Origin of the sequence: Lawsonibacter sp. LCP25S3_E2 (genome assembly GCF_052117285.1) — a bacterium.
In the GTDB taxonomy this organism is placed as follows: domain Bacteria; phylum Bacillota; class Clostridia; order Oscillospirales; family Oscillospiraceae; genus Lawsonibacter.
In genome coordinates this window covers 56,045-101,506 of the sequence record NZ_JBQKJL010000011.1, presented here as the reverse complement: position 1 = coordinate 101,506, position 45,462 = coordinate 56,045, and the positions used below count along the sequence as shown (strand labels likewise).

Sequence of the window (45,462 nt, the reverse complement as noted above, 5' to 3'; positions counted from 1 at the left end):
ACGTGATTGAGCGGCTGAACCGTGAGATCCGCCGCAGAACCCGCGTGGTGGGAACGTTCCCTGACGGCAACTCCGCCCTGATGCTGGTCTGCGCGAGGCTGCGCCATGTGGCAGGTACCCAGTGGGGCAACAAGAAATACATGAACATGAAGCACTTGGAGGCGGCTCTGTACGACGCCTCTATTGCCGGCTGACTTCATTCAGCCGGAGCCTGCAAATAATTTTGCGCATAAATCTTGACGGCACCGAAGCGTGAGGCAGTCTATTAATTTCTGGGAGAAATAGAAGGAAATATGAAACAGATGCAGCATTACAATAAATTATGGAATTGGTTGGCATATTGTGGAGTCGCGATCTGGACCTTTTTTATTTGGCGTAATTCTCTTATGCCTGCTTCCCAGTCTGCGGCCCAAAGCCTTCAGGTGCTGGATGTTCTGGACTCCCTGTTGGAGTGGATGGGGCTGCCTGTTTCCATCGGGCATGGGCTTGTGAGAAAGCTGGCTCATATGCTGGAGTTTGCATTGCTGGGTGTCCTGTGGGAGCTGGCGCTGGTGACAAGGGTGAGAGGACACAGAAGCTGGTATTCGGTGCAGTGTGCCTGCAGTCTCTGCCTCCTGACGGCCATGATGGATGAAACCATCCAGGTCTTTGTTCCGGGAAGGGGAAGCCAGGTAACGGATGTGTGGATCGATTTTGCGGGCGCTTGTGTTGGTGTGCTGGTGGTGTTTGTGCTGGCTGGTTATTGGGAGAAAAAGAGACGGACGGAGAGCCGGTAGACCACCGGTTTTATTTGACAGGGGCGGTGTGCCCGCTTTATAATGATGTTACAAACGAAGAGAACTTCGGTATGGGCAAGGAAGACAGGTGAGAATCCTGGGCAGGGACGCTGCTGTAATTGCGGAGCGAAGGGCTATCGGCCACTGGATGAGCGATCGTCTGGGAAGGCGGCCCGGAGTGGGGATGCATAAGCCAGAATATTTGCCGCCGGAGAGAAAGACCACAGGCAACGGTCCTTTTGCCGGCGTGTTGAAAAAAGGCGGGGAGGCATTCCCGTCCTTTTGCGCTGTCCGTGGAAAAGCGTTCCGTGGGCGGCGCTTTTTGCTTGGGACTGTAAGGGAGGCAAAACGTGGCTTTTGAACATTATGTAAACGCCGGGGGGAAGCGACTGCGCCGGGGCTACACCACAGGAACCTGTGCCGCCCTGGCGGCTGCGGGTGCAGCCCGGCTTCTGCTGGAGAGACAGCCCCCTCACTTTCTGAAGCTTGTGACCCCGATGGGCCTTTGTGTGGAGGTGGAGCCCCAGGTGTGCCGGATGGAAGGGGAAGCTGCCCTGTGTCTGGTGGAGAAGGACGGCGGCGACGACGTAGACGCCACGGCTGGGCTGCTCATCGGGGCCAGGGTAGAGAAAATCCCCGGTCTAGGTATTACCATTGAAGGGGGAGAAGGAGTCGGCCGGGTGACCAAACCGGGGCTTGACCAGCCTGTGGGAGAAGCTGCCATCAACCACGTGCCTCGAGAGATGATTCGGCGTTCGGTGGAGGAAGTCTGTACCGCTTTGCAGTATTCGGACGGGCTGAAGGTGACCATCCTGGTCCCCGGAGGTGAGCAGGCGGCAAAGAAAACCTTCAACCCCCAACTGGGCATTGAGGGGGGCATCTCCATCCTAGGTACCAGCGGTATTGTGGAGCCTATGAGTTTGTCCGCCTTAGTGGAGACCATCACGCTGGAGCTTCACCAGGCTGCTGCACTGGGGCACCGGAGGATCATTCTTACCCCAGGAAATTATGGCGTGGAATTTTTGAAGGAACACGGGCTGGGGAGCGGGACCGTACCGGTTATAAAGTGTTCGAACTTTATTGGAGAAGCGCTGGATCGGGCGGCGGAGGAGAATTTTTCTCAGGTCCTCTTGGTGGGGCATGTGGGCAAGTTGGTAAAGGTGGCGGGGGGAATCATGAACACCCACAGCCGCTGGGCCGATTGCCGTACGGAGCTTTTTTGCGCTTACGCTGCCCTGGCGGGAGGAGGCCGGGAGCTGTGCCAGTCCCTGATGGAGGCCGCCTCCGCCGATGCCTGTATCGGGTTGCTGGATCAAGCGGGGCTGCGAAAACCAGTGGTGGAGGGCCTGCTCAGAGCCATCCAAACCCATTTGGACCACCGGGCGGCCGGGGGATTCCGGACAGGGGCGGTGCTCTTTTCCAATCAATATGGGCTCCTGGGAAAAACCACAGGGGCGGAGGAGATTTTATCGGAATGGAACTGAGAACGAAAGGAATTTTTTACTGTGTGGGGGTGGGCCCCGGCGACCCGGAGCTGGTGACGCGGAAGGGAGTGCGTACCCTGGAGGCCTGCCCGGTCCTTGCCGCCCCTCGCACCAAAAGTGGGGAGATGCTGGCCCTGGATATTGCCCAAAAGGCAGCTGAGCTGGGGGACAAGGTGATCGTGCCCCTGGATTTTTCCATGACCAGGGACGAGAAGCGCCGGTGGGAAGAGTATGAGACGGGGGCCCAAACCATTGCCGGCTATCTGGAGGCCGGACAGGATGTTGCCATGGTCAACCTGGGGGATGTGTCCATCTACGCCACCTGTACCCGGATGGCTGAGCGCATAAAAGAACTGGGCTTTTCCGTTTGCATGATACCAGGCGTCCCCAGCTTTTGCGCCGTGGCCGCCCGGTTGGGAGAAAGCCTGACGGCGGAAGGGGAGCCTCTCCACATCTTCCCGGCTGGAATTTCTGACCTGGACCGGGCTCTGGAACTGGAGGGCACAAAGGTGCTCATGAAATCAGGGCGGCAGCTGCCTGGGGTGCTGGAAGCATTGGACCGGGCGGGAGCATTGGAACGGTCTGCCCTGGTGGAGAATTGCGGCCTGCCGGAGGAGCGGGTGGTTGCCCCACTGGAGAAGGGAACAGAGAGCGGCTATTTTTCCACCATTGTTGTAAAGGAGTAAGGGCATATGGTGCATTTTGTGGGAGCGGGGCCGGGAGCCCCGGACCTGATCACCCGGCGGGGGGCCGCATTGCTGGAAGAAGCGGATGTGGTGGTGTACGCAGGCAGTCTGGTAAACCCTGCCCTGCTGGGGCTGTGCCCGGAAGGGTGCCGGGTATACAATAGTGCCTCCATGACACTGGAGGAGGTATTGGAAGTGATGATCCCGGCCAGTGAGAATGGGGAAGAAGTGGTTCGCCTTCATACTGGGGACCCCTGCCTCTATGGGGCGATCCGGGAGCAGATGGACGTTTTGCGGGAGAAAAACATTCCCTTTGATGTAACGCCTGGGGTGTCCAGCTTCTGTGCCGCCGCGGGGGCTGTGGAAGGGGAGTATACCCTGCCCGGAGTGAGCCAGAGCGTCATCATCACCCGTATGGCCGGACGCACCCCGGTGCCCGAGCGGGAGTCGATCCCTGCCTTGGCCGCCCATGGGGCCACGATGGTAATTTTCCTGTCAGCAGGTATGCTGGACAAACTTCAGGAGCAGTTGCTTCAGGGAGCCTACACACCCGCGACCCCCGCTGCCTTAGTCTATAAAGCCAGCTGGCCGGAGGAGCGTGTGGTGCGCTGTTCCCTGGGAGAGCTGGCCCAAAAAGGCCGGGAGCACAGCATCTCGAAAACCGCCCTGGTGCTGGTAGGGGAGTTTTTGGCTGGGGATTACCAGCGCAGCAAGCTCTATGACCCCACCTTCACCACCGGGTACCGGGAGGGAAACGCATGAGCCCCCGTCTGCTGGCCTTTACTCAGCGGGGCTATGACCTGGCCCAGGCCCTGGGAGAAAAACTGGGGGGCGAGGTGAGCCGCTGCGGCCGAGGCTGCACGCTGGAAAGCTGGACGGCGGAGGGCTTTCGCACGGGAGAGAGCCTTATTTTTGTGGGGGCCGTGGGGATCGCTGTGCGGGCCATTGCCCCCTTTGTGAAGCATAAAACCGTTGACCCGGCGGTGGTAGCGGTGGACGAGGGGGGGCAATATGCCATTCCCCTTCTCAGCGGCCACCTGGGAGGCGCTAACGACCTGGCCCGAACCATTTCCGCAGTGTGTGGAGCCCAGGCTGTGATCACCACCGCCACCGATGTGCGGGGCCTTTTCCCTGTGGACCAGTGGGCCCGGTGTCAGGGATTGCGGGTAGAAAACCCGGAAAAAATCAAGGCGGTCTCCGCTAAAATATTGGCAGGGGAGACGATTTCCATCAAAAGCGACTGGCCGATCCTGGGCACGCCCCCGGCAGGGGTGAAGCTGTGGGCGGGAGAGGACTGCGATGTGGAGATCAGCTTCCGCCCCAGTGAGGAAAATGCCCTGCACCTTGTACCCTCCACCGCTGTGCTGGGCGTTGGATGTAAGCGGGGGACGCAGCGGGAGATCCTGGAAGGGGCTTATTCTCAGCTCTTGCTCCGGGAAAGCCTCAGCACTCTGGCAGTGGGGAAGGTGTGTTCCATCGACCTCAAACAAGACGAGCCCGGCCTTTTGGCCTTCTGCCAGGCCCACAATCTGCCCCTGGAGACCCATTCTGCCCAAAGGCTGGCTGCGGTACCCGGAGCGTTTCCCTCCTCTGACTTTGTGCGCAAGGTCACCGGAGTGGATAATGTGTGCCAGCGTGCGGCGGCCCTGGGCAGCGGAGGCGGAGCGGAGCGGCTGCTGGGAGAGAAATATCAGCGGGAGGGCGTGACCATGGCTTTGGCGCTGGGTGACGCTATGCTGGATTGGAGGATCTATGAATAAGATCTACGTGGTGGGCCTGGGGCCGGGACATGAGGAATATCTCTCCGGTCAGGCCGAGGCTGCTCTGGAGCAGGCCCAGGTATTGTGCGGTTATACGGTGTATGTGGACCTGATCCGGCACCGGTTCCCGGACAAAGAGGTGTACACCACGCCCATGCGTCAGGAGACAGAGCGCTGCCGCTGGGCCCTGGAGACCGCCTCGAAGGGGACTACCGTGGCCCTGGTGTGCAGCGGAGATGCGGGAGTGTACGGTATGGCCGGGCTGGTGCTCCAACTGGGAGAGGACTATCCGGATACGGAGATCGAGATTGTACCTGGAATCACCGCCGCCCTGTCGGGAGCGGCTGTGCTGGGGGCACCTCTGGGCCACGACTTCTGTGTGATCTCCCTGTCCGACCTGCTTACCCCCTGGGACATGATCGAAAAGCGGCTGGAGTGCGCTGCCCTGGGGGACTTTGCTCTGTGTATCTACAATCCTGCGTCCAGAAAACGGGCGGATTATCTCCGCCGGGCCTGTGAAATTCTTCTGCGCCACAAATCTCCTGATACCCTGTGCGGCTGGGTGCGCAACATTGGCCGGGCGGGCCAGGAGAGTAAGGTGATGACTCTGGCGGAGCTTCGGGAGGAGCAAGTGGATATGTTTACGACCGTATTTGTGGGCAGCAGCACCACGGCTGTGTGGGCCGGGCGGCTGGTGACGCCGCGGGGCTATGAGGAGAAGCGATGAGGGTACTCCTGTTCGGCGGTACGACCGAAGGCCGCGTATTGGCCGGGGAACTGCTGAGACGGGGGCTGGAAGTCACCGTCAGTGTGGCCACTCCCCTGGGAGCCGAGGAGCTTGCGGGCCTTCCCGGTCTGGAAATCTGGGTGGGAAGAAAGGATGCGCAGGAGCTGGAACAGGCCGTGAGCGCCTTTGACCGTTGCATCGATGCCACCCACCCCTATGCCTTTTTGGCCAGTGCCAACATCTGTGCTGCCTGTGAGCGGGCGGGAGTGCCTTTATACCGGCTCAGCCGGCCGGAGAGCCGGGCAGAAGGGGTCGTGCCGGTGGATCACTGTCTCCAGGCTGCGGAGTTTCTGAACAATCAGGAGGGGAATATTCTCCTGACCACCGGGTCCAAAGAGCTCTCCGCCTTTCAAACCATAGACAGAGAGCGGCTCTACGTCCGGGTGCTCCCATGTCACGAGAGCTTGGCGGCCTGTGAGGAGCAGGGGATTCCCCACCGGAATATTCTGGCCCTCCAGGGGCCGTTTGGCCAGAAACTGAATGAGGCCATTTTGGAACAATACCAGATTCGCTGGCTGGTGACCAAGGACGGAGGCATGGCCGGGGGATTTCCCCAAAAGCTGGCTGCCGCTCAGGCCATGGGAGTGCCGGTGGTACTGGTGAAGCGGCCGGAGGACAGAGGCATGACCATGGAGGAATTGCTGAAGGAGGTGGAAGCATGGCCGAAAGGATCGTAAAGCTGGTGTCCATGGGCTGTGGGGAGGAGGACCTCACGGACCAGGCCCGAAAAGCTCTGGACGAGGCCGATTGCCTGATCGGTTCGGACCGGCTGCTGCAAAGGGTACCGGCCTGCCCCCAGGTTCCCCGCCTGCGGGCGGTGCGGGGGGAGGAAATCCGAAACATGCTTCGGGCTTCCGAAGGGAAGTCTCCCTGTGTGCTGCTCAGCGGTGATGGGGGTTTTTATTCCGCAGCGGCGGGGCTTCTGCCGCTTCTGGAGCAGGAGAAGATCCCGTTTGAAATGGTTCCGGGGGTGTCCAGCCTCCAGGCGTTTGCCGCCAGGCTTTGCCAAAACTGGCAAGGTTGGAACCTATATAGTGCACATGGACGGGACTGTGACCCGGTTGCGGCGGTGTGCGAGGGAAAACCAGCCTTCTTTCTGACAGGGGGAACCCTGGGAAGTGCTGAACTGTGCGCTTTGCTGGACCGGGCAGGGCTGGGAGAACTGCAGGTAGATGTGGGAGAAAATCTGTCCTGTGAGGATGAAAGGCTTTACCGGGGGACAGCGGCAGAATGTGCAAAGATGTCCTTTGCACCACTCAGTGTGCTGTTGGTTCAGCCAGCCCCCCGATATCCCAAACGGACGCCCGGAATTCCCGACGAGGAATTTCTTCGGGATCAGGTGCCCATGACCAAACAAGAAGTCCGCACCGCCATTCTGGCAAAGCTGGCGGTGGAGCCCGACGACCTATGTTGGGACATCGGTGCGGGGACGGGGAGCGTCAGTGTGGAGCTGGCCCTTCAAAGCAGAGCGGTCTGGGCTGTGGAGCGGGAAAAAAAGGCCTTGGACCTGTTGGAAGAAAATCGGAAAAGATTTGGTGCCTGGAACCTTCGCATTCAGGCGGGGAAAGCTCCGGAAGCATTGGAGAGCCTGCCTGCTCCGGATAAGGTGTTTATCGGGGGCAGCGGGGGAAATTTGAAGGAAATTCTGGACGTGGTGAACGCCATAAACCCAAGGGCCAGGGTTTGTATCTCAGCCATCGCCCTGGAGACCCTGCAAACGGCCCTGGATACTTTGGAAACCCTGGGGTATGAGACTGAGGTGGTGCAGATCGCCGTCAGCCGGGCCAGAAAAGCGGGAGAACTCCATCTGCTCATGGCTCACAACCCGGTATTTCTCATCACGGGAGGGCGGCCATGAGGGGACTTATGGTATCCGCTATGGGCAGCGGCCAGGGAAAGACCGTACTGACCTGCGGCTTGCTGTCTGCCATGAGACGGCGGGGAATTAAGACGGCGGGGTTCAAATGTGGACCGGACTATATTGACCCCATGTTTCACACCAAAATCCTTGGAGTACCCAGCCGAAATCTGGACTTGTTTCTCCAGGGGGAGGCGGGAGTGCGGCGAAGCTATGCCGCCGCTGGAGCAGCGGACCTGGCCCTTGTGGAGGGAGCCATGGGCTTTTACGACGGGGTGGGCGGTACAGACCGGGCCAGCGCCTATGCCGTGGCCAGGTTCCTCCGGCTGCCTGTGGTGTTGGCCGTCCGGCCAAAGGGCTCCAGCCTGACCCTGGCCGCTCAGGTGAAGGGGATGCAGAATTTCCGGGAGGAAAACCAGATTGCCGCGTTGATCCTCACCTGCTGCAGTCCAGGGCTTCATGCCCACCTGGCTCCCATTTTGGAGGAGGAGACGAACCTGCCTGTGCTGGGCTACCTGCCCCCTATGGAGCAGGCAGACCTGCCCAGCCGCCATTTGGGGCTCTATACTGCCCGAGAGGTGGAGCACCTTCGCGGGCGGTTTGCAGCTGTGGGAGAGCAATTGGAGAAGACTGTGGATCTGGACCGGCTGCTGGCTCTGGCGGGCGGCGAGGCGGCAAAAGCGCAGAGCTTCTCCCGTCCCCGGCCCGCCTGTACCATTGCCGTGGCTCGGGATGAGGCCTTTTGCTTCTACTACCCGGACAATCTGGAGGCATTGGAGCGGGCAGGAGCTAAACTGACCTTTTTCAGTCCCCTCCGGGACCAAGCGCCCCCGGCGGCAGACGGACTTTACCTGGGCGGAGGTTACCCGGAGCTGTACGCCCGAATGCTGGGAGAGAACGCCGGTATGCGGGAAAACATCCGGGCTCTGGTGACTTCTGGCCTGCCCACGGTGGCCGAATGCGGAGGATTTCTTTATCTTCAACAGACGCTGGAGGACGAGCAGGGAACTGCGTGGCCCATGACAGGAGCTTTGGAGGGAGCTGGTTTCCGGACACAGCGCCTTCAGCGCTTTGGCTATGGGGAGCTCACTGCTCAAGGGGACAGTATGCTTTTCCAGGCGGGGGAGAAGGCCCCCTTTCACGAGTTTCACTACTGGGACAGTACCCGAAATGGGACGGATTTCCGGGCGGTAAAACCCCTGGGCGGGCAGAGCTGGTCATTTGGCATGGCTGGGGAGAGTTTGTATGCCGCTTTCCCCCATCTGCACTTTGGGGGAGCGTTGCCCCTGGCCCAGCGATTTGTCCAAAAGGCGAAGGAGTGGAGAGAAAAACATGGATGAACTAAAGCCGTTGCTGTCGGCCGTTGCACCTCCGGACCGAGGAGCGGAGGAAGCGGCGAAGAGCCATTGGGACAGTCTGGCCAAGCCCTTGGGGAGCCTGGGCCTTCTGGAGGAGACGGTGGTGAAGATCGCTGCCCTGACCGGCGATCAACAGGTGGCGCTTCAAAAGCGCTCCCTGGTGGTTTTCTGTGCTGACAATGGAGTGGTGGCCCAGGGGGTCACCCAGACAGACAGCTCTGTGACGGCGGCGGTGGCCCGTTCCCTGGCTGAAGGGAGTAGCACCGTGTGCCCCATGGCACGTGCTGCCCGGTGCGAGGTGGTCCCCGTGGATGTGGGGATGCTGGATTTTCCTGGCTGCTCCGGAGTGTTGGACCGCCGGGTACAAAACAGCACGGGGGACATTACTCTGGGCCCTGCCATGGAACGGGAGGCCTGTGTCCGGGCCATTCTCACCGGGGCAGAGCTGGCACGGGAGCAGAAGGACAAAGGGATGGACATCCTGGCCGGCGGTGAGATGGGAATCGGCAACACCACCACGTCCAGCGCCGTGGCCGCCGTCCTGCTGGGACTGGAGCCGGAGCATGTGACCGGGAGGGGAGCGGGGTTGTCCACCGCCGGCCTTGTACGAAAGGTGGAGGCTGTCCGCCGGGCCATTACTGTGAACAGCCCTGACCCTTGTGATCCCGTGGATGTGCTGTCCAAGGTGGGAGGACTGGATCTGGCTGCCCTGTGCGGGTTTTATCTGGGGTGTGCCCGGTACCGTATTCCGGTGCTGCTGGACGGACTGATCAGCACCGTGGCCGCCCTGTGCGCGGTGCGGCTGTGCCCAAACGCCCGAGGGGCTCTGCTGGCAAGCCACGTCTCCGCGGAGCCGGCAGGGAAGTTGGTCCTGGAGGCTTTGGGTTTGGCCCCCCTGATCACTGCGCAAATGCGCCTGGGAGAGGGGAGCGGTGCGGTAGCCGCTCTGCCTTTGCTGGATATGGCCCTGGCGGTATACAGTGGGGGACAGACCTTTGAGAAGCTGGGCATCGCGGCCTACACGCCACAGAAGTAAGGAGAATTTATGTTAACTTTGATCGTTGGCGGGGCAGCCAGTGGGAAAAGTGAATTTGCGGAGAACCTGGTGCTGACCCTGCCGGGGCAGCGGGTTTATGTGGCTACCATGGAGCCCTATGACGGGGAATGTCTGGCGCGCATTGACAAGCACCGCCGCCAGCGCGCCGGAAAGGGGTTTGCCACCCTGGAGTGCTACCGGGACCTGGGGGGACTGCAGGTGCCCGCTGGGGCCAATGTGCTGCTGGAGTGTATGAGCAACCTGCTGGCCAACGAGCTCTATTCCCCACAGGGGGGCGCAACGGCTGCCGTGCTGGAGGGGGTGGCGTGCCTTTGCGCACAATGTGCCCACCTGACCATTGTGACCAATGAGGTTTTTTCGGGGGGCAGGGACTATGAGGGGGACACCCTTCGCTACCTCCGGGAGCTGGGGATGGTGAACCGCATCCTGGCCGCCCGAGCGGACCGGGTGGTGGAAGTGGTGTGCGGGTGTCCCAACGTGCTGAAGGGGAGGCTGCCATGAAGATTGTGGAAACCATTGTCGTGGCCTTTTCCATGTTTTCCGCCTTGCCTATGCCGCGGGTGGAGTGGAACGAAGACAATATGCGCTACAGCCTGTGTGCCTTTCCCCTCATCGGCGGAGTCATTGGCCTTCTCTGCTGGCTGTGGGTCTGGGTATGCGGAACGTTGAAGCTGCCGGGGATCCTCCAGGGGGCGGGGCTTTGCCTCATCCCGGTCCTGGTGACAGGGGGGATCCACCTGGACGGCTATGCCGACACCTGGGATGCCCTGGGCAGTCACGCCGCCCCGGAGGAAAAGCAGCGGATTTTGAAGGACCCCCGGATGGGGGCTTTTGGAGGAATCCATCTTTGTGTCTATTTTGTGGCCCTGTTTGCCCTGTGCTGCAGTCTCAGGGAGTACCCGTCGGGGGCGATGGTGATTTTATTCTGCCTGTCCCGGAGCCTGTCCGGCCTGGCAGTGGCCGCGTTCCCTCTGGCCAAACATACCGGCCTTGCCCACACCTTTGCCGCAGCGGCGGACAAGAAACGGGTACGCAGAGTGCTGGCGGGGCTGTCCCTGGTGCTCATGGCCCTGCTGTGCCTGGGCTGGGGATTAGTGGGGGCAGGGATGTCCCTGGCTGCCCTGGGGGTATTTTTCTGGTACCGGCACATGGCGGGGAAGGAATTTGGAGGCCTGTCCGGGGATCTGGCGGGCTGGTTTTTGCAGACGGCGGAGCTTTGGATGATTGGTACGATTGTATTATGTCAACATGTGGAGGTGCTGCTATGACCTTTCTCACCGGACCCATGTATGCGGGCAAGGGGGAGTACCTGCAAAAGGCCCTGAACCTTACCCCGGAGGAGTTGTCCGCCCGTGCTGTCTTTCACGTGGAAGAACAGGCGGCAAAGGAAGAAAACCTGGAGGACTTGGCAGATCGCCTGGCGCAATATGATTTTGTCATTGCCAACGAGGTAGGCTGCGGGGTAGTGCCCATGGACCCGGAACAGCGGAGGCTTCGGGAGCGGGCCGGGCGGCTGAGCTGCCTGCTGGCCCAGCGGGCAGATACCGTGATCCGGGTGTGCTGCGGCCTGCCCCAGGTTCTCAAGGGGGAGTGGACATGCTAGTCTGCCTGCTCCGGCACGGGAATACTGCCTGGAACCTGGAGGGACGCTACCAGGGAAAAAGCGACATCCCCCTGTGTGAGGAGGGAAAACGTGCCCTGGGCCCTGCAAAGGTCAGTCCCGAACGGGTATACGTTTCCCCCATGAAGCGGGCGGCGGAGACAGCCCGGATTTTGTTCCCCAGCGCAAAGCTCATTCCCGTCCCTGGCCTGGAAGAGATGCATTTTGGTGCGTTTGAGGGAAAGTGTTTCCAGGACCTGAAAGATGATCTGGCCTACCGCGCCTGGGTAGAGGGAAACTGTACGGCCCCCTGCCCCGGCGGAGAGGGCCGGGAGGATTTTTCACGGCGGGTGTGCGCTGCTTTTGAGGGCCTGATGAAGCGGGAACGGGAGCGGCTGGTGATTGTGGCCCACGGGGGCACCCAGATGGCCATTTTGGAACAGTACGGCCATCCCCGGCGGGATTACTTTGCCTGGCAGAGCCCCAATGGGGGCGGGTTTTTGCTGGAGGCGGAGGACTGGGAAAAGAAACGGGAGCTGAGACTCCTTCAAGAAATCAAGACATTTGGGAAGGACTAAAGGATGAACGTACTGCTGGCCGCCCTGGGCGGCTTTTTGCTGGATTTGCTGCTGGGCGATCCCGGCTGGATGCCCCACCCGGTGGTCTTTATGGGCCGGTGTATTACCCGCCTGGAGAAGCTGCTGCGCAGTATCTTTCCCCGCACGCCCGCGGGAGAGCGTTGGGCGGGCCGGGTGCTTGCTGCGGTGCTGCCGCTGGGCACGTTGGCCTTTACGGGGAGCTGTCTGTGGCTGTGCAGGCAAATCCACCCGGCCCTGGCCTTTGCCCTGTCTGTCCTCTGGTGCTGGCAGGCTCTGGCGGCGAGAGGTCTGGCATCCGAAAGTAACCATGTCTACCGGGCGCTCACCATCGGTACGCTGGGAGAGGCCCGTCAGGCCGTGGGGCGGATTGTGGGCCGGGACACTGGGGTGCTCACGGAAAGGGGAGTCAGCCGGGCGGCAGTGGAGACGGTAGCAGAGAACTTCTCCGACGGGGTGGTGGCCCCCATGATCTATATGTTCCTGGGTGGTGCACCCCTGGCGCTGTGCTATAAGGCGGTCAATACCATGGACAGCATGGTGGGGTATAAAAATGAACGCTACCTTCACTTTGGCCGTGGGGCGGCAAAGCTGGACGACCTGGCTAACTACCTGCCTGCCCGACTGGCTGCCCTGGTGCTGGTGGGGACGGCCTTTCTCATGGGAGAAGATGGGAAAACTGCCTTTCGTATCTGGCGGCGGGACCGGCGCAAGCATGCCAGCCCCAATTCCGCCCAGACCGAGGCCGCCATGGCCGGGGCGCTGGGAATAAAGCTGGCCGGACCTGCCAGCTACTTTGGAAAATCAGTGGACAAGCCTTGGATTGGAGAGGAGCTGGGGGAGACGGAACCCCGGCATATTCTCCGCGCCAACCGGCTGATGCTGGGGGGCAGTGCCCTATGCCTGTTGGTGCTGGCAGGGATTAGGATTATTATTATGTTAACTATTGGGAGGAACCTGGGATGGAGGTAAGGCATGGAGGAGATTGGGCGGGCTTTCAGGCCCGGTACGGCCGCCCGCCTCTGGATTTTTCCGCCAGCATCAGTCCCCTGGGCCTGCCTGAGGGGGTGCGCCGGGCGGTCATTGCTGCCTTGAAGGAGGCGGACCGATACCCCGACCCCCAGTGCCGGGTCCTGCGGGCAAGACTGGGGGAGTACCACCACCTCAGCCCGGAGCATATCCTTTGCGGCAACGGGGCAGCGGACCTTATCTTCCGTCTGGCCTTGGCCAAAAGACCGGTCCGGGCCCTGCTTCCGGCTCCTACCTTTGGGGAGTATGAGCGGGTTCTGGAGGGCGTGGGTTCCACGGTGGAACATGTTTTCCTGGAGGAGAAACAGGACTTCCAGCTAACAGACCAACTGTTGGAGTATATCAAGCCGGGATTGGATCTTGTGATATTATGTGAACCAAATAACCCCACCGGACAGGTGACAGACCGGGCCTTGCTGCTGGAGATTTTAAAGCGCTGCGGCCAGACGGACACCCTTCTGGCGGTGGATGAGTGTTTTCTGGATTTTCTGCCTTGTTCCGAGGAGCATAGCCTGATCAGTCAGATCCTTACCCACAAAAACCTTTTGATCTTCCGGGCATTTACGAAATGCTACGCCATGGCGGGCCTGCGCCTGGGATATGCCCTGTGCGGAGACCCTTCCCTTTTGGAGGCCATGGCCCGAATGGGTCAGGCCTGGGGGGTATCCAGTGTGGCCCAAGAGGCCGGGCTGGCCGCCCTGGAGGAGAGGGCGTATTTGGAGACGCTCCGGACCCTTATCGAGGGGGAGCGCCCCCGGCTTCGGAGTGGGTTGGAGGCCCTGGGCTGTCGGGTGGTCCCTGGGCAGGCCAATTTTCTTTTGTTCCAAAGCCCTGTGCCGAATCTGGCAGAACTTCTGGGGGCGAAGGGCATTTCCATCCGCTCCTGTGAAAACTTTTTGGGCCTGGGCGGGGATTGGTACCGGGTGTGTGTGCGCAATGGGGAGGACAATGGCCGGTTGCTCTCAGCTATGAGGGAGGTTATGTAAATGGCAAAGCGAATCATGGTTCAGGGCACCATGTCCGGGGCAGGAAAGAGCCTGATGGTCGCCGCCCTGTGCCGCATCTTCCGCCAGGACGGTCTGCGGGTTGCCCCGTTTAAAAGCCAGAACATGGCTCTGAATAGTTACATCACCCAGGACGGCCTGGAAATGGGCCGGGCCCAGGTGGTTCAGGCCCAAGCAGCGGGGGTGGAGCCCGATGTGCGTATGAATCCCATTTTGCTCAAACCCTCCAGTGACACAGGCAGCCAGCTTATTGTGAATGGCGAGGTCCGGGGAGAATACCGGGCTGCCCAGTATTTCAAGATGAAAAAGTCCCTTATTCCCGAAGTGCTCGCCGCTTATGAGAGCCTGGCGGCGGAGTATGATGTGATCGTCCTGGAAGGGGCGGGGAGTCCGGCGGAAATTAACCTGCGGGACGATGATATTGTAAACATGGGCCTTGCTCAATTAGTGGACGCACCGGTCCTTTTGGTGGGTGACATCGACCGGGGCGGGGTGTTTGCCCAGCTCTTTGGCACCACGGCGCTGCTGGAAGAAGAGGAGCGGGCGCGGATTGCCGGGCTTGTCATCAATAAGTTCCGGGGGGATGAGGCACTGCTGCGCCCAGGCCTTACTATGCTGGAGGAGAAGACGGGCATCCCTGTTTTGGGGGTCATCCCCTATGCCCAGGTGGACCTGGACGACGAGGACAGCCTGTCCCCACGTTTGGGGCGCAGTGTCCACCGAAAGGCGGTGGATGTGGCCGTGGTTCGTCTGCCCCACATCTCCAACTTTACGGACTTTTCCCCTCTGGAGCGCCACCCGGCTTTGGGAGTGCGGTATGTGGGCCGCCCGGCCCAACTGGCAGGGGCAGATCTCATCATTCTTCCGGGCACCAAGGCCACCATGGAGGATCTGCGCTGGCTGCGGGAGAGCGGCCTGGAAAGTGAGATCAAAAAATGTGCCTCTGCCGGGACCCCGGTGCTGGGGGTGTGCGGGGGCTATCAGATGCTGGGAGAGACCCTCTCTGACCCGGAGGGGGTGGAGGGAGGCGGCGAGCTGGCCGGGCTGGGTCTGCTGCCCTGCTGCACGGTATTCGCCTCTCAAAAGACCCGCACACGGGTGGAGGCTGTGGCCGTTGCCCCGCCCTTTGAACAGCTTCCCCTTAGCTGCTATGAGATCCACATGGGCCTCACCCGCCGGACAGGAGGGGTGCCCTTTGCCCGGTTTTCGAATGGCCGGGAGGAGGGGGCTGCGGAAGGAAAGGTGTTTGGCACCTATCTCCACGGACTCTTTGACACAGGGGCTTTGGTGGAGAAGCTGGCTGCCTGGCTGATGGCTGGGAAAGGGCTCTCCCCCCGAAATATCCGGGTGGAGAGCCAGGAGGAATACCGGGAGCGGCAGTATGACGATTTAGCCCAGGTGGTGCGGGAGCACCTGGACATGGAGGCTGTTTACCGGATCATGGAGGAATATCAATGAGAACGAAAATGCTGCCTGGAGAGATTGAACGCGCCAGCATGGAGATCATTGCCCGTGAACTGGCCCAGCGGGACATCTCGATCCCCCCGGAGCAGGAAGCTGTGGTCAAGCGGGTCATTCACACTACTGCAGACTTTGATTTCGCCCAAACCCTGCGCTTTAGTGAACATGCTGTGGCCTTGGGGGTAGCGTCTCTGAAAAATGGGACAAATATCGTCACTGACACCAACATGGCCCGTTCCGGGGTGAGCCGCCCCAGCCTGGAAAAGCTGGGGGGACAGGTGTTTTGCTATATGGCGGATGCAGATGTAGCCCAGGCGGCGAAGACCCAGGGGACGACCCGTGCGGCAGCGGCCATGGAGAAGATGGAACGGGAGCAGCCTGGGGCTATCCTGGCGGTGGGCAACGCCCCCACCGCTTTGCTGGAGCTGGCAGAGCAGATCGAAGGCGGGCTGCGTCCCGCCCTGGTGATCGCCGCCCCGGTGGGATTTGTGAATGTGGTGGAGAGCAAGGAGCGCATCTGGAAGGTGTGCCTTGCCCATCAGGTGCCGATCATCGCCGCCATGGGACGTAAGGGGGGCAGCACTGTGGCGGCTGCCATCTGCAATGCCCTGCTGTATACCGCTGTGGGGCGGGAGGTATAAAAAAGCAGAGGACGGAAGAAATTCAGTCCTCTGCTTTTTCGTGCAATCAGTTCCCGGTTCCCCAGAGATCATCGGGGTAGAGCCCCTGAGCGGTCTTTTCTGCCAGAGCAGCAACCACCATGGGCTTGTCCTCGTGGTAGGTGACCCCATACCACTTGTCGTGGGAGCGCAGCACCTTTACACGGGCCTTGCCCTCCTCCAGAAGCTGGGTTACCACGCTGGGCAGGAAGTATTCCCCCTTCAGGGGATTTTCCACAAGCGCCTTGTCCAGGAAGGCGGGGAAACGGGCCTCGGCCTCGGTAAGGAAGCTCTTGGTGAAGCCCCACAGGTTCATGGACACGATGGTGTCCCCAGGCAGGGCGGTCCAGGTCTTGCCCTCGTCCTCGGTATACCGGGCGTCGGCCCCGTCTTTTTCAATGTGGGTGCGCTCGGTGACCTTCAGAAGGTACCCTTCCTCATCTTCCACGCACACGCCACGGGCCACGTGGCCGTTTTCGGTGACGGTGTTGCCCACCAGATAGCCCACCATGGCGTATTCATAGCAGCCCTCCTGGTCGGGATGGGCGGAGAGGTAGTCATAGATGGCCTTAAACCCTTCGGGACCATAGCAGTCGTCGGCGTTGATGACGGCGAAGGGCCCGTCGATGATTTTCCTGGCGGCCAGAATGGCGTGAGCGGTGCCCCAGGGCTTCACCCGGCCCTCGGGGATGGCGTAGCCCTCCGGCAAGTCACTGAGGTCCTGGTAGGCGTACTTTACGTCCATGACCTTGGAGAGACGATCGCCGATTCCGGCCTTAAAGGCGTCCTCGATCTCATGCTTGATGACAAAGATCACTGTTTCAAATCCAGCCCGGCGGGCGTCGTAGATGGAGTAGTCGATGATAAGCTGGCCGTGGTTTCCCACCGGATCCAGCTGCTTCAGTCCGCCGTAGCGGCTGCCCATGCCGGCGGCCATGACCACAAGGACAGGCTTGTTCATACTGCGTTACCTCCTGAAATGGGGGGCAGCGATTTCTGCCCGATTCCCCATGAATTTCCTGCCATAAACGGCGAATATTATTATAATATATCCGGGCCAGCGAAGCAATGAAAAAAGGAAGCATTCCTTTAAAAATTGGGGAGTGGGGCAGAAAGAACCCGCTCCCCGGCGGCAATTCATTGACGAAGGGGAAGGGTGCGGGTATAATAACAGAGAGAAAAAACACTTGTTTTGGAGATCGTGTTATGAGCGAATTGTTTGAAAAATCCATGCTCACCCTGGAGCTGCCGCGGGTGCTGGAGCTGCTGGCTTCCTGTGCCGTCACCGATGAGGGGAAGGAGCGGGCTCTCAGCCTGCGGCCCATGACCGACCTGGACGATGTGCGCCGGGCCCAGGAGGAGACCACTGCCGCGGTGAAGCTGCTGGTTCTGCGGGGCACCCCTGGCTTTGCGGGGATCCGGCCTGTGGCTGCCAGCCTTCAGCGGGCGGATATGGGGGGCAGCCTCAATACACGGGAGCTTTTGGAGATCGCCGCTGTTCTCCGGACGGCCCGTACCGCCGGGGACTACGGGGCGGGGGAGGAAAAAAGCCCCATTTCCCATCTCTTCCGGGCCCTTACGCCCAATAAGTTCCTGGAAGAGACTATCACCAACTCTATCGTAGGGGAGGATGAGCTGGCCGACTCTGCCAGTCCTGAGCTTGCTTCCATCCGCCGCCACATGCGGGCTACCGAGGCCAAGGTACGGGACATTCTGCAAAAGCTCATCTCTTCCAACCAGTCCAAGTATTTGCAGGAGTCCATCATCACCATCCGCTCCGACCGGTATGTGGTGCCGGTGAAGTCAGAGCATAAAAATGCTATTCCCGGCCTGGTCCACGATGTGTCTTCCTCCGGTTCCACTTTCTTCATCGAGCCCATGGGGGTGGTGAAGGCCAATAACGAGCTGCGGGAGCTGTTGGCCAAGGAGAAGAAGGAAATCGAACGGATTTTAGCTGAGATGTCTGCCCAGTGCGCCGCACATAAGGAGGACATTTTAGAGGACTACCAGCTGCTCATCTGGCTGGATGCCATTTTTGCACGGGCGAAGCTCTCCCTGAAGCTGGAGTGCACCGAGCCAAAGCTCTCGGAGAAATTTATGAAGCTCCGGGGAGCCCGGCATCCCCTGCTGGACCAGAAGAAGGCGGTGGCCAACGACCTGGAGCTGGGGGAGCGGTTTGACACCTTAGTGATCACCGGCCCCAACACCGGCGGCAAGACGGTGACGTTAAAGACTATGGGGCTCATTACCCTAATGGCCCAGTGCGGCCTTCATATCCCGGCCAAGGACGACTCCACCGTGCGGATCTTTGACCGGGTACTGGCCGACATCGGAGACGAGCAGTCCATCGCCCAGTCCCTGTCCACCTTCTCCTCCCACATGACCAACATCGTGGGCATTCTGGAAGAGGCGGACGACAATACCCTCATCCTCTTTGACGAGCTGGGTGCGGGCACTGACCCGGTGGAGGGCGCAGCTCTGGCCGCTGCCATCATTGAAAGTGCTCGGGGACTGGGGGCCCAGGTGGCCGCCACCACCCACTATGCCGAGCTCAAGGTGTACGCCATGACCACAGAGGGGGTGGAGAACGCCTCCTGCGAATTCAATGTGGAGACGTTGGCTCCCACCTACCGCCTGGTGATGGGGATTCCCGGAAAGTCCAATGCCTTTGCCATCTCACGGCGGCTGGGGCTGCCCGAATATATCATCGAAAAGGCGGCGGCCCGGCTGGATGCGGAAAATGTACGCTTTGAGGACGTGCTCACCCGCCTGGACCAGCAGCGCCAAGAGATGGAGAAGGAACGGGCTGAGGCCAAACGGCTGAAGCTGGAGATGGAGCAGTCCGCCCAGAAGGCACGGGAGTACCGGGAAAAGCTGGAGGCGGAGCGGGCCAAAGTAGTGGAGAAGGCCCAGGACGAGGCACGTGCCATCATCGAGGAGGCTCGGGCGGCCAGCGACCTGGCCCTCAGCGAGCTGAAGGAGATAAAAAAGCGCCAGGATAAGCTGGACTGGCAGCAGGTGAACGACAGCCGGGCCGAGTCCCGCAGGCTCCTGAACGAGGCGGAGCGCAACATCGGCGGCCCGGCCAAAGAGATAGAGGTGCCGCCGCCTACCCGCCCGGCCGTGGCGGGAGATACGGTGGAGCTGGTGAAGATGGGAACCAAGGCTACCGTTTTGTCGGTCAATAAGGATGGCTCCCTCCAGCTCCAGGCGGGCATTTTGAAGATCTCCGCCAAGCAGGAGGAAGTCCGGGTGGTGGAGGGCGAGACGGAGAGCCAAAAGGCCACCCGGAAGATCATCGCACGGGCGGAGCACACCATCCGCACGGCTGCTGTTCCCAGCCAAGTGGACCTGCGGGGCATGATGACCGACGAGGCCATCGCCGTGTTGGAGCGGTTCCTGGACACTGCCATGATGGGCAAGCTGGAGACGGTGACCATCATCCACGGCAAGGGCACCGGAGCGGTGCGAAATGCCGTGCGCACCTACCTCAAGCGCAGCCGCTATATCAAGTCCTTCCGTCCCGGCCGCTACGGCGAAGGGGAGGACGGCGTGACGGTGGCGGAGCTGAAATAAGAAGGCCCGGAATAAAACCCCCGTCCCCTCGGAGAGCATGGGGGGCCTCAGGGGGGAACTGGTTCCCCCCTGAAGGCGCGGCGCGCGTAAGCGCGTAAGCGTTTCCCGCAGGAAACGCCCGCGCCGGGGAGGACGGCGTGACGGTGGCGGAGCTGAAGTGAAACCGCAAAATGACAATTTTCTTTTGAGAAAAACGGGAAAGGCCGAAAAAAATCTGAATTTATCCCTTAAATTTGAAGAAACTAACAAAAACTAAGTGATAATTTCTGCAAAATTTATCCAAAAGTACCGTGATATTTGTGGAAATTAACATTGACGAAAGAGGGATAAATCTGGTATGCTAAAAACACATCTTAATGACGAGGGCGGAGGTACGCGATATGTATAGTCAGGAAGCAGTCGTGAACAATCAGGTCGGTCTGCATGCCAGACCCGCTACTTTTTTCATCCAGAAGGCCAACGAGTTCAAGAGCTCCATCTGGGTTGAGAAGGAGGAGCGCAAGGTCAACGCCAAGAGCCTGCTGGGCGTTCTGTCTCTGGGCATCGTAAAGGGAACTCCCATCAAGCTGATCGCCGATGGTCCCGATGAAAAGGAAGCCGTCGAGGCTCTGCAGAAGATGATCTCGTCTGATTTTTCCGAGTAATCCCAAACCATAAAAAGGCGCCGCTAAGCGGCGCCTTTTTTGATATTTCAACTCGTTGGCCCGTTTGGTGAGAGGCGGTGGAACCCATGACCTTTGATGAACTAAAAGAAAAAGCCCATTCCTTGCCCTTGAAGCCCGGCGTGTATATCATGCAGGATGAGAAAAACACTGTTATCTATGTGGGCAAGGCGAAGGCCCTGAAAAACCGGGTGAGCCAGTATTTTCAGGATTCCGCCTCCCACACGGAAAAAACCAGGGCGATGGTTTCTCAGATTGATCACTTTGACGTGATCATTGCGGACAGCGAGTTTGAGGCCCTGGTTCTGGAGTGCTCCCTGATCAAGCGCCACCAGCCCCGGTATAACATCCTTTTGAAGGATGACAAGGGCTACCCCTATATCCGGTTGTCCAACGAGGCCTATCCCCGCTTTTCCCTGGCCTCCAAGGCGGCAGAGGATGGGGCCCGGTATTTTGGCCCCTACGCCAGCCGTCACAGCACCCAGGCCATCATGGATGCCCTGCGCTCCGCTTTGCGCCTGCCCTCCTGTCACAAAAAGTTTCCACGGGACATCGGCAAGGAGCGGCCCTGCCTCAACTTTCACATGGGCAAATGTGACGGCTACTGCCGGGGAGACGAACTGAAGGAGCAGCACGACCAGGCCATTGCCCAGGCAGTGAGCTTGCTGGAGGGCCGGTTTAAGGAAGTACAGGCGGATCTGACTGCAGAGATGGAGCAGGCGGCGGAGGAGCTGCGCTTTGAAAAGGCTGCCCAGCTTCGGGACCGGCTGCGGGCCATCGAGCTGTTAGGGGCCCGGCAGAAGGTGGTGGCCGGATCTCTGGCCGACACGGATGTGGCGGGATTTTTCCGGGGCGAGGCCAAAAGCTGCTTTGTGGTTCTCCACTTTTTGGAGGGGGAACTGGCCGCCAAGGAGTTTGATTTGCTGGAGACCCCCATGGAGGAGGACGAGGAGTCGGTGCTCTCTTCCCTGGTGCGGGAATATTATGTAGGCCGCACCCGGCTGCCCAAGCAGATTCTGCTGCCCTGCGAGCTCAGCGACCAGGTGCCCCTCACCCGGCTGCTCAGCGAGCAGGTGGGCCGGAAGGTGGAGCTCATCACGCCCCAGCGGGGGGCCAAGATGGATCTCATTAAGCTGGCCAACCAGAACGCCCAAGAGGAGGTCATCCGGGCCACCACACGGGAGGAGCGGCAGAACAAGCTGCTGGAGGCCCTGGGAAAAATGCTGGCCCTGAAAACACCGCCCCGGCGTATGGAGTCCTACGACATTTCCAACCAGGGAGCCAGTGACATTGTGGCTTCCATGGTGGTCTATGTGGATGGACGGCCTTTGAAGCGGGATTACCGGCGCTTTAAGCTGAAGGATATGGATGGTCCCAACGACTACGCCTCCATGGAGCAGGTGCTCACCCGGCGCTTTCGCCGGTATCTGGATGGGGACGAGAAGTTTGCCGACAAGCCGGACTTGCTGCTCATTGACGGAGGTCTGGAGCATGTGCGGGTGGCCAGAAGGGTGCTGGAAGCGATGAACCTGGACATCCCCGCCTTCGGCATGGTGAAGGATGACCGCCACCGCACACGGGCCCTGGTTCACCCTGACGGCCGGGAGATCGGCATCCAGGCCATTCCGGCGGTGTTTGCCCTGATCGGCCAGATCCAGGAGGAGACCCACCGCTTTGCCATCGAATACCACCGCCAGCTCCAGGGAGGACATGTAAAAACCTCGGTGCTGGATAAAATCCCCGGTGTGGGGGAGAAGCGCCGCCAGCAGCTTTTAAAACGCTTCAAAAGCATCAAGGCGGTTCGGGAGGCATCCCTGGAACAGCTGCGGGAGGCGGTGCCTCAAAATACCGCTCAGGCAGTCTATCTGTATTTCCATGGGGAAGAAAACGTTGAAGCTGAAAAATCAGGCAAGGAAGAGCCGGATGAACAATAAAGCGAGGTAGAAAACGGTGAGAGTGATTTCAGGAACTGCCAGAGGCAGAAAGCTTAAAGAGCTCCAGGGCATGGACACACGCCCCACCACGGACAAGGTAAAAGAGTCCATCTTTAATATCATCCAGTTTGAGCTGGAGGGGAGAAGGGTGTTGGACCTGTTCGGCGGCACCGGCCAGCTGGGCATCGAGGCCCTGTCCCGTGGGGCACAGCGCTGTACCTTTGTGGATCAGCGGCGGGAGGCCGCTGCCCTCATCCGGGAGAACGTAAAGTTGGTTGGTTTTGAGGACCGCTCCCGTGTGGTCCAGGGGGAGGCTTTGTCCTTTTTAGGCGCCTGTCGGGAGAAGTTTGACGTGATTTTTTTGGACCCGCCTTATCAAAGCGGACTTTTGGAAAAATGTGTCAATGATATCTGCCGGTTTGACATTCTTGGGGAATATGGTATAATCGTTTGCGAAAGTCCGGTGGAATGGAGCCTTCCCCCGCTGGAATCCCCCTATGAGGTGGGGAGAGAGTACCGGTACGGCAAGATCAAGCTCACCATCTGCCGCCGGGCAGGGAGTGTGGAACGATGAATACCGCCATTTATCCGGGCAGCTTTGACCCGGTTACCCTGGGACATCTGAATATCATCAAACGGGCAGCTGCCTGCTTTGATAAAGTCATCGTGTGCGTCATGATCAACTCCAAGAAGACGGGGATGTTTACCCCGGAGGAACGGGTTGAGATGCTCCGCCGGGCTACAGAGCGCTTCCCGAATGTGGAGGTGGATTTTTCCAACGAGCTGTTGGCCGCCTACGCAAAGCGCCGGGATGCCCATGTGGTGGTCAAGGGCCTGCGGGCGGTATCTGACTATGAGCAGGAGGTTCAGATGGCGGTGATCAACCGGAAGCTGAACCCACAGCTGGAGACCATGTTCTTGGCTTCCAGCGATAAATATACCTACCTCAGCTCCACGATCGTCAAGGAGATGGCCCGCTACGGGGCCGACCTGGCGGAGTTCATTCCACGGGAGATTGTGGACGATGTGAACCGGCGCATGAGGGAAATGGAAGGAAAGGAAGGTTAAACGCCATGGCAAGCGGTGTAGAAGAATTACTGGATATGCTCTTTGAGATGATCGACGAGGCAAAGAATGCCCCGCTGTCCAGCGATAAATGCGTCATCGAGCGGGACAGAGCTCTGGACCTCATTGACGATGTGCGCAGCCAGTTCCCCATTGAGCTCACCGAGGCCCGGAAGATGATGGCCCGTCGGGCGGAGTTGGAGAACGAGGCCAAATATAAAGCGGAGGCCATTATCAAGGCCGCCGAGGACCGGGCCCGTCAGATGATTTCCGATGAGTCCATCACCCAGCAGGCCCGCCAGAGAGCCAATGAGATGATGCAGCAGGCGGAAGAGCGCAGTCGGGACCTGAAGCGTTCGGCCAACGAGTACTGCGAGGACGCACTGCGCCGCACCGAGGAGGCTGTGGCCGAGGCCTATGATGAGATTAAGAAGTCTCGGGCCCGGTTCCGGGCTGCCGCCGGGGTGGCATCTTCCCAGGGAAGCACGATGGGCGGTGCCCGCGCCATGTACGACGCTGCCGCGGACGAGGATTAAAACAGCAGAGCGCCGCCGAAGGGAATATCCCTTTGGCGGCGCTGTTGTTTAGAAGAGGAACCAGCCGCTCTCCCGGCTGTCCATCATATCAAGGGCTCCATCCAGCATCTCCGCGGCCTGAGCCAGGGTGAGCTGGTCAGAGAGCTGAACTGCTCCGGCATTCTGGGGAGCGGTGACCCCCGAGGCGGACAGGTTGGCGGCCGCCTGGGCAGCCCAGTGGCCTTCCGTGCCGGTGGAGGAGAATACTTCCAAAGGCACGTCCGTGATATCCAGCAGGTTATTGAGCATAACGCTGGCTTCTCCACGGGTAATATTTTGATCTGCGCCGAAAATGGGAGCACCCGTCTCGTCACGGGTGCCGCTGATGGCTCCGGCCTTCAAAGCGGCGGAAACTGAGCCCTTGGCCCAGGTGGGGATGGCAGCGTCATCGGAGAAGCCGGTGAGGGTGACCCCCTCCAATTCTTCAAGCCCTGTTACCGACATAGCCATAGACAAAAACTGGGCTCGCGTGACAGGCCGGTTCGGGTCAAAAAAGTAATTTCCATCCACATACCGGCCTACATAGATCTCTTCTTCTGCCAGGCGGATGGCTGCCTTATGGGCGGGGTTCCCATCCATGTCGGCGTAGGTCACTTGGGTATCCGGTTTGTCAATGCGCAGTTTGATGGTAGCTTCCGGGGAGGCGTTGCCTGCAGAGTCAATGGCCACGTAGGTGAAGTGGTCGCTGCCGGTCTTGTTCTCATAGGGGGTGTAAACAAACTGGCTGGATCCATCATCAGCTAAAGTTACCGCCCCGCGGGCAGGGGTGGAGGTAAGCTGAAAGGTGAGGGTGTCCCCTTCGCCATCCACCGCATCAAAGTAACCGGTGATAGCTACGTTTTTATAGGTGGAAAGCTCCATGTTTCGGGCTACGGGAGGCTGATTCTCCTGTTCCAGAAGATAGAGAGTCACCGTCACCTGCCCACCCTGCTGCCCAGAGGCAAAGGTGGGAGTAAAGGCAAACGTGGTGGTAGTAAGGGTGGGAGACTGAGAACTTTGGAAACGAAGACCGTTCAGGGCGGATACATCCACAGCACATCCGGCCTCCAGGGGTTCGCTGCCCATGCACAGTACGCCCGCACCAGCATCGGGGAGGACATCCAGCGTGATCTGTACCAGGGGATCGGCGCTTTTATCATTTACGCCGAATTCTTCCGGAGTGAAGGAAATCACGGAGCCGATCATACCGTTTTTGGAAAAGTCTTGTAGGGCAGAGGACTCCTTCTTGCTGTTCCAGAAAAAAGCTGAGGCGGGCAGGGTAAGAGACAAAGCCATCGTCAAGGCCAGAAAGGGAAGCACGGCCCGGCGAAGTGAGCGGGATGGATTCATAGAAATACCTCCTTTTACAAATGGATGTATCCCTAGTGTTTTCTTCCCGAGAAAAAATATGCGAAAAAAAGCCGCCTTTCAAAGGCGGCTTTTTGCTCATTGAAACATCTGGGAGGACAGATACCGGTCTCCGGAGTCGGGCAGGATGGCAACAATGGTTTTGCCTGCATATTCCGGCTGCTTTGCCAGCTCGCCTGCTGCCCACAGGGCAGCGCCGGAGGAGATGCCCACCAGCACGCCCTCATGCCGGACGATCTCTCTCCCCATTTGGAAGGCATCCGCATCGGCAACCCGGATCACCTGGTCGTATACGGTGCGGTCCAAAGCCTTGGGGATGAAGTTGGCCCCGATGCCCTGAAGATCGTGGGGGCCGGCCTGGCCGCCGGAGAGGAGGGGAGAGGTGTCGGGCTCCACTGCAAAGACCCGCAGGGCAGGGTTTTGTTCCTTCAGGTAGCGGCCCGCTCCCGACAGAGTCCCGCCGGTGCCCACGCCTGCCACCAGAATATCCACCGTTCCGTCCGTGTCCTGCCAAATTTCAGGGCCAGTGGTGCGGTAGTGGGCCTCAGGACCGGCAGGGTTTTCAAACTGCTGGGGGATGAAGCTGCCGGGAATGGAGTCCCGAAGCTCCTCAGCCTTTTCCACGGCTCCCTGCATTCCCAGATTACCTGGGGTGAGCACAAGCTGTGCCCCGTAGGCGGAGAGCATGGCCCGCCGCTCGGCGCTCATGGAGTCGGGCATGGTGAGGATGACCCGATAGCCACGGGCGGCACCCATCATGGCAAGGCCGATGCCTGTGTTGCCTGAGGTGGGCTCAATGATCGTGCCGCCGGGCTTCAAGGCCCCCTGGGCTTCGGCAGCGTTGACCATGTAGAGAGCCAGACGGTCTTTCGCGGAACCGGCGGGATTAAGATATTCCAGCTTGGCCAGAACCGTTGCCTTCCAGTCTAACCGTTTTTCCAGGTGAGACAGGCGCAGCAGCGGTGTGCCTCCGATGAGCTGTTCCACACTGGTGTAAATGTGAGACATGAGGATCATCCTTTCCGGGTAAAGTATGTAACCTCATCATACCCGGAAGAAAAAACCTTGTCAACCGCGTGGGAAGGAATGTTTCCCGCCGGAGCCAAAGACATGACGGAGACCTCAAAGGCAGTGCGCTGCTGAAGCTGTCCGTCTACCTCCTTGTTATAGTGGCGGCTTTGCAGCCGTCCAGCCAGGCTGAGCCGGTCACCCACCTCCATACCGGCACATTTATGGGCCAGGCTCCCCCAGGCAATGCAAGGCAGATAGTCTGCCCGACCATACCGGCGGTTGACCGCAAGGATCATGTCACAGATGGTGCGCCCCAGAGGGGTGGCCCGAAGGGCGGGAGGCTTACATAACGTTCCGGACAGGAGCAAGCGGTTTTCATCTTCCCCATCCTCTTGGGTCAGCAGCTTGGCAAAGACACTGACCACCAGTTTGCTGCCGACCCCGCTGCGGTTATTAAAGGTACGCACTTCCCCGGAAACCGTCAAAGGTGCTTCCGGACGCAGGTCCAATCCCTCCAACAGAGGGGCGGCGGCAATCACGTTGAGACAGTCCTCTGCGCCAGACAGTCGGGAAACCGTAAGGGGGAGGAGAAAATATTGGGTGGCATGATTGACATGGGAGGGAGAGGGCGGAGCGGAGAGCCTTCCCCGAAGAAAAATTTTGTTTTCATTCCAGCCGTTCTGCATGGAAGCAACACTCCTATCGTTTGTTGGTTCCATCCTATGCGGGGAATGACGGGGGTATGTCCAAAAAATGTGGGTGCGGCTGGATGCAAAAACACGGGCTGCCTGCAGCAGCCCGTGTTGTGGGAAAGAAAATCGACTGTAGGAAAGGCGTTATCGGCCAAAGCCACCGCCCCGGCCGCCGCCGAAGCCGCCGCCCCGGCCGCCGCTGAAGCCACCGCCCCGGCCACCGCCGAAGCCGCCGCCCCGGCCGCCGCCGAAGCCACCACCCCGGCTGCCGCCGAAGCCGCCGCCGCGGGGACCGCTGGAAAAACCGCCGCCGCGGCTACCGCTGGAGAAGCCTCCGCCTCTGGGGCCAGAGAAGCCGCCAAATCCGCCGAAACCTCCGCCTGGTCCGCGAGGACCACCGGGAGGCGGCGGGGGCGGGGGTCTGTGCCAACGCCGACGGTACCAGAAAGAACCTGGCGCGTGCCAGAAGAGGATGGGCCGGAACATGACCGGGGGATTTACCACGCCAAAGTAACGGCTGCGGTAGGTGGTGTAGCGAATGGAGTCAATGAGGGAAGCAACGATGAGCAGCGCTGCTACCAGCATGACGATCCCGACCAAGGCTCGGGAAGGGGCAACGGAATAGGCAGAGTTGGTGTTGTCCAGATAGCCCAGGCCAAATTCAGACACATAGTATTCGTTGATATTCTGGAATAGATTCAAAATCCCATCGCCATAGTTCTGGTTCATCACGTAGGCGTAGAGATAGCTGCTCATGTAGGAGGTGATTTGGCTGTCACTCATGGGATAATCCGGGCCCACCGCAAGGTAGCTGTTGCCGCTGTCTGCGTCCACCACCAGAACTCCATCTGCACTGGCCAACTCCATACGGGTGCCCAGGTCGTAGGCATAGTCCTCCACAGTCCCGTCCACCTGGTTTACCACCGCTACGGCAATGAGACTGTCATAGCGCTGGACCCAGTTGGCGTTATAGAGGCTGATGCGCTCTTCTTCTGTGGAAGAGAGGGCTCCGGCCTCATCCATGATATATTGGTTATATTGGCTGGTGGACAGCGTGTTGTCCAGTCCCAACTCTTTGGGGCTTGTGGCAGCGGGGCCCTGTCCCTTGAATTGTCCAATGGCGACCGCGCCTACGATCATGGCCAGGGACAATACTGCGGCCACCCAGGTTTTACGGAAAAATTTCATAGTTTTAACCCTTTAACTCCAGCAGCTTCTGCTTCAGCTCACCCTCGATGCGGCCCAGCTCCGCTTCGGCCTCTTTCCGCTTCTGGGCCCCTTCGGTCTGGATCTTCATCACCTCATCCAGGGTAGTGATCAGCTGCTGATTGGTGTGCTGGAGGGTCTCGATCGACACCACGCTGCGCTCAGCCTCACGGGCAGTCTCAATGGTACCCATCTTCAGCATATCGGCATTCTTCTTCAAAAGCTCATTGGTCATGTCGGTGACGGCGGTCTGGGCAGCGGTAGCCTGGCGGCCGTGCTCCAGACCGAGAGCAAGCACCATCTGACTCTTCCACAGAGGAATGGTGTTCACAAGAGAAGACTGGATCTTCTCCAGCATCTGGGTATCATTATTTTGCAGAAGACGGGTCTGAGGGCCCATCTGAATCGAAATCATCCGGGTCAGTTCCAGGTCGTGAAGCTTTTTCTCAAACCGGGCGCAGAGATTGGCAAAATCGTTGTAAGCCTGGGCGTCCTCCTGGGCACCGGTCTCCTCAGCCTTCTTCTTCAGCTCGGCCAGATCATGGGTGCGCAGATACTCCAGACGCTTCTTACCGGCCAGGATATACATGGTGAGCTCTTTATAATACTTGGTGTTGAGCTCATACATCTGGTCGAACATGGCGATGTCTTTCATCAGGGTGACCTGGTGGTTTTCCAGCACCTTGACAATCTTGTCCACATTGGTCTCGGCCTTGGAATAGCTGGCCTTCATGGCCTCCAGCTCATTTTTCTTCTTCTGGAAGAAGCCGAAGATGCCGCCCTTTTTCTCCTCGTCGTCCCCAAAATTCTTCAGCTCGACCACCAGGGAGGACAGAGCCTCGCCCACCTCGCCCAGGTCCTTGGTCTTTACGTTGTTCAGGGCGCTTTCTGAGAATGCGGCAATATTCTTCTGAGCAGCGGCGCCGTACTGGAGCACCAGGTTGGAGTCAGTGACGTCGATCTTCTGGGAAAACTCCTCCACCATTTTCCGCTCGGCCTCAGTGAGCATAGACTCGTCCAGTTTTACGGCGTTGGCGTCCCGCTTAGCCTGCAGAGCGGCCTGCTCCTCAGCATTGGCGGTGTCGGCGGCCGGGGCGGGGTCCAGAGTCAGCTCCGGAGCGGCGGCCTGGGCGGCGGCGGAGCCGGCGGGGTCCAGGGTAAGTTCCGGGGTCATATTCAGTTCATCGCTCATATGGGGTTCCTCCTATCTTGTTCTTCTGCATATAATCTGGCAAGGCGGTCTTTAAAGCTCTAAATTGATCCCTTCGCGGCCCGTCTTGCTCTGGTTGATGTCCATTCCGGTCAGCCCCTCCTGGGCCAGTAAGTTTTCCATAACGGTAATGTCCGTGGAAATATCCAGAGCTTCTTCGCCAAACAGAGCGTCAAGCTGTTTGTCAAAAGCCTGGCACACGGTGTCCAGCATCTTTTCCACCTTCTCCTTGGTGGCGTCGATGTTGCTGCCTGATACGCCTACGGAGTCCATCCGGTCGTAGGCGTTCAGAAGCTTCAAAGTGGTAGGCAGGTAGTAGTCCAGAAAACGCCGGATCTGGGGCTGCTTTTTCGGCTGCTGGATCACTTGGTCCAAGATTTTTCCGGTGACCTCCTCCAGATGATCGATCTGGGCAGAGATCTTCTCGTCCAGAATGGCATCGTTGAGACGGCGCATCTCGGAGATGGCCCGAGCCCGCTCCTTTTGGAGAGCGGCCACCTGAGGATCCTTGGACAGGGCCTCCTCTTCGGCCTTCTTCTGCTGGGCTTCGGCCTTTTCCTGTTCCTTAGCCTTTTCTTGGGCGGCCTTCTTCTGGTCCTCACGAGTCTGGTAGACCTTATCTGGGAAGATGGCCTTTCCAATGATGAATACCAGCAGTGACGCCCCAGCGCATAGGATATAGTGGAATGGGGCGTACAGGGGGAACAGAAGGGCATATAGGAGCCACGTCAGTCCCACCAGATAGATGGGAATGACGGAAACTTTTTTGTGGGTCTTCATTCCGATACCTCCCGGATTGCGTTACTTGGCTTATTCTACCTCCTGGGACAGGGAAGTGTCAAGAATTTAGGGCAGTGTTTACAAAAAGGGCAAAGAGGGAGTATAATGTTAGCTATGAAATGAGACAGGCAGAAAGGAGTTTTCCATGAAGACTGGCTTGGTATTGGAGGGAGGAGCCCTCCGCGCTATTTTTTCCAGCGGGGTGTGCGATGCCCTTTTGGACGGGACCATTATGACAGACTATGTGGTTGGTGTCTCCGCGGGCATTGCCTATGGTGTAAGCTATGTGTCCAAGCAGCCCCGGCGGAATCTGGAGGTAGTGACCCGTTATGCCCCGGATAAGCGTTACATGGGGATGAACAATCTGATGGATAAGAGTAACCGCAGCTATTTTGGCCTGAAATTTGCCTATGATACCATCCCCAACGAGCTGATTCCCTTTGATTATGATACCTTTGCGGCGTATCCCGGCGAGGTAGAGGCAGTGGTAACCAATCTCAACACAGGAAAGGCGGACTATCTGCCGGTACCTCGGAAAGACAAAGAGTCGCTGCTGCTGCAGGCCAGCTGTGCCATGCCGCTGCTGTTTCCGATTTACCGGATTAATGACCAGCCCTATCTGGATGGCGGTGCAGCTGACTCCATTCCATGGCAGCGAGCCCTGGACAAAGGGTGCCAGCGGGTCATCGTAGTGCTGACACGGCCCAGAGAGTACCGGCGTAAGCCGGATCAGATGATCCGGCTGATTCGAAAGCAGTACCAGGAATATCCAAAGTTTGTCGCGGCTATGGAAACCCGTGCCCAGCGGTATAATGAGAATCGGGAGCAGCTATTTGAGTTGGAACGTGAGGGAAAACTCCTGGTGATCGCTCCAAAATCAACCCTGGGAGTGGGGCGGATTGAGCGGGACACGGAGAAGTTGCGCCTGTTGTGGGCGGAAGGATATCAGATGACGGTGGAGCGTATGGACGAGATCAAGGACTATCTGGGTCATTGATCCGTTCAGAAGGCTCACAGCTACGCTCGGGCTGGAGCGAGAAAAGGGCCAGTGTGTCCCCCACCAGAGTAAAAAAAGCGGCCAGGCGGGCGAGCTCCTCGGAACTTTTCCCCTGGGCCAGAGCGGAGGAAAGGGCTGTGGCTGCGGCGAGCAGCTGTCCGGAGTCCGCACAATGGAATGAAAGCATAAAAACACCTCCACTCCAGTTTATGAGGGTGGAGGGAGAGCGTGTGGAGGATCGAATATGAAAATTGTAGTCATCGACGGCCAGGGGGGGCGGTTGGGCAAGCTGCTGGTGGAGGGAGTGCGTGCCCGCCTGCCTCAGGCAAGTATTTATGCCATCGGCACCAACGCCCTGGCTACCGCTGCCATGCTCAAGGCAGGGGCTGATTTTGGAGCTACGGGGGAAAACCCGGTGATCCGGGCGGTAGCGGATGCGGATGGAGTGCTGGGGCCGGTGGGCATTGTGGTGGCGAATGCCATTCTGGGAGAGGTAACGCCTGCTATGTCTGAGGCGGTGGGCAGTTGCAGAGGAAAAAAGTATTTGGTGCCTATGAATAGCTGTGGCGTTATGGTGGCAGGCGTGGCGGAAAAGCCGCTCAATGCTTATGTGACAGAGGCTGTGGAGGCCCTTGCAATGGCACTGGAATGTGGAGCAAAGCCCGCTTCTTTTTGAGTGCGGGGGAGGAAACTGCCCAAATTGAATTGACTTTTGAATCAGCATTGTGTATGATAAAGAACAGCACTATAAAATGGGAGAACAGTGACAGAGGCTCACTCAGCTTCTCTTCGTGGAGAAGAGGGCTAATGTGGGTCTTATAGTCTGGCTGCAGGGTGCGAGTTTCCGTGGCTTGTGTCAGTAAAATGGAATATGCACCTGTGATGGAATTGGTAGACATGGGAGACTTAGGCGCTGTCACCTTGCGGAAGAAGTTTTTGGAAAAATAGCGGCAGGGCGTCCCTGCCACTTATATGTGCGGGCATGATGGAATTGGTAGACATGCGAGATTTAGGTGCTGTCACCTCAGTGAAGAATTTCCGTTCCATTTCCGGTGCCCGCGATCTTTTAAAACAGAATATGCGCCTGTGATGGAATTGGTAGACATGCGAGATTTAGGTGCTGTCACCTTAGTGAAGAATTACCGTTCCATTTCCGGTGCCCGCGATCTTTAAAACTAAATATGCGCCTGTGATGGAATTGGTAGACATGCGAGATTTAGGTTCTCGTGCAGCGATGCGTGTGGGTTCGAGTCCCTTCAGGCGCACCACTTTTAAGGAGCAAGCAATTGAAGCTTGCTCCTTTTTATAGAAATTATTGAGTATTAGAATTGGAAATAGTAGCATGAATTCTGTCAGAGTTTTATCATGCTGGAAATTCCATTTGCAGAGCTTGTCGAAAAAACAACCTGATGGTATAATAATCCAAAATGCTGACAGGGAGTCGAAGGTTTTGCAAGAACGATATTGGCGACAAATTACACAATTTAAATTTGAATTGTGCTATTTGGCAAACCATTTTGCTGAATATGTAAAAATAAATAGAGAGATTAAAATTGGTGTTGCTGTGGCCTCCTCAAGCGCAATAGCCGCCTGGGCCATTTGGACTGAGTTGAGTTTCGTTTGGGGACTAATAATTGTGGTTGGACAGGTAGTAAGTGCTATCAATGAGGTTTTGCCGTATCAACAAAGAATTAAGGACATTGCTGAGATGCAGTCTCGATTAAATGCGATTTATATCCCAGCTGAACAAAAATGGTTTGATGTTTCTAATGGATATTTATCTGAACCGGAAATAAATGACCTTTATTATCAGCAGTTGAAAGAATGGGAGGAGATAGATCAAGAGTATTTTACTACGGATGCGCTACCCAAGAATGATCGCTGTGCTACATTGGCTGAGGATGAGAAAAACCGGTATTTTAAAAATAGATTTGGAGTGGGGGATTAAGATGGGAAATAGTAAGCCTGGAGGGAAAATTGTAACAAACGACGGCACCAGAGGGAGCCAAATTCCAACACAAAAAAGTCCACCTCCAATGCCACCTGTTAAACCGCCTAAAGCAAAAAAATAAACACATAGCTATTGCTGTTATTTTGAAGTTGGATGCTTTCTCATTTTTAGCTGAGTTATCAAAATTTCGTCTATTTCTTGTTCTACTGTTTGAATCAGACCTTGAAGGGTACAAATGTGGGCGTCGAGGACCGGTTTCCTCAACGCCCACTTTTTTGCATTTTCACAAGTTCCTCCCGCTCTTTGACGCGACTGTCCCGAACCGCCGTGAGATACTCCCACACCATAGCATCCAAGGTTTCCTCGTGAATCCGGTGGGAGCTGCAATAGCTTTTTCCACTTCGGTTGTAGCCCTTGCAGACATACTCCACACGCCGCTTGCCGTTCCAGTAACGAATCATGGGAATGAATACATTACCGCACTCCTGGCACCGGAGCAGCCCGGCATAGCGGTGCTTGGAGCGGTTTCCGTTGGCTGGCCGGGCCTGCTCTTTCAGTCTTTGCTGAGCCTGCTTCCATACATCTGGTTCCACGATAACCGGGAAGAAGTTTTCGTGGCGATACCATTCCGTCTGTTCCAATCGTTTTGCCTTGCCATCCTGGGTTTCTGACCGATGGTTAATAAGAACCCCGGTATAGGACTCTTCTGTCAGCACATTTTTGACACTGGCATATGTCCAGAGATAGCGATTATCTCTGGTTTTATACGCGGCCCGCACTTCTCGACCACACTGTTCGGCCCGAATTTGCGCCGGTGTCTTTCGGCCCAACTCATTGAGTCTGCGGGAGATCTCCTTCTGTCCAAAGCCCTGTAAGTACAGAGAATAAATCATCCGAACGGTTTCTACTGCCTCTGGGTGGAGCTGAACCGTGTTAGTGTTGCGATCTTTCCAGTAACCAAAGGGAGGGGTAATCACGATGCCCTCCCGCTGCTTTTGCCGGTAACCAGACCGGATCTTTTTCCCGATATCTCTGGCGTAGTAGTCGTTCATCAGGCCACGGACACCGATGACCAGATCGTCCTCCTCCGAGGCGGTGTCCAGCCCTTCTGTGACGGAGATCACCCGAACCCCGCGTTCCCGCAGGTAATCGATAAACAGGGCCGTCTGTGTCCTGTGCCGCCCCAGGCGGGAGAGATCCTTGACGAGGACAGCATCTAGCCTGCCGGCATCCACAGCCGCCGTGAGCTCATCCAGCCCACGGCGGCTGAAGTTCATACCGCTGGCATTATCATCAGAAGACTGTCCCATGATCTGATACCCCTGCCGCTCTGCAAAGGTTAGACAGATCTCCTGCTGATTCAGCAGGGAATTCATTTCGCAATCGTCATCATTGGATAATCTGGAATAAATCCACACCCTCATATTACTCACTCATTTTCATGTAAACTGTTTGGAATGACATCATTCAGAAGTTCAAAACCGTAGCTGTGAGGAACCCAGCATTCTGTTTGTTCTCCATTTTCATAGATGTCCAGATGGTCCCGAAAGGGAGCTTTTAGACAGATATCCAGAGATAGTTTTCCATCTTCCTCGTGGACATAGATTTTGTCCACCAGCAGGCGCAGATGGGCTTCACTTAGGTGTCTCTCTTTCAAAATATCATCCATCATACTGATGTCCCACTTCAGCTTAGCCTGCCGGCTGCGCAGAGTTTCCTCAATATTTTTCAGTTCTTCAATCTGCTTTTGGGCCGCTGCGATCTCGGCTTCGCGTTTCTGGATCATCCGGTCATAGCGCTCGGTGTTGGCTTTATCCCGAATCCGTTCCATCAAGATGGCCTCCATTTCTTCCTCCAGCATGGTGATTCGCTCCTTCTGCTTTTTAATCTGGGTGGTAGCGGCACTGGCCTTTGGCTGCCATTGGTCAATCAGCTGCTCCATAGCCTGGAAGTTTTCCTCATACATTGCCTTGGTCTGCATGAGTTCCTTGGTGATGAGCTCATCCAGGATACGCTCATCCACCGTGTGGGAGGAGCAGTATTCCTTCCCATATCTGTGATAGGTATCACAGGAATACTCCACCCGCTCCCCACTTTTCGTATGGATTCGTTTTCCCACAAAGGAGCGGCCGCAGTCCTCACAGCGCAGGAGGCCTCCATACCGCAGGATACTCTGATTAGCTCCGGCCCGGACATTTCGCTCTTTCCTTTCCGCCAGCAGTACCTGAGCCTGCTCCCAGATTTCTCTGGATACAATGGGCGGGAAGAAGTTCTCGTGCCGGAACTGCTCCTCAGGCTCAGTGAAACGGAAGGTCTTGTTGATTTTGTTGCGCTCACTTTTGTGGCAAATCAGCGTACCGATAAGATGAGCGACCGGATCATCCGGGAATTGATGGGGCTTGGTTAATCATCGTCAAACAGGTCATCCACCTGGATCTTATATCCTCCATCCGGTTCCGGTTTCCCATACATTTGTGCCTCCCGCATGCGATTAAGTACAATAAGCTCCAGCATCTTGTCCTCTCTCCGCCGGAGCAGAATGCCCCGAACCTTCCGAACCAGGGAAACTACCCAGGACAGGACTACCACCGCCAGCAGCACATACCAGATGACGTTGGCCAGAGTCTGATTGGCATAATACCATTCATGGAACACGGTGGGGACAATCAGCGCATAAAGCAGTGGAATGGTCAGGCGAAACACGGCTGCCAACCGGAACACAATGGAGAGAAAAATCATTACAATCCCGAGCATCAAGTATGCCATACGCTCCACTCCCTTTTTAAGTTGAGCAAATGGTACCATAGCCAGACAGGCTTTGCAACGGTCTGTCCATGAAAACCAAGCAGAAATGTAGGAGGTGAGACCTTGGAGGTCCGCATCAATAAAGAGGTACGGAATTATCAGGAAAGCCTATTCTTCGGCCTGTCCCTGCGGCAATTTTTGTTTGCCCTTCTGGCCGTTCTGGTGGCGCTGGCCGTGTACTTTTGCCTGCGTCCGGTGCTTGGGACAGGCGAGATCGGCTGGGTGTGTATCCTGGCCGCGTTTCCCTTTGCCCTGGGCGGTTTTTTCACCTACAACGGCATGACCCTGGAACGCTTTCTCATGGCTTATATCCGCTCAGAATTTCTCATGCCCAAACGGCTCTTATTCCGAACGGAGGATCTCTATGTCAAACTTATGGAACACACATCAATAAAGGAGGCCATCCGCCTTGATTAAGACCCTTCAAAACACACTGAAGCAGGACAAAGAGCACCTTTCGGTACCCAAGTCCGTACAGGATACCATCCCCATCCGCCGCCTCTGGCCGGATGGGCTTTTTCAGTTTGGCGGGAAATTCTCAAAAACCGTCCGCTTTTCCGACATCAATTACGCCATCGCTTCCAAAGAGGACAAGACGTCCATGTTCCTGGGCTACTCGGAACTGCTCAATGCCCTGGACACCGGCTCTACCACCAAAATTACCATCAACAACAAGCGGCTCAACCGCTGCAACTTTGAGCAGGAGATCCTGATCCCGCCCCAGGGGGATCATCTGGACGGAGGCCGTTCGGAGTACAACGCCATGCTGCTGGACAAGGTCACCGACTCCTCCAACAGCATGGTGCAGGAGCGATATGTCACAGTATCCGCCCATAAGAAAACGCCCGAGGAGGCACGCACCTTCTTTGACCGGGTCATGAATGATGCGACCACCCGGCTCAATCACCTGGATTCCCACTGTGAGGAGTTGGACGCGGTGGAGCGGCTGCGTGTGCTCCACGACTTTTACCGAGTAGGCGAGGAGTCCCGGTTCCATATCGACCTGCGGGAGTGCATGAAAACAGGGCGCTCCTTCAAGGACACCATCTGCCCGGACAGCATGGAGTTTCGGAAGGATCACTTTATCCTGGGCAATAAATATGGCCGGGCCATGTTCCTCAAGGAGTATGCCAGCTACATCAAGGACTCCATGATCAATGAACTCACCAGCCTGAACCGCACCATGATGCTGTCCATCGACGTGATCCCTGTCCCCACCGATGAGGCCGTGCGTGAGATGCAGAACCGCCTGCTGGGGGTGGAGACCAACGTCACCAACTGGCAGCGGCGGCAGAACAGCAACAACAACTTCTCCGCGGTGGTGCCCTACGACCTGGAGCAGCAGCGGAAAGAGACGCGGGAAATGCTGGATGATCTGACCACACGGGATCAGCGGATGATGTTTGCTGTGGTGACTCTGGTGCATTTGGCCGACAGCAAGGAGGAGCTGGACAGCGACACAGAGACTCTCCAGTCCATCGCACGCAAGCATCTGTGCCAGCTGACCACTCTGAACTGGCAGCAGGACGCGGGCCTTGTCACCGCCCTCCCCATAGGACTGCGGCGGATCGACGCCCTGCGTACCCTGACCACCGAAGCCCTGGCCGTCCTCATGCCCTTCAAAGCCCAGGAGATCCGGGACCGGGGCGGCATTTACTACGGCCAGAATGTCATCAGCAAAAATCTCATCATTGCCGACCGCAAGCAGCTCCTCAACGGCAACGGATTTGTTCTGGGCGTGTCCGGCTCCGGTAAATCCTTTACCGCCAAGCGGGAGATCACCGCCCTGGCCCTCTCTACCCAGGATGACATCCTGATCATCGATCCGGAGTCGGAATACCGTCCTCTGGTAGAAGGACTGGGTGGCGAGGTGGTGGAGATCTCGGCCACCTCCAGCAACCACATCAACGCCATGGACATGGAGCAGGGCTACGGCGAGGGGGAAAACCCCGTGGTGCTGAAATCGGAGTTCCTGCTTTCTCTCTGTGAGCAGTCTGTGGGGGCCGGAAAACTGTCTGCCAAGGAAAAGTCCATCATCGACCGCTGTACGGCACAGTGCTACCACGACTATGTGCGGGACGGCTGCCGGGGCCAGGCCCCCACGCTCCAGGACTTCCACGCCGAACTGCTGCGCCAGCCGGAGGCCGAGGCGCGGGACGTGGCTCTGGCACTGGAACTGTTCACGGAGGGCAGTCTCAACACCTTTGCCAAACCCACCAATGTAGACATGAGCTCACGCATCGCCTGCTATGATATCCGGAAGCTGGGCAAACAGCTGCTCTCCATGGGCATGCTGGTAATCCTGGACAGCTTTCTCAACCGGATCACCCGCAACCGCCGACTGGGGCGGAATACCTGGATCTATATCGATGAGATCTATCTGCTGTTCCAGCATGAGTACAGCGCCAACTTTCTGTTCACCCTTTGGAAGCGGGTGCGGAAGTACGGTGCCTGCTGTACCGGCCTGACTCAGAATGTGGACGATCTGCTCCAGTCCCACACAGCCCGAACCATGCTGGCCAACAGCGAGTTCCTGGTCATGCTCAACCAGGCCAGCACCGACAGGCTGGAGCTGGCCCGGCTGCTGAATATCTCCGACAACCAGCTCTCCTACATCACCAATGTGGACTTTGGACGGGGCCTCATCAAGTGCGGCAGCGCCATTGTGCCCTTCATGGACAATTTCCCCCGTCATACGCAGCTCTATAAACTGATGACCACCAAGCCCTCTGACTTGGCCGCGTAATAAAACCAGGGAGGGGCCAAGGCCCCTCCCTGCTGGATCGAGGTGAGATACATCGATAAGATCAAAGAAAAGCCCCAGGTACAGCACACTTTGAAAGAGCGGGTCAAGTCCGCGCCGAAAGAGTTGATCCGCAGAGGGCTGGATGACGGCACAGAGCGCCTGCGGGGCCAGCTGCGGGACACGGCCCAGCACGGCCAGCGGGATAACTTTGGCGGCGACCAGCTGGGCGATGCCGAGGTGGGCGGTGTCAAACGGGTGGAGCAGCTGGCTGAGCGCCTGCTGGGGAAACGGAAGAAAGGTGCAAAGCACACCCCGGATACAGGCCCGGACGGATACCCTGACCGTCACGATCCGCCAGGAGCAGCAAAGCCAAGATATGACGGCACTCGGTCTCCAAAAGGCCGCCTTCACGGGAAGGAAGCGGGAGATCCGCTCCGGGCGCAGAGTGCGGGCAGAAGCCGCCCCCAGCCGCAGTCCGCACTCCGAACGCCTCAAAAAAGAAATATCAAGACCAAGGACGCCTATCTGAAGATATAAGCTGACCCCGCACCTGCTACACCGCCAAGTGCCTTGCAGCAGGAAAAAGCGTCCTTTATGCGGGAGCGCCAGGGCAACCTTCTCCGCAGCGGGAAACTGGAGCGGCGCTTGCCTGTGAGAGAGGACGGCCCCATGGCAGCTCCTCCCTCGGGAAAACGGCCACAAGGTATAGAGGCCCGCAAGCAGCTGCGGCAGGTGTCCGGGCAGACAGGTGGTTCTCATGTGCAGCCCAAGCCTCATGCGGAGGTCTCCAGGCAGGCTATGGGCAGCACCGCAAAGACGGCAGTAAAAGAACGAGGTGTGCCGGTCAAATCGGCTGGCCATCCCATTCGCAAAACAGCTGGAATTGGAAAGCCGGGTGGGAAACCGCCTGTAAGAGCGTTTCCGGCACGACAGGCTCGCCGTGCGGCGGAGGCGGGAGCCAGACTGGCACGAACCCAAAAGGCCGCAAAGGTGGCCCGTATGACCGCCAGGCAGGCCGCACAGGCGGCAAACCGCGCGCTCCGCGCCGTGATCGCGGCAGCTAAGGCTTTGGCCGCCGCGGCCACAGCAGGCGGTGGGGTGGTAATCGCGGTGGTGGTTGTCATCTGTCTGTGCGGCATCATCCTTGCCTCACCGCTGGGCATCTTTTTTGCCGGGCCTGATGAAACGGCCGGAGCCGTCTCTCCCGCCCAGGCAGTGGCACAGATCAACGGCGAATTGGGAGAGAAGATCTCCAGTATGCAGGCGGAGGGTGGATATGACACGCTGGAGATCCAAGGACAGCCGCCCCCCTGGTCTGATATCCTGACGGTGTTTGCCGCCAAAACGGCGGGCGCTGCTGATGGAACGACCGTGGCAATATTGGATGCGGCCAATGTGGAGGCCCTGCGCACAGTCTTCTGGGACATGACAAAACTTGCCTCCTCCTCCAGAGAGGTGGAACATCCCGCCTCCGGAGACACTCCGGCCTGGACAGAGAAAATACTCACTGTGACGATCACCGCCAGAACACCGGATGATATGCGGGTATTTTATTCTTTCACTGAGGAACAGAACGCGGCGTTGGATGAACTGCTGGCAAACTCCGACATGCTGGCTGCCTTGGCCGGAGATCTCACGATCTCCGACGCCACAGCAAAGAAGCTGTTGGCTGACCTGCCCGCTGATCTGGACCCGGAGCGCCGGGCTGTGGTGGAAACCGCCTGCAGGCTGGTAGGCAAGGTCAACTACTTCTGGGGCGGGAAGTCCCTGGTGATTGGCTGGGACTCCCGCTGGGGACAGCTCACCAAGGTATGGGCAGACGGCAGCTCGACTACCGGAACCTATCTGCCCTACGGGTTAGATTGCAGTGGATTCGTCGATTGGGTATTTTACAATGTCACTGATGGAGAGTACGTCATAGGCCACGGCGGCGGCGCTCACATGCAGCACACCTACTGTACCCCCATCTCTTGGAATGAGGCCCAGCCAGGTGATCTGGTATTCTATCCCGGTGACGAGCATGTGGGGATCGTAGGTGGCAGAGATGAAAGTGGAAACCTGCTCATCATCCACTGTGCGTTCAGTCAAAATAATGTGGTGATCACCGGTCTGGAGGGCTTTACCTCCATTGGACGCCCCTTGTATTACAGGGAATAAAATAAATCTCACGGTGAGACACAATTCCTGTCGGAATGAGGTCTCGCCGTGAGATTTTTTAATCTTCAAACAGTTTAGAGACTGGAATCTCCAGCACTTCCGCAATCTTAAGCATGGTTTCCATGGATACACCGAAAGCCTGGGTGGGGCCTTCAATCTTTTTCACCATCTGTTGCCTTCTTTTCATTTTTCGTAATGCCACGCAAGTGTTAGACCTGTTTATTGGACAGTTATGGTGATAAAATTTTATAGTAGAGAATACCGCTGTTTTGTGCTATCCTGTAAAAAAGTAGAAACCAACATTTTGAGGTCGATGCATGATGAACACAACACCTTATAGCGGATCGTTGACTGCAGAGCAATTCTTATTTTACGAAATTCGAATTGCATCGAAACTTTATTTACAAGGCATCTCGGTTGATGACGCTGCCGTCAAAATAAGAGAGGATAATCTGTTCCAGTACCCAACAGAACGCCAGATTTCTCGGATGGCCAGGGCGTGTTATCGACGTCTGGATGCGCTGAACAACCAGAAGCTTATAAAGGAAATCAGCAGTGCTCCCACGGAGATTGCCAAGCAAATCAACCTCTATGCCATCATGCGGTACAATCGGCTGGTCTGGGATTTTATGATCCAAGTCATAGGCGAAAAGTTCCGTACCCAGGACTACTCTTTTGAGCGAAAAGATCTCAATACCTTCTTCTCCCGTCTCCAGGCTCAGAATGACAGCATAGCGGGTTGGAGCGACAACACGATCAACAAAATCAAAAGTGTTCTGGTGCGCTGCTTAGTTGAAACGGAGTACTTGGATCATCTCAAGAGCACAACACTCAATCCGGTTTTCCTCTGTGAAGAATTGGAGCAAGGGATTTGCGAGAATGATGATACGGAAGTACTTCCGGCATTTAATTGCTTTCGTTGAGGAGGGGCAGAGATTATGCTGAAAGCAGAATTGGATCGGATCAGAGAACGGATCTCTGACCCCAATTTCCTTGAAAATAAGGGGTTGAGTAACGAAGTCGGCATTCATGTCTTTTGTTATGATCCTGCTGATGAATTGGTGGTGCAGGATTACATCCGAAGGATCAAAGACGAATCTGGAACACCGTATCGAATCATTGAATGTGATCTCTATGAGATCTTTCTTCAAGTGCTGGAGGAAAAGCGAGTTTTGAAGTCAACTCCCGCTCTGGAAAGCAAAAAGGGAAAAGACTACTTGCTGCAGCAACTTCAGAAAATTGCTACGCCGGAAGCTCTGCTGGCCAAGATGGACTACAGCCCTCATGTAAAGGGACAGGATGTCTTGTTTATGACAGGTATTGGGAAAATTCATCCTTTCATGCGATCTCATAAGATGCTGGACAGTATGCAGCATCTCTTTGCGGACATTCCGGTGGTAATGTTCTACCCCGGCACTTTCAACGGGCAGACATTGAGCCTCTTTGATGAATTTGTAGACGGAAATTATTATCGGGCGTTTAATCTGCTGTGAGGGAGATTGGTACTATGAAGATACAATCCATGTTTCAAAAAGATATTAACCGTGATATCAATGGCGTCGTTAAGGTTGCCCAGGATGATGAAAAGAGCCTGCATCAGGAATTAAGCGAGTACATCATTACCAAGGAACTGCGCCGCCATTTCCGGACTTTTTTTGATAACTATACCAAAGCCATTGATCAGCCCACGGATAAAATGGGTGTGTGGATCTCCGGCTTTTTTGGAAGCGGTAAATCGCACTTTCTGAAGATGCTTTCCTACCTGCTCTCTAACAAAGAGGTGCAGGAAGTTCCAGCCATTGACTACTTCAAAGATAAATTCGATGACCCTATGATGTACGCCCAGGCGGTCAAATGCGTGTCTATTCCCACAGAATCCATTCTGTTCAATATTGACATTGAAGGACCTATCAACAAGGATAAGACCGCTGTTCTCCGCACCTTTGCCAAGATGTTTTACAATCACTGCGGTTTCTACGGAGATGACCTGAAAATTGCCAAGCTGGAGCGTTTCATTGACCGGCAGGGCAAAACGGAGGAATTCCGGCAGAAGTTCGAAGAAGTCAATGGCGGTCCCTGGGTGGAGACCCGTGACTCCTTCGCTTTCTTTGAGGACGATGTGGTAGAGGTGCTCCAGTCCGTCCTGGGCATGAGCGAGCAGGCTGCCCGCAACTGGTTCAACGGCGAGGAGACCAACGAACTGAGCATCGCCCAGCTGGTGTCCGACATTAAGGAGTATGTTGACAGCAAGGGTGACAAGTTCCGTCTGCTGTTCATGGTGGACGAGGTGGGCCAATACATCGGTGATGACGGCGACCTGATGATCAACCTCCAGTCCCTGGTGGAGGAGCTGGGTGCTAAATGTATGGGCAAGGTCTGGGTCATGGTCACCAGTCAGGAGGCCATTGACTCCGTGGTGAAAATTGCCGGTGACGACTTCTCCAAAATCCAGGGACGCTTCAATACCCGTTTGAGCCTGTCCTCCTCCTCCCTTGGTGTACCCCAAACATCTTAAAAAGCCCATTTGCGCATGCCTTTGCATTGCAAAAAGGGGGAAAGGTACCCTGCACAACGAAATGTGAAACAGGCCCCACTCTGGTGTATAGGGAGGATACGATTGGGGTAATGAGTAGGTCTACAGGTCTGTTACGGCAGGAAACTCTCGAACCGGAGAACTCTCCAGCTCGCCAATGAACTTATAAAAGATACGCACACTTTGCCGAAATGGCTGGTTTCGGTGCGTAGCCTTCTGAGCTCCTTCTGGTAATTCTTTGGGGCCGACTTCTATCCGTCGAACAAATGTCACTAAGGTGTCCCGATCCAATTCCTTGATATGCGTGTACTTATTTGCCAGTTCAAAAAACGCTCGATAGCTTTCCTGTGTCTCATTTACTGAATCAATAACGCTCAGACTGTCGATCGTCTTTTCAAGGCCAGCTGACTCTCGCTGGAGTTCAGAGAGCATCCGTTCCAAACGACTGTCATCGATCTTACCCTCGGCATTGTCCGTATATAGTTTCGTTATGACCTTGTCGATGGTAGATAAACGAGCCTTGGCCTTTTGGAGCTGGAGCTGCTTGACCCTAATCAGATTATCATCACCAGCACGCCGCATAGCCTCTCGAGCCACCGCTTCTTTCTCTTCGGGGCTTAAACTGATGAGTGAATTCAGGTCTTGGCGAACTACTTCAAGTATATCGCTATACTTGATGCGGACACCGACACAGGGAGCCGTAATATCAAGGCGATGACGATTGCAACTGAGGTACCAGTATTTTTCTCGCTCACCTTTATATACGGTTCCGCACGAGCATAGAGCGTGTCCGCATTGTGCGCAAAATGCGATCCCTGAAAAGATACTTCGCCGTACATGATCGTATTGGCGAAAGTCAAAAGCTCCTTTGCCCAAATTGAACTGTGCCAAATCAAACACTTCCTGCGTTATGATCGGTTCATGGGTGTTTTCAGTAACTGCCCATTGATCCTTTGGCACATTCAGTTTTTTCTTCGACTTTACGCTGACTTTCTTGGACTTTCCAAGAAGAGTGTGACCCAAGTAAACTGGGTTTTTAAGAATTCGCTTAACAGTCGTATAATTCCATAAGTCTGACGCTCGTGCTGCTCCGCCTTCTGAGAAGTTCCCTTTATAGAGAACCTTATACTTTAGGGGAGGCATGATGCCGTCGCTATTAAGGTCCATAGCTATTTTCCGACTCGAGTCCCCGTTCGCCGCAGCTTCAAAAACCCGTCGAATAATCGGGGCCGTTTCCTCATCTGGAACCAACCAATTCTTGTTTCGGGGGTCTTTCACATAGCCGTAGGGGGCACATGCGCAATATAAGCCTTTCTCCCTCTTGGCTTTTAAGACCTCTTTGACTTTTCTTGAGCCATCACGAAGGTAAACCTCATTCATGGCAAACTGGAAAGGCGCCATGACGTTTTCCTGCTCGGTATCGAAGTTGTCAGCTACGGTCAGATAGCGAATTCCGTGTTCAGGAAAGTACTGTTCAGCATAATAGCTGGCCTCTCGCATGTCTCTGCCGAGTCGCGAAAGGTCTTTGGTGATTACGATATTTGCTTTGCCTTGCTCTAAGAGCGCAATCATCTCTTGGAATGCCGGACGGTCAAAATTGCCACCGGACCAACCATCATCGATAAAAACGCGAACCAGGAGGATCTCATTCCGTTCACAATAGTCTTGAATGATCATCCTCTGGTTTTTGATGCTGGAGGATTCACCCTCGGCAGCCTCTTCATTAGATAGTCTCAGGTAAGCAAATGCGATTCTACGAATGTCGGTTCTCACATTAACCTCCTTCGACGAACCGACCCACTATAGGATATTATACGGCATCGTCTGTACCTTCGTCAAATGCAGATTTTCCGTTCTTCTCTTTAAGCAGACGGTTTATAATCAAATCTGGAACAGATTGGGTGTCTGAATAGGATCGGTGGACAACATAGGTCGCTTCACCAAGTTTTATTTCACTCATTTGGTTTTCTTCGCCTCCACCGATAGTATTCTCCAGTTTCGGATCCATCATGCGGTTCTCCTTATACATAAACTAAAGAGCTCTTCAGAATAAATGTAGAAAAAGAGGTCCTTTTGACCACCCTACGAGATGAAATAATT

Annotated in this window: 49 protein-coding genes, 1 tRNA gene and 1 riboswitch; of the genes, 37 read left to right on the top strand and 13 right to left on the bottom strand. The window is 56.9% G+C overall.

Annotated elements, in window-relative coordinates; translation table 11 throughout:
- The 19 genes from ACTQ3R_RS11000 to ACTQ3R_RS10910 form a co-directional block, all read left to right on the top strand.
- Nucleotides 1-194 (top strand): transposase (locus tag ACTQ3R_RS11000; RefSeq protein WP_441779194.1); only part of this gene is annotated, 194 nt, incomplete at its 5' end.
- 99 nt (nucleotides 195-293) lie between these two features.
- Nucleotides 294-776 (top strand): VanZ family protein, encoded by a 483-nt coding sequence (locus tag ACTQ3R_RS10995; RefSeq protein WP_441792698.1) that lies wholly within the window; start codon nucleotides 294-296, stop codon nucleotides 774-776.
- Between the two features lie 7 nt (nucleotides 777-783).
- Nucleotides 784-1,000, top strand: a riboswitch (cobalamin riboswitch).
- A gap of 126 nt (nucleotides 1,001-1,126) precedes the next feature.
- A complete protein-coding gene (gene cbiD / locus ACTQ3R_RS10990) occupies nucleotides 1,127-2,260 on the top strand; it encodes a cobalt-precorrin-5B (C(1))-methyltransferase CbiD (protein ID WP_441779195.1) in 1,134 nt (377 codons plus the stop codon).
- Nucleotides 2,251-2,946, top strand: a complete 696-nt coding sequence (gene cobI, locus ACTQ3R_RS10985) for a precorrin-2 C(20)-methyltransferase (protein WP_441779196.1) — start codon at nucleotides 2,251-2,253, stop codon at nucleotides 2,944-2,946. The genes cbiD and cobI overlap by 10 nt, the downstream gene beginning before the upstream one ends.
- 6 nt (nucleotides 2,947-2,952) lie before the next feature.
- Nucleotides 2,953-3,708 carry a precorrin-4 C(11)-methyltransferase gene (gene cobM / locus ACTQ3R_RS10980; protein ID WP_441779197.1) on the top strand — a complete coding sequence of 252 codons (756 nt, stop codon included), beginning with the start codon at nucleotides 2,953-2,955 and terminating at the stop codon, nucleotides 3,706-3,708.
- Nucleotides 3,705-4,706: a cobalt-precorrin 5A hydrolase gene (locus ACTQ3R_RS10975; RefSeq protein ID WP_441779198.1), complete on the top strand. Its 1,002-nt coding sequence runs from the start codon at nucleotides 3,705-3,707 to the stop codon at nucleotides 4,704-4,706. Before cobM ends, ACTQ3R_RS10975 begins: the two co-directional genes overlap by 4 nt.
- Nucleotides 4,699-5,433, top strand: coding sequence for a precorrin-3B C(17)-methyltransferase (gene cobJ / locus ACTQ3R_RS10970; RefSeq protein WP_441779199.1), 735 nt, complete (start codon nucleotides 4,699-4,701; stop codon nucleotides 5,431-5,433). The genes ACTQ3R_RS10975 and cobJ overlap by 8 nt, the downstream gene beginning before the upstream one ends.
- The gene (gene cobK, locus ACTQ3R_RS10965) at nucleotides 5,430-6,170 is read left to right on the top strand and encodes a precorrin-6A reductase (protein ID WP_441779200.1); all 741 of its coding nucleotides are present in this window, start codon (nucleotides 5,430-5,432) and stop codon (nucleotides 6,168-6,170) included. The genes cobJ and cobK overlap by 4 nt, the downstream gene beginning before the upstream one ends.
- Entirely contained in the window at nucleotides 6,152-7,351 is a 1,200-nt protein-coding gene (gene cbiT, locus ACTQ3R_RS10960) for a precorrin-6Y C5,15-methyltransferase (decarboxylating) subunit CbiT (RefSeq protein ID WP_441779201.1), read from the top strand. The genes cobK and cbiT overlap by 19 nt, the downstream gene beginning before the upstream one ends.
- Nucleotides 7,348-8,691 carry a cobyrinate a,c-diamide synthase gene (locus tag ACTQ3R_RS10955; RefSeq protein WP_441779202.1) on the top strand — a complete coding sequence of 448 codons (1,344 nt, stop codon included), beginning with the start codon at nucleotides 7,348-7,350 and terminating at the stop codon, nucleotides 8,689-8,691. Before cbiT ends, ACTQ3R_RS10955 begins: the two co-directional genes overlap by 4 nt.
- Complete coding sequence (gene cobT / locus ACTQ3R_RS10950; RefSeq protein ID WP_441779203.1) at nucleotides 8,684-9,745, top strand: nicotinate-nucleotide--dimethylbenzimidazole phosphoribosyltransferase; 1,062 nt, start codon at nucleotides 8,684-8,686, stop codon at nucleotides 9,743-9,745. The genes ACTQ3R_RS10955 and cobT overlap by 8 nt, the downstream gene beginning before the upstream one ends.
- A gap of 9 nt (nucleotides 9,746-9,754) precedes the next feature.
- Nucleotides 9,755-10,267: a bifunctional adenosylcobinamide kinase/adenosylcobinamide-phosphate guanylyltransferase gene (locus ACTQ3R_RS10945; RefSeq protein ID WP_441779204.1), complete on the top strand. Its 513-nt coding sequence runs from the start codon at nucleotides 9,755-9,757 to the stop codon at nucleotides 10,265-10,267.
- A complete protein-coding gene (locus ACTQ3R_RS10940; RefSeq protein ID WP_441779205.1) occupies nucleotides 10,264-11,034 on the top strand; it encodes an adenosylcobinamide-GDP ribazoletransferase in 771 nt (256 codons plus the stop codon). The genes ACTQ3R_RS10945 and ACTQ3R_RS10940 overlap by 4 nt, the downstream gene beginning before the upstream one ends.
- On the top strand, nucleotides 11,031-11,369 hold the full coding sequence (locus ACTQ3R_RS10935; protein WP_441779206.1) for a bifunctional adenosylcobinamide kinase/adenosylcobinamide-phosphate guanylyltransferase: 339 nt from the start codon (nucleotides 11,031-11,033) through the stop codon (nucleotides 11,367-11,369). Before ACTQ3R_RS10940 ends, ACTQ3R_RS10935 begins: the two co-directional genes overlap by 4 nt.
- On the top strand, nucleotides 11,363-11,944 hold the full coding sequence (locus ACTQ3R_RS10930; RefSeq protein WP_441779207.1) for a histidine phosphatase family protein: 582 nt from the start codon (nucleotides 11,363-11,365) through the stop codon (nucleotides 11,942-11,944). Before ACTQ3R_RS10935 ends, ACTQ3R_RS10930 begins: the two co-directional genes overlap by 7 nt.
- A gap of 3 nt (nucleotides 11,945-11,947) precedes the next feature.
- Nucleotides 11,948-12,934, top strand: a complete 987-nt coding sequence (gene cbiB, locus ACTQ3R_RS10925; protein WP_441779208.1) for an adenosylcobinamide-phosphate synthase CbiB — start codon at nucleotides 11,948-11,950, stop codon at nucleotides 12,932-12,934.
- Nucleotides 12,925-13,977, top strand: a complete 1,053-nt coding sequence (locus ACTQ3R_RS10920; protein WP_441779209.1) for a pyridoxal phosphate-dependent aminotransferase — start codon at nucleotides 12,925-12,927, stop codon at nucleotides 13,975-13,977. Before cbiB ends, ACTQ3R_RS10920 begins: the two co-directional genes overlap by 10 nt.
- Nucleotides 13,978-15,453 (top strand): cobyric acid synthase, encoded by a 1,476-nt coding sequence (locus ACTQ3R_RS10915; protein WP_441779210.1) that lies wholly within the window; start codon nucleotides 13,978-13,980, stop codon nucleotides 15,451-15,453. It begins immediately after the preceding gene.
- Nucleotides 15,450-16,097, top strand: a complete 648-nt coding sequence (locus ACTQ3R_RS10910) for a precorrin-8X methylmutase (protein WP_441779211.1) — start codon at nucleotides 15,450-15,452, stop codon at nucleotides 16,095-16,097. The genes ACTQ3R_RS10915 and ACTQ3R_RS10910 overlap by 4 nt, the downstream gene beginning before the upstream one ends.
- Before the next feature lie 46 nt (nucleotides 16,098-16,143).
- Here ACTQ3R_RS10910 and ACTQ3R_RS10905 read toward each other — a convergent pair whose 3' ends face one another.
- Nucleotides 16,144-17,076, bottom strand: coding sequence for a sugar phosphate nucleotidyltransferase (locus ACTQ3R_RS10905; protein ID WP_441779212.1), 933 nt, complete (start codon nucleotides 17,074-17,076; stop codon nucleotides 16,144-16,146).
- A 245-nt stretch (nucleotides 17,077-17,321) separates the two neighbouring features.
- Between ACTQ3R_RS10905 and ACTQ3R_RS10900 the strand changes: the two genes are divergently transcribed.
- From ACTQ3R_RS10900 to ACTQ3R_RS10875, 6 genes are all read left to right on the top strand, one after another.
- Nucleotides 17,322-19,691, top strand: a complete 2,370-nt coding sequence (locus ACTQ3R_RS10900; protein ID WP_441779213.1) for an endonuclease MutS2 — start codon at nucleotides 17,322-17,324, stop codon at nucleotides 19,689-19,691.
- A gap of 380 nt (nucleotides 19,692-20,071) precedes the next feature.
- Nucleotides 20,072-20,335: an HPr family phosphocarrier protein gene (locus tag ACTQ3R_RS10895; protein WP_441779214.1), complete on the top strand. Its 264-nt coding sequence runs from the start codon at nucleotides 20,072-20,074 to the stop codon at nucleotides 20,333-20,335.
- 86 nt (nucleotides 20,336-20,421) lie between these two features.
- A complete protein-coding gene (uvrC, locus tag ACTQ3R_RS10890) occupies nucleotides 20,422-22,287 on the top strand; it encodes an excinuclease ABC subunit UvrC (protein ID WP_441779215.1) in 1,866 nt (621 codons plus the stop codon).
- A 16-nt stretch (nucleotides 22,288-22,303) separates the two neighbouring features.
- Nucleotides 22,304-22,861 (top strand): 16S rRNA (guanine(966)-N(2))-methyltransferase RsmD, encoded by a 558-nt coding sequence (gene rsmD, locus ACTQ3R_RS10885; protein WP_441779216.1) that lies wholly within the window; start codon nucleotides 22,304-22,306, stop codon nucleotides 22,859-22,861.
- Nucleotides 22,858-23,355, top strand: coding sequence for a pantetheine-phosphate adenylyltransferase (gene coaD / locus ACTQ3R_RS10880; RefSeq protein WP_441779217.1), 498 nt, complete (start codon nucleotides 22,858-22,860; stop codon nucleotides 23,353-23,355). The genes rsmD and coaD overlap by 4 nt, the downstream gene beginning before the upstream one ends.
- A 5-nt stretch (nucleotides 23,356-23,360) precedes the next feature.
- Nucleotides 23,361-23,888 carry a hypothetical protein gene (locus tag ACTQ3R_RS10875; RefSeq protein ID WP_441779218.1) on the top strand — a complete coding sequence of 176 codons (528 nt, stop codon included), beginning with the start codon at nucleotides 23,361-23,363 and terminating at the stop codon, nucleotides 23,886-23,888.
- Between the two features lie 48 nt (nucleotides 23,889-23,936).
- Here the strand turns inward: ACTQ3R_RS10875 and ACTQ3R_RS10870 are convergent, their stop codons facing one another.
- The 6 genes from ACTQ3R_RS10870 to ACTQ3R_RS10845 form a co-directional block, all read right to left on the bottom strand.
- Nucleotides 23,937-25,256: an S-layer homology domain-containing protein gene (locus ACTQ3R_RS10870; protein WP_441779219.1), complete on the bottom strand. Its 1,320-nt coding sequence runs from the start codon at nucleotides 25,254-25,256 to the stop codon at nucleotides 23,937-23,939.
- Nucleotides 25,257-25,352: 96 nt separating this feature from the next.
- Nucleotides 25,353-26,282 (bottom strand): cysteine synthase A, encoded by a 930-nt coding sequence (gene cysK, locus ACTQ3R_RS10865; protein WP_441779220.1) that lies wholly within the window; start codon nucleotides 26,280-26,282, stop codon nucleotides 25,353-25,355.
- Between the two features lie 5 nt (nucleotides 26,283-26,287).
- Nucleotides 26,288-26,971: a single-stranded DNA-binding protein gene (locus ACTQ3R_RS10860; protein WP_441779221.1), complete on the bottom strand. Its 684-nt coding sequence runs from the start codon at nucleotides 26,969-26,971 to the stop codon at nucleotides 26,288-26,290.
- A 150-nt stretch (nucleotides 26,972-27,121) separates the two neighbouring features.
- The gene (locus ACTQ3R_RS10855) at nucleotides 27,122-28,165 is read right to left on the bottom strand and encodes a TPM domain-containing protein (protein WP_441779222.1); all 1,044 of its coding nucleotides are present in this window, start codon (nucleotides 28,163-28,165) and stop codon (nucleotides 27,122-27,124) included.
- Between the two features lie 4 nt (nucleotides 28,166-28,169).
- Nucleotides 28,170-29,375, bottom strand: a complete 1,206-nt coding sequence (locus tag ACTQ3R_RS10850; RefSeq protein ID WP_441779223.1) for a toxic anion resistance protein — start codon at nucleotides 29,373-29,375, stop codon at nucleotides 28,170-28,172.
- A gap of 51 nt (nucleotides 29,376-29,426) precedes the next feature.
- Nucleotides 29,427-30,173 carry a 5-bromo-4-chloroindolyl phosphate hydrolysis family protein gene (locus ACTQ3R_RS10845; RefSeq protein ID WP_441779224.1) on the bottom strand — a complete coding sequence of 249 codons (747 nt, stop codon included), beginning with the start codon at nucleotides 30,171-30,173 and terminating at the stop codon, nucleotides 29,427-29,429.
- Nucleotides 30,174-30,318: 145 nt separating this feature from the next.
- Between ACTQ3R_RS10845 and ACTQ3R_RS10840 the strand changes: the two genes are divergently transcribed.
- On the top strand, nucleotides 30,319-31,170 hold the full coding sequence (locus ACTQ3R_RS10840) for a patatin-like phospholipase family protein (RefSeq protein ID WP_441779225.1): 852 nt from the start codon (nucleotides 30,319-30,321) through the stop codon (nucleotides 31,168-31,170).
- Here the strand turns inward: ACTQ3R_RS10840 and ACTQ3R_RS10835 are convergent.
- Entirely contained in the window at nucleotides 31,148-31,357 is a 210-nt protein-coding gene (locus ACTQ3R_RS10835; RefSeq protein ID WP_441779226.1) for a DUF6774 domain-containing protein, read from the bottom strand. The two genes, ACTQ3R_RS10840 and ACTQ3R_RS10835, sit on opposite strands and share 23 nt — an antisense overlap.
- Nucleotides 31,358-31,414: 57 nt before the next feature.
- Here ACTQ3R_RS10835 and ACTQ3R_RS10830 point away from each other — a divergent pair, with 57 nt between their 5' ends.
- The 3 genes from ACTQ3R_RS10830 to ACTQ3R_RS10820 all read left to right on the top strand — a co-directional run bounded on the left by ACTQ3R_RS10830 (nucleotide 31,415) and on the right by ACTQ3R_RS10820 (nucleotide 33,118).
- Nucleotides 31,415-31,846, top strand: coding sequence for a DUF3842 family protein (locus ACTQ3R_RS10830; protein WP_441779227.1), 432 nt, complete (start codon nucleotides 31,415-31,417; stop codon nucleotides 31,844-31,846).
- Between the two features lie 507 nt (nucleotides 31,847-32,353).
- A tRNA-Leu gene (locus tag ACTQ3R_RS10825) sits at nucleotides 32,354-32,438 on the top strand.
- A 74-nt stretch (nucleotides 32,439-32,512) separates the two neighbouring features.
- On the top strand, nucleotides 32,513-33,118 hold the full coding sequence (locus tag ACTQ3R_RS10820; protein ID WP_441779228.1) for a hypothetical protein: 606 nt from the start codon (nucleotides 32,513-32,515) through the stop codon (nucleotides 33,116-33,118).
- A 263-nt stretch (nucleotides 33,119-33,381) separates the two neighbouring features.
- Here the strand turns inward: ACTQ3R_RS10820 and ACTQ3R_RS10815 are convergent, their stop codons facing one another.
- Together ACTQ3R_RS10815 and ACTQ3R_RS10810 are read right to left on the bottom strand one after the other, a co-directional pair.
- The gene (locus tag ACTQ3R_RS10815) at nucleotides 33,382-34,545 is read right to left on the bottom strand and encodes a recombinase family protein (RefSeq protein ID WP_441779229.1); all 1,164 of its coding nucleotides are present in this window, start codon (nucleotides 34,543-34,545) and stop codon (nucleotides 33,382-33,384) included.
- A gap of 5 nt (nucleotides 34,546-34,550) precedes the next feature.
- Nucleotides 34,551-35,444, bottom strand: a complete 894-nt coding sequence (locus ACTQ3R_RS10810; protein ID WP_441779296.1) for a recombinase zinc beta ribbon domain-containing protein — start codon at nucleotides 35,442-35,444, stop codon at nucleotides 34,551-34,553.
- Between ACTQ3R_RS10810 and ACTQ3R_RS10805 the strand changes: the two genes are divergently transcribed.
- Nucleotides 35,397-35,528, top strand: a complete 132-nt coding sequence (locus ACTQ3R_RS10805; protein WP_441779230.1) for a hypothetical protein — start codon at nucleotides 35,397-35,399, stop codon at nucleotides 35,526-35,528. The genes ACTQ3R_RS10810 and ACTQ3R_RS10805 overlap by 48 nt on opposite strands.
- On the opposite strand, the gene ACTQ3R_RS10800 is transcribed toward ACTQ3R_RS10805, so the two are convergent.
- A complete protein-coding gene (locus ACTQ3R_RS10800; protein ID WP_020989633.1) occupies nucleotides 35,525-35,887 on the bottom strand; it encodes a hypothetical protein in 363 nt (120 codons plus the stop codon). The two genes, ACTQ3R_RS10805 and ACTQ3R_RS10800, sit on opposite strands and share 4 nt — an antisense overlap.
- Before the next feature lie 102 nt (nucleotides 35,888-35,989).
- On the opposite strand from ACTQ3R_RS10800, the gene ACTQ3R_RS10795 reads away from it, so the two are divergent.
- The 7 genes from ACTQ3R_RS10795 to brxC all read left to right on the top strand — a co-directional run bounded on the left by ACTQ3R_RS10795 (nucleotide 35,990) and on the right by brxC (nucleotide 43,344).
- A complete protein-coding gene (locus tag ACTQ3R_RS10795) occupies nucleotides 35,990-36,343 on the top strand; it encodes a PrgI family protein (protein ID WP_008980727.1) in 354 nt (117 codons plus the stop codon).
- Nucleotides 36,336-38,672 carry a VirB4-like conjugal transfer ATPase, CD1110 family gene (locus ACTQ3R_RS10790; RefSeq protein WP_441779231.1) on the top strand — a complete coding sequence of 779 codons (2,337 nt, stop codon included), beginning with the start codon at nucleotides 36,336-36,338 and terminating at the stop codon, nucleotides 38,670-38,672. Before ACTQ3R_RS10795 ends, ACTQ3R_RS10790 begins: the two co-directional genes overlap by 8 nt.
- A gap of 42 nt (nucleotides 38,673-38,714) precedes the next feature.
- Complete coding sequence (locus tag ACTQ3R_RS10785) at nucleotides 38,715-39,209, top strand: hypothetical protein (protein WP_441779232.1); 495 nt, start codon at nucleotides 38,715-38,717, stop codon at nucleotides 39,207-39,209.
- Between the two features lie 57 nt (nucleotides 39,210-39,266).
- Nucleotides 39,267-40,829, top strand: coding sequence for a C40 family peptidase (locus tag ACTQ3R_RS10780; RefSeq protein ID WP_441779233.1), 1,563 nt, complete (start codon nucleotides 39,267-39,269; stop codon nucleotides 40,827-40,829).
- 317 nt (nucleotides 40,830-41,146) lie between these two features.
- On the top strand, nucleotides 41,147-41,752 hold the full coding sequence (locus tag ACTQ3R_RS10775; protein WP_441779234.1) for a DUF1819 family protein: 606 nt from the start codon (nucleotides 41,147-41,149) through the stop codon (nucleotides 41,750-41,752).
- A gap of 15 nt (nucleotides 41,753-41,767) precedes the next feature.
- Complete coding sequence (locus ACTQ3R_RS10770) at nucleotides 41,768-42,322, top strand: DUF1788 domain-containing protein (protein ID WP_441779235.1); 555 nt, start codon at nucleotides 41,768-41,770, stop codon at nucleotides 42,320-42,322.
- 14 nt (nucleotides 42,323-42,336) lie between these two features.
- Entirely contained in the window at nucleotides 42,337-43,344 is a 1,008-nt protein-coding gene (brxC, locus tag ACTQ3R_RS10765) for a BREX system P-loop protein BrxC (protein WP_441779236.1), read from the top strand.
- A gap of 120 nt (nucleotides 43,345-43,464) precedes the next feature.
- Here brxC and ACTQ3R_RS10760 read toward each other — a convergent pair whose 3' ends face one another.
- Together ACTQ3R_RS10760 and ACTQ3R_RS10755 are read right to left on the bottom strand one after the other, a co-directional pair.
- Nucleotides 43,465-45,135, bottom strand: a complete 1,671-nt coding sequence (locus tag ACTQ3R_RS10760; RefSeq protein WP_441779237.1) for a recombinase family protein — start codon at nucleotides 45,133-45,135, stop codon at nucleotides 43,465-43,467.
- Between the two features lie 37 nt (nucleotides 45,136-45,172).
- On the bottom strand, nucleotides 45,173-45,373 hold the full coding sequence (locus ACTQ3R_RS10755; protein WP_441779238.1) for a hypothetical protein: 201 nt from the start codon (nucleotides 45,371-45,373) through the stop codon (nucleotides 45,173-45,175).
- Nucleotides 45,374-45,462 lie beyond the last annotated feature (89 nt).

What these genes read in the sequence shown, in the direction of transcription:
- ACTQ3R_RS10995 (WP_441792698.1), top strand. Translation starts at nt 294, where the DNA reads ATGAAACAGATGCAGCATTACAATAAATTATGGAATTGGTTGGCATAT.
- cobI (WP_441779196.1), top strand. Translation starts at nt 2,251, where the DNA reads ATGGAACTGAGAACGAAAGGAATTTTTTACTGTGTGGGGGTGGGCCCC.
- cobM (WP_441779197.1), top strand. Translation starts at nt 2,953, where the DNA reads ATGGTGCATTTTGTGGGAGCGGGGCCGGGAGCCCCGGACCTGATCACC.
- ACTQ3R_RS10975 (WP_441779198.1), top strand. Translation starts at nt 3,705, where the DNA reads ATGAGCCCCCGTCTGCTGGCCTTTACTCAGCGGGGCTATGACCTGGCC.
- cobJ (WP_441779199.1), top strand. Translation starts at nt 4,699, where the DNA reads ATGAATAAGATCTACGTGGTGGGCCTGGGGCCGGGACATGAGGAATAT.
- cobK (WP_441779200.1), top strand. Translation starts at nt 5,430, where the DNA reads ATGAGGGTACTCCTGTTCGGCGGTACGACCGAAGGCCGCGTATTGGCC.
- cbiT (WP_441779201.1), top strand. Translation starts at nt 6,152, where the DNA reads ATGGCCGAAAGGATCGTAAAGCTGGTGTCCATGGGCTGTGGGGAGGAG.
- ACTQ3R_RS10955 (WP_441779202.1), top strand. Translation starts at nt 7,348, where the DNA reads ATGAGGGGACTTATGGTATCCGCTATGGGCAGCGGCCAGGGAAAGACC.
- cobT (WP_441779203.1), top strand. Translation starts at nt 8,684, where the DNA reads ATGGATGAACTAAAGCCGTTGCTGTCGGCCGTTGCACCTCCGGACCGA.
- ACTQ3R_RS10945 (WP_441779204.1), top strand. Translation starts at nt 9,755, where the DNA reads ATGTTAACTTTGATCGTTGGCGGGGCAGCCAGTGGGAAAAGTGAATTT.
- ACTQ3R_RS10940 (WP_441779205.1), top strand. Translation starts at nt 10,264, where the DNA reads ATGAAGATTGTGGAAACCATTGTCGTGGCCTTTTCCATGTTTTCCGCC.
- ACTQ3R_RS10935 (WP_441779206.1), top strand. Translation starts at nt 11,031, where the DNA reads ATGACCTTTCTCACCGGACCCATGTATGCGGGCAAGGGGGAGTACCTG.
- ACTQ3R_RS10930 (WP_441779207.1), top strand. Translation starts at nt 11,363, where the DNA reads ATGCTAGTCTGCCTGCTCCGGCACGGGAATACTGCCTGGAACCTGGAG.
- cbiB (WP_441779208.1), top strand. Translation starts at nt 11,948, where the DNA reads ATGAACGTACTGCTGGCCGCCCTGGGCGGCTTTTTGCTGGATTTGCTG.
- ACTQ3R_RS10920 (WP_441779209.1), top strand. Translation starts at nt 12,925, where the DNA reads ATGGAGGTAAGGCATGGAGGAGATTGGGCGGGCTTTCAGGCCCGGTAC.
- ACTQ3R_RS10915 (WP_441779210.1), top strand. Translation starts at nt 13,978, where the DNA reads ATGGCAAAGCGAATCATGGTTCAGGGCACCATGTCCGGGGCAGGAAAG.
- ACTQ3R_RS10910 (WP_441779211.1), top strand. Translation starts at nt 15,450, where the DNA reads ATGAGAACGAAAATGCTGCCTGGAGAGATTGAACGCGCCAGCATGGAG.
- ACTQ3R_RS10905 (WP_441779212.1), bottom strand. Translation starts at nt 17,076, where the DNA reads ATGAACAAGCCTGTCCTTGTGGTCATGGCCGCCGGCATGGGCAGCCGC.
- ACTQ3R_RS10900 (WP_441779213.1), top strand. Translation starts at nt 17,322, where the DNA reads ATGAGCGAATTGTTTGAAAAATCCATGCTCACCCTGGAGCTGCCGCGG.
- ACTQ3R_RS10895 (WP_441779214.1), top strand. Translation starts at nt 20,072, where the DNA reads ATGTATAGTCAGGAAGCAGTCGTGAACAATCAGGTCGGTCTGCATGCC.
- uvrC (WP_441779215.1), top strand. Translation starts at nt 20,422, where the DNA reads ATGACCTTTGATGAACTAAAAGAAAAAGCCCATTCCTTGCCCTTGAAG.
- coaD (WP_441779217.1), top strand. Translation starts at nt 22,858, where the DNA reads ATGAATACCGCCATTTATCCGGGCAGCTTTGACCCGGTTACCCTGGGA.
- ACTQ3R_RS10875 (WP_441779218.1), top strand. Translation starts at nt 23,361, where the DNA reads ATGGCAAGCGGTGTAGAAGAATTACTGGATATGCTCTTTGAGATGATC.
- ACTQ3R_RS10870 (WP_441779219.1), bottom strand. Translation starts at nt 25,256, where the DNA reads ATGAATCCATCCCGCTCACTTCGCCGGGCCGTGCTTCCCTTTCTGGCC.
- cysK (WP_441779220.1), bottom strand. Translation starts at nt 26,282, where the DNA reads ATGTCTCACATTTACACCAGTGTGGAACAGCTCATCGGAGGCACACCG.
- ACTQ3R_RS10860 (WP_441779221.1), bottom strand. Translation starts at nt 26,971, where the DNA reads ATGCAGAACGGCTGGAATGAAAACAAAATTTTTCTTCGGGGAAGGCTC.
- ACTQ3R_RS10855 (WP_441779222.1), bottom strand. Translation starts at nt 28,165, where the DNA reads ATGAAATTTTTCCGTAAAACCTGGGTGGCCGCAGTATTGTCCCTGGCC.
- ACTQ3R_RS10850 (WP_441779223.1), bottom strand. Translation starts at nt 29,375, where the DNA reads ATGAGCGATGAACTGAATATGACCCCGGAACTTACCCTGGACCCCGCC.
- ACTQ3R_RS10845 (WP_441779224.1), bottom strand. Translation starts at nt 30,173, where the DNA reads ATGAAGACCCACAAAAAAGTTTCCGTCATTCCCATCTATCTGGTGGGA.
- ACTQ3R_RS10840 (WP_441779225.1), top strand. Translation starts at nt 30,319, where the DNA reads ATGAAGACTGGCTTGGTATTGGAGGGAGGAGCCCTCCGCGCTATTTTT.
- ACTQ3R_RS10835 (WP_441779226.1), bottom strand. Translation starts at nt 31,357, where the DNA reads ATGCTTTCATTCCATTGTGCGGACTCCGGACAGCTGCTCGCCGCAGCC.
- ACTQ3R_RS10830 (WP_441779227.1), top strand. Translation starts at nt 31,415, where the DNA reads ATGAAAATTGTAGTCATCGACGGCCAGGGGGGGCGGTTGGGCAAGCTG.
- ACTQ3R_RS10820 (WP_441779228.1), top strand. Translation starts at nt 32,513, where the DNA reads ATGAATTCTGTCAGAGTTTTATCATGCTGGAAATTCCATTTGCAGAGC.
- ACTQ3R_RS10815 (WP_441779229.1), bottom strand. Translation starts at nt 34,545, where the DNA reads ATGAGGGTGTGGATTTATTCCAGATTATCCAATGATGACGATTGCGAA.
- ACTQ3R_RS10800 (WP_020989633.1), bottom strand. Translation starts at nt 35,887, where the DNA reads ATGGCATACTTGATGCTCGGGATTGTAATGATTTTTCTCTCCATTGTG.
- ACTQ3R_RS10780 (WP_441779233.1), top strand. Translation starts at nt 39,267, where the DNA reads ATGCGGGAGCGCCAGGGCAACCTTCTCCGCAGCGGGAAACTGGAGCGG.
- ACTQ3R_RS10775 (WP_441779234.1), top strand. Translation starts at nt 41,147, where the DNA reads ATGATGAACACAACACCTTATAGCGGATCGTTGACTGCAGAGCAATTC.
- ACTQ3R_RS10770 (WP_441779235.1), top strand. Translation starts at nt 41,768, where the DNA reads ATGCTGAAAGCAGAATTGGATCGGATCAGAGAACGGATCTCTGACCCC.
- brxC (WP_441779236.1), top strand. Translation starts at nt 42,337, where the DNA reads ATGAAGATACAATCCATGTTTCAAAAAGATATTAACCGTGATATCAAT.
- ACTQ3R_RS10755 (WP_441779238.1), bottom strand. Translation starts at nt 45,373, where the DNA reads ATGATGGATCCGAAACTGGAGAATACTATCGGTGGAGGCGAAGAAAAC.